Below are 57,671 nucleotides of genomic sequence, written 5' to 3'. Positions count from 1 at the left end.
TAAGCTATCAGATAAAAATGATATCAAACTGAGCCTGTACGATTTCAATGGTGCAGTAGTACTACCAAGCCAAGCCTATGTGGGCAAAGATGTTTACGAAGTCGACTTCAGTCAAAAAAACATTCGTCCTGGCGTTTACATTCTGGCGCTCGAAGCTGGAACTCAAGTTAAAACACTCAAAATCATTAAAATATAAACCGTTACAGCATTTACCCTAAGTTAATAGCGCATCATCCTTCAAAAAGATAATGCCACTTATCCTACCTCAATCACCTGCAAATGAAAAACTTTAGCATCAAGTTTACTACTCGCATTGTTAGCGGAAATAAAACCGCTATGGCATGTGGCAGTTATGCTGTTATATTTTGCCTTTCCATTTTTTTCGGATCCGATGTTTTCGCCCAAAACCTAAGCAATATTGGAAAAGCAAAACCACTTACAATAACCGGTGGTGTTGCTACTAACCACGTTGCCTATTTTTCCAATAGTGATGTTTCCCGCAGAGATCCATACAATTACTTCATTTCCGGTAATTTAAACCTTGATATTTACGGCTGGAGCGTTCCATTTGGATTCTCCTACGCTAACCAAACCAAAGGTTCATTTCAACAGCCCTTTAATCAATATAGTTTATCACCGGTTTACAAATGGGTTACAGGGCATTTGGGCTACACTAGCATGTCTTTTTCCAATTATACCTTAAACGGGCATACTTTTTTGGGCGTTGGCGCCGATTTAAGTCCTGAAGGCCCTTTTAAGTTCAACGTAATGTACGGTAGGCTGCAAAAGGAAGTAGTGGTTGATGAAACATTAAACCAAAACACAGAGGCTGCTTACAAGCGAATGGGCTATGGTATTAAAACAGCGTACATCAAAAACAAGGACAAAGTGGAGCTCATTATTTTCAAGGCGAAAGATGACATCAACTCTAATCCTACCATTATTGCCAATGGAAAAATTACGCCGCAGGATAATTTAGTAGTGGGCATTGCCGGCAGCAAGCAGCTTTTCAAAAAACTGCTACTTAATGCTGAGCTAGCTGCAAGTGCATTAACGCGTAATCAAAATGCAGCCTTTGACAGCTTAAATCATAAAGCTATACCCAGCTTGGGCGGTTTATTTATCAGTAACAGCTCCACCAGTTTATACACCGCTTATAAATTGGGCCTTGCCTACGCCGAAAAGAAATACACCATTGGCATAGGCTACGAACGTATTGCTCCTGAATATAAAACTTTAGGCGCCTATTATTTTGCTAACGACTTCGAAAACATTACTACCAATCTTACTACCAAATTACTAAAGGATAAACTAAGTCTGGTACTTAATACCGGGCTACAACGTGATGATTTGCGCCATGCCAAGCAAAGCAGTACCAAGCGCTTTGTAGGCTCATTAAATGCAAGTTTGGCCGCTAGCAAAAAAATGAATCTCAACGTAAGCTATTCCAATTTTCAAACGTATGTAAACATCCGATCCAACTTCAATCAAGTAAATGCGCTAACCCCTTATGATAACCTTGACACCCTAAATTATACCCAAATCACTCAAAACACCAATTTCAGCGGCACTTATATGCTAAGTCAAAGCAAAGAAAAAAACCAAACAATAAGTGCCAATATTTCCTACATGACATCTGCCGATAAGCAAGGCGGAAACACTCAAAATACAGGTGGGCGTTTTTACAATTTCAACGGTAGCTACAATCTCAATATCGTTCCAAAAAATCTTTCATTTAACGTGAGCTTAAATGCCAGTAAAAACGATGCTGGAGACATTAGCACCACCACCATTGGCCCAACAATGGGCGTAAATAAATCTTTTTTCGATAAAAAGTTACGTTCATCGTTCAGTACCTCTTTCAATAAAAGCTACACCAACGGACAAGCGGGCAGCAGTATCATCAACTTCAGGCTAACCAATGGCTATGTCGTAAAAAAGAAGCACAACCTCAACCTTTCTATGGTAGCATTAAGCCGCTCTGCTCAAGTCAATTCTGCACAAGCGGGAAAAGGATTTTTTGAATTTACCAGCACTTTGGGCTACAACTATAATTTCTAGCAAATGCGCAACACTAGTAACTCAACCATCAACCATAAATTGGCCAGCAAATTGGTCAACGGCATTAAAAGCAGTATCTCAATACTTCTTATTTCTCTTGGTACACTATTAATAGCAGCTAAGGCATCTCAAGCCCAACAGGTATTTCCAGTGCTGGCCAATATGCAGGTAAATCCACCATATAGCCCCTACCTATCAGATTATACCGCTGCAGGCACCAATAAGCTACAGCTCAATCTTTTCCTGAAGGATCTCACCAAAACCAATTACCAATGTCGCCTTAGGCTAAAAATCGAGGGACTGGGCATTACCATACAGAGCAAAAACGATTTTCCAGTGGTACCGCTTACCCTCAACGGCGGCGAACTGAGCACATTTTCCGGCAGTGAACTGGCCTCCTACCTCAATCCACAGAACCTTGTATTCCAGGGGATAGATGAAACAGAGATCAGGCGCAATGGCGGCAAACTGCCCGAAGGGCTGTACCGCTTTACCATCGAAGTGCAGGATTACTACCGCCGTACGGTAGTTTCCAATGCAGCCTTAGCGGTGATGCCAATTTTCCTTGCCTACCCTCCCATTATCAACCTGCCGCTCAACGGAAGCAGGGTAACAGCAACCGAACCACAGAACGTTATTTTCCAATGGACACCGAGGAATGCCGCCTCCACCAGCTCGGCCTACAATACGGCCTACAATGTTAAACTGGTGGAAATTATTCCGGCTGGCCGCGATGCCAATGATGCTATCCGCAGCAGCAGGCCAATCTATGAAACCTATACCGACAGGACCATGCTCGTGTACGGGCCTGCCGAGCCCACCCTTACGCCCGGGGCAAGCTATGCCCTGCAGGTGCAGGCCATTGAGGCCGAGGGCCGCGAACTGTTTGTGAACAACGGCTACAGCGAAGTGGTGCGCTTTACCTACGGCGAAAGGTGCCCTACGCCCCCAAGTGTAACGCTGGAGCTGGCCGGCACCAATGCGGTAAAGGTAAGTTGGGCAATAATGCCCGGACAGCAGGCCTTCAGCATACGCTACCGTCAAGCTGGAAATCCTACGGCACAGTGGTTCGAAAAAGAAACCTACACTTCCAGCGAAACCATAGACGGACTGCGGCCCTCTACCAGCTATGAATTTCAGGTAAAAGCGCAATGTACCTATGGTTATGGAGACTACAGCGAAACGCAGACTTTCAATATGCCCGATGAAGATTTTTCAAAAGGGGATTTTGTTTGCGGCAGGGCCGATGATGGCGCACTGTCCGATCAGGGTTCGCCGCTGCTCCTGCTCAGGCCATCGATGATATTTATTGCCGGAAAGTTTCCCGTAAAGGTAACCACGGCAAGCGGCGGAAATGGCGTGTTTAGCGGAACGGGCACTTTGGGCGTTCCATTTCTGAACTACCTTAGTTTCAAGGTTTCCTTTCAGGATATCCGTATCAACACCGAGCTGAAAATGACCAGCGGCAAGGTGGTTTTTGTTAGACAACAGCTGGAACAGAGCATTGAAGAGGGAATAAAATCAATTACCGTAGCGCCCGATGAAAACGGGAACGTAACGGCCATCAACTCCAACGGCCTACCAACTATTATCGATGCCGCCATTACTTCCTGGCCACAGGCCATGCCTGTTTACGATGCCGCTTCCAAAACGGTAAAGTTCAGTGCATCTGTTAATGGCGGGGCGCCAAAGGAAATTACCCTTAAGCTTGTGGACGGGCAACCGCCACTTACCTTTCAAGATAAAAACCAGGAAACCTTCAAGGTAGACGAGCAGGGGAAAGTGACCTACATGGGCAGGGAAAACCCCACCCAGTTCTTTGGATCGGGCGCCAGTACCAACTTCACAATTGACACCAGCCGCGGTAAGGTAGCCTTTGCCCCAAATAGTGGGCAGCAGTACGGGTTCGACGGTTATGATACCGGCCTGGCCGCAAAAAGTAAAACCTACGCTGCCGATTACCTACCGCTCAACGATGGCGATGATACCCACAGGGCAAGCTGGAAGAGCATGGAAAGCAGGCAGTTTGATAAGGTAAAGGCCATTCTCTCCATCACGGACCCCAAACTGGATCCTAAAAAATTGGCATTTGTTACCGGCAAGGGCGATACCCTGAGCAGCACCTTACAGAACGACAACACCTACATCATCAGCCTGGCTGGCGCACTGCCGGGCAACGGTAGCGAAATCTACGCCGTATATCCGCCCGATAAGGGAGCTGCAAAGGGGGCCAGCGGTACCTATATGGGCAGGCTCAACATTTACAGCTATGCAAAGCTGTCAAAAAAACTGGTGATAGTACCGGTAAATGGCGCCGGTACCGGCATTAATGCAACTGCCCTGGAAGGTGGCCTCAACAGGATATACCAACAGGCCGTTGCCGAATGGAAGGTGGAACTGGCCGGCAACTTCAAAACGGATGCCGGTTTTGACAACCTGGACAACGGCAACAGCAGCAGCATGAGTGCCTACACCGAGGCGCAGAAGCGCTTGGCCAAAGCCTACCGTGATGCGGGCAACCGGATGGATGATGGCACCTATTACATCTTCGTAATAAAGGCGCTGTCCAACGGCGATGCGGGGTATATGGCGCGTGGTGGGCAGGTGGGCTTTGTAAGTTCCACCGATGTCCGTACCATAGCCCACGAACTGGGGCACGGTGCCTACAAGCTGCAGCACACCTGGGACCAGTATGGCCTTGCAAAGGGAAGCACTAACAACCTGATGGATTATGCGAGCGGCACCGAGCTCTGGTACGGCCAATGGCGTTACATGCGCAACCCTGATGTGATATTCAGGCCTTTGGAAGGGGATGATGAGGGGGCGCAGAGAAGTCCTGAATGTGATAGCAAACTGAAAAATCTAGCGGCGCTAATTAAAAACCAGGTAATACCGATCAACTTTTTAAAGCTTTTAGCTGCTGAGGAACAGGAAAATAAAAAGTCATCAGATGGAAAATATATCATAAGAACCTACAATGAAACCGACATTAAGATTGTCTTTTACGAAAATGCCTGGCCAAACGAAATTGATCATCTCTTTAAGATAGAGCTATCGGGTCAAAATGCAAAAGATACAGGGCTAAATTCTTTTTGGCTATATTTTAATCCTAATAGCGTCACCACAGAAGCTATACTGGTAACACTGGCGATTAAGGATGCAATGCCGCCGCCCGGCGGCGAAAAAAATTATTGCTACCTGCCGATGGAAAACCTCCCAAGGGGTATCTCAGCCGCAGCGGCCTTTTCCGATATGGTTGCTCAACAAGTATTCTTAACAGCAGAAATTTTATCGACTGGCGGAGTATTGAGGGCGGGTAGGTTTGCTACAGGTGCAGCAATTGACCTTGGACTTCAACTGGCAATGCTCGACATCATCAAAACTTATCTGGGCGAGCGCTTTAACACCGCTGATCTGCTGGCTGAAGTATCATGGCCATCGGTACTTTACAGCGGGTTTAGCTATAACAAAAAAATCCCTGTGGTAGCGAGTATATTGGGAAGCTTTACGGTAGGTTTCGCCGATGCACTGGCTAAGGAGGCTTTCAAAGAAAAATCAGCTAAAAACCTTAACTTAGGACGTGCAAGCTATGAAGGCTTTAAGCAGGCACTAATAACGGCCGGCGTTGAAGCTGTATTGAGGTTGGTAAAAATACCTGCTAAATATAGCAGGAAACAGGTTGAGGATGCGTTTGAGGATGCAGCGAAGGGAGTTAAAGGGGCGGGGGATGACCTGCTATCCTTTGTTAATAAATCACTTACAGATAAACTAAAGCAAGTAGACGATATTTGGAAAACTAAATATCCTGTACAGGAAATGCTGGAGGGTAGGACTTTCTTTGAGGACATAATGGGGCAATACAGGTATGCAAAAAGTTCAGGGTGGTCTCACACAGGCGATATATCCGAATTTTTCAAAGGGGTAGATTTTTATAAAGGCACAACACAAGGAGCAAATATATTCGCTGAAACAGCAGTTTCAATGAAAACTACCATTACCACCAATGTCGACAATTGGTTAGCTTCTGCTCCAATACAAAAGAATATAGGATTTTTAACTGATGGTTTAAATCCAACTAAAGGATTACAGAGTAATAGTAAATTGATGTTTATTCAAAATGCGGAAATACATATTTATATGCCAAAAGCCAATATTACAGAGGCTCTAAAAACAACTTGGATGAACAAACTCAATACTGTAAATCCAAAAATTAAATTTGAAATTAAGGCATTGGAAGATTTTGTAAACTAAGACAGAATGAAAATCACAAGAAATGAAATAGTTGCAGTCGCAAAAAAGCCATATAAATTAGTTGGCGAAGAAACAGTTGATGACATTGATTATCAAAGTTGGATAGATTTTATTGAAAGTCATAAAAATTTATTCGTATGGTACGAAGAAACGACAGAAGGGAAAGACATTCTATATAATATCGATAAAGTACCAGAATGGGCAAAAGAAAGGGTTCTTTATACATTGAGTAAAAAGCGAGCTCTTGCAAGTGAAGAATTAATGAAAACTCCTACGGATTTAGTAATTTCTTATAGTGAGTCAGATAAAAGAATAAGCGTCTCATTAGAGAAGAATCTCAATAAAAAAACGGGTAAATTAATTTTAGAAATGGCAAAACATTTAGACGCTTTAATGTTGGTAGACGGCAAAAAAATAATAGATGAAAAGATGATAGATAGCCTCCCCCAACTGGTTTAAGTGTTCGCTTTTTCAGCGGTCACTTAAACCTTAAATGAAACCGAAAACTACCCTAGAAATAGGTACAGGTCATAGAGCCAAACTTAGAGGCTCTCATTTCGGTCTGGAGACCTTGGTTTTATAAATAATTTAAGTGACCCTTCGGAACACTTATACCAGAGTAAGACATTTTTCCATAAGAAAAAATTAGATCGACCCAATCAAATTTCAAAACAGCAAACAACCTAATCAGTTAATTTTTAGTATCTTGTATAATATTTGCCTTAAAACGTTATACCGAAGATTTAATCAACCTACTTTTCCCTGCGCTGTGTAATGGTTGCGGAAAACTGCTTTACCATGGCGAAAACGACATTTGCGCCCAATGTTTGTACGACTTACCTTTAACTGATTTTCATAAATTCGAAGATAATCCGGTAGCCAAGCAATTTTGGGGGCGACTCCCCTCGCTAGCGCACGCGTGTCGCGTGTGAAATACCAGTAGCTAATGGAAAGTAATTAAAACTAAATAATGAGCCGTAAATACAAATTTCATAACAAAGAAGGACTATACTTTGTAAGTTTTGCCACAGTGTATTGGATAGATGTATTTACCAGGCCGTTGTACAATGATATTTTGGTAGATAGTTTAATTTATTGCCAGAACAATTTGGGTATGGAAATCTATTGCTGGTGCATTATGCCAAGTCATGTGCACTTAATTTTTAGCGCTAAAGACAATAATCCCGATGTTTTGCTCGGCAGATTTAAAGAGCATACATCCAAGCAGGTTGCAAAAGCGATAAGATAAAACAGCCAAGAAAGCAGAAAGGAATGGATGCTTTGGATGTTTGAAAGAGCGGGTTCAAAAAGCAGCAACGTAAAAGGAAAGCAATTTTGGCAGCATAACAATAAGCCGATTGAATTATGGAGTGCTGAGGTTATTGAGCAAAAAGCAGATTACCTGCATAATAATCCAGTTGTTTCTGGTTTCGTAAATGAAGTTTGGCATTGGAAATATAGTAGCGCAATAGATTACTGCGGAGGAAAAGGAATAATTGAAATAGCTTATTTATGAAGGAACTAATTTGCACACGCGACACGCGTGCGCCAGCGATGGGAAGTTAAAGTTACAAGTGATTTGTGTCCTTGCTCATCATGTTCGGCAATATTTCAACAATTTAGCGAAATGTTTCCGAATGTAAATATTAAAGTTGTTACTAGTCCAAAACTACATTATTAACAGACATGAATTATTTAACGTTTATTGAAGATAATATATCGAAAATTGGTACTATTAAGGGATTAGAGATGGCAAAAATTCTTGAAATTGAAGATTATTTTCAATTGAAATTGCCAACTGCATACAAAGAATTTTTATGCAATTTTGGAGAAACCAGTGGAAATTTGTTAAGCAGTTATTACATGACTTATCCAGCTTTAATGGATAATAAAAATGATGCTATTGAAATGCTGAATTTTGATGATAGAAAGCTTAAAAATGAAAAACCAAAGTTGAAAGAAAATTACTTTTTCTTTGGTCAATGGCAAGGTTATAATTTTTTCTTTTTTGAATGTCGCGATAATGAAAACCCACCTATCAAACTTCTTAATGATTCACTTGAAATAATAGACTACAAAAAATCATTCACTGATTTCTTAATCGAAGATGGAATAAATAATTTATAAATGAAATTCCTTCCTAATTTGCACACGCGACACGCGTGCGCCAGCGATGGGATTTCCAACGGCAGGTTAAAAAGGATATTGAAATAATTGCACAATCTCGAAGTTCGGATGTTTCAAAAATTGAATGGCACGCTTTGGATGGCATAGACGACAATGCTTTGAAATTTATACAAGAAGAAATGACCAAGCAAGGTTTATCCGCCAAAAGCTTTAAAGTAGTAATTTATTGATATGAAAGGATTAAAAGAGATAAAAACAAATTATCAAGATTTTCAAAACAAGCTACCCGAATATTTGGATTGGGTTGCAGAAAATATTGTAAAATCTTCATTGACTTTTACATTGGATGAGATAGAAAAAGTGCATTTGTACTATGAGAACAATATTGTAAAAGCAATCGATCAAGAATATTTAAAACAGGTTTTTATTGCTTACATGGGCGAAGCGTTTATAAAATACTTTGGGGGCAATTGGGAATTATCTACTTTAAAAAAAGATGAAGCCTATGGAACGCCTATCATAAATAATTGGGGCAATGATGGGGAAGCTCATGTAACAATTAGTCCCTTTGTGTGGACAGAGATAATAAGAAAACGTGGTGGGATAGATGATGGTGGGATAAGAACAATTTTTGAAAGGAATATCAATCGGTTCAAAACGGTGTAAGACAAAAGCCAACCCAACTCGTTTAAGTGTTCGTTTTTTCAGCGGTCACTTAAACCTTAAATGAAACCGAAGACTACCGAAAAATCGGCACAGGCCGTTCTGGAAATAATACATGAAAAATAGCTTATCACCAAGAAAGGAAAGGTCTTATCACAGTAGAGCCAATTTAGCGGTGCTTATTTCGGTCTGGAGACCTTGGTTTTTATAAATAATTTAAGTGACCCTTTGGAACACTTAAACCAAAGTAAGACATTTTTCCATAAGAAAAAATTAGATCGAGCCAATCAAATTTCAAAACAGCAAACAACCTAATCAGTTAATTTTTAGTATCTTGTATAATGTTTGCCTTAAAACGTTATACCGAAGATTTAATCAACCTACTTTTCCCTGCGCTGTGTAATGGTTGTGGAAAACTGCTTTACCATGGCGAAAACGACATTTGCGCTCAATGCTTGTACGACTTGCCTTTAACCGATTTTCATAAATTCGAAGATAATCCGGTAGCCAAGCAATTTTGGGGGCGACTCCCCTTACATGCCGCTACGGCCATGCTATATTTCAAAAAAGGTACTAAAGTGCAAAATTTGATGCACAGCCTCAAGTATAAAAACCAAACCCAAGTGGGCGTAAAACTAGGGCAGCTAATGGGAAATCGCTTGAAATTGGCAGAAACTTATCAGGATATCGATTGGGTTATTCCAGTTCCACTACATCAAAAGAAACTAAAATTAAGAGGATACAATCAAAGTGAGTATATTGCAAAAGGTTTGGCTAACGAGCTTGGTGTGCAAATGGATATCAAGAGCTTATTTAGAAATAAGGCTACCGAAAGCCAGACCCAAAAAGCCAGATATCATAGGTATGAAAACATGCAGGATGTATTTGGTGTTAAAGAAATAAACGATTTGGCAGATAAACACGTGTTGCTTGTTGACGATGTAATTACCACAGGCGCAACATTAGAAGCATGTGGAAATACACTGCTGGCTCACGGGATTAAAAAATTAAGTATCGCGGCACTAGCCTTTGCTGAACAATGAAAAGTTTAAACTTACTGTCCATACTAACCCTACTTACTTTGTTTTTTGCAGCTTGCAATAAAGACGAAGAAATTACTTTTGATCCTGAAGCAAAACTTAGTTTTTCAACAGATAGCGTATTGTTTGATACCGTATTTACCGCTACCGGCTCAACCATACGTAGATTTAAAATTTTCAACTACAACGAAAAGGCCATCAACATTGATGAGATTAAGATTGGCGGTGGTGCAAATTCACCGTTTAGCATTAACGTTAATGGGCGTCAAATGGTGGAAGGCAAAAACATCAAAATCAACGGTAAGGATTCTATTAACGTTTTGGTAAAGGTAAATGTAAACCCTACTGCCCAAAACCAGCCTTTTATTGTTCAGGATTCGATTTTATTATTTTTTAATGGCAAGAAAGATAAAATGCCACTGCTTTGCTACGGCCAAAATGCCATATTCTTACGCAACACAGCCATCACTAGCAACACCACTTGGAATAGCAAGCTGCCTTACATCGTTTACAACTCGCTTACAGTGGCAGAAAATGCTACGCTAACCATTGCTCCCGGGAGTAGAATTTTATTTCACAGCGGCTCAACTTTAAATGTAAAAGGAACATTGGTAGCAAATGGCACTACCGCCGATACTATTTTGTTTGCCAGCGATAGAACAGAGCGCATTTACGAAGAGGAACCTGGCCAATGGAACGGAATACATTTTTATGGCAGTAGCAAAAATTCAATCATCAACCATGCAACGGTAAAAAATGGCATTGCTGGCATAACGGTCGATTCGCTTTCAAGCAACAATAACCCTAAATTGGTATTAGCAAACACAATTGTTAAAAATATGCAAGTGGTAGGCTTTTTGGGCTACCATACACACTTAGCAGCTTACAACAACCTGTTTTACAACTGTGGCCAGTACTTGGTTTATGGTGTTGGCGGTGGGCAATATGATTTTGCACAGAATACTTTTGCGGCATTTAACTTTAATTTCGCTAGGCGTACATCTGCGGTATATCTATCCGATTACATTAGCAATAGTCAATTTAACGCCCTAAAAGTAACACTCACCAACAACATCATTTGGGGAAGTTTAGAAGATGAACTCCTGATTGAAAAGAAATCTACGGCAGCAATCACAACGGACGTGAAAAACAACCTGATCAAAACTGTACAGGCTAGTTTTAGCGGAAACGGTAATATTGTAAACACCGATCCATTATTTCAAAACCCACGTCAAGGCAATTATCGTTTAAATGATGGCAGTCCGGTAATTAACAAAGGACTAAATTTAACCAGCCATCCTTATTACACCCGTTACCTAACAGAAGATATTAGGGCGGTAACGAGAATATTTCCCTCAGAATTAGGTTGTTACGAAAAAAGATAATTTTTTTTCCTTTTCTAAAAACTTTTTAGACACGCTTCTCGTTTATTATATCGAGAGCGTTAATTTAGATGGTAAGGGTCGATCATTCCACTCGGAATATCGGCCCTTTACTTTTACCTTAAAAAATTAGAAATTACTTTCTTAATCTCGCTTGGATTAAAAGGCTTGAGCACATGCCCGTTCATGCCACTTTCCTTAAATTTACTTTTTTCATTATCTAGTGTAGATGCTGTTAGCGCCACAATAGGAAGGTTTCTATAATATTCCTCTTCCATGCCCCTGATAATAGTGGTGGTTTCAAAACCATTAATACCAGGCATTTGGATGTCCATTAACACCAAATCGTATTTTTGGCTGGTAATTGCCTCAATCGCCTTGTAGCCGTCAGCAACAAAATCTATTTGCAGTCCCCAAGTAGTTAAAATGCGTTTAGCTATTAAAATATTGATTTCATTATCATCAACAACCAACACACGCTTACCTTCAAAAAGCACTTTTTTAGTGTTTTCAGTCGTTTGCCCCTGGGCTTTCTCTAAATTAATTGTAAAAGAAAATGTAGTGCCTTTTCCCTCGGTGCTATCTACAACAATTTCCGACTGGTGCAAATTCAGCAAACGTTTGGTAATGGCCAAACCCAATCCAGTGCCGCCGTACTTTCTTGAAATATCAGTTTTCGCCTGTGTAAAAGTTTCAAAAATATAGTCCTTTTTATCCAGAGGGATGCCTATACCGTTATCTTTTACTTCAAATTTAACCGCTACTTTATTATCTATTTCATCACCAGCACGCACAATTAACTCCACCAAACCGTGATCGGTAAACTTAATGGCATTCCCAAGCAAATTCATTAAAATTTGGTACAACCTGGTTTTATCGGCCATTACCAATTCAGGTATTTTTTTATCGAAATTTAACAGAAGCTGATTGAACTGTTTAGCGGCATTTACCTGTAACGAGCTAACAATATCTTGACATAACAACTGCAAGTTAACCGGTAAAAATTCCAAATGTAAATTCCCGGTTTCAATTTTGGTGAAATCCAGCACATCGTTAATGATGTTCAATAAATTCTCTCCCGAAAACTTCAGGATGTTTAAATCATCCACCTGCGATGGTTTAGGATTGTTCTCCAATAACAAATGAGTCATCCCGATAATGGCATTCAGTGGTGTTCTAATTTCGTGGCTCATTACAGACAGGAACATTTCTTTGGCCTCGCTAAGCTGAAGGGCCTGCTCCTTGGCCAGCAAAATATCTTGCTCTACTTGTTTCCTCTCGGTAATATCCGTAATTAACTCAATGTAGCGTTCCACCATGCCCTTATCGTTAAGGATTGGCGTATTGGCCACCGATAACCAAATGGTATGGCCATTTTTCTTTTGAGCAAGCACTTCAATAGAGAAGGATTTTTTATGTGCCGATGCATTTCTGGCATCTGCTATCACTTTCCTGTCTGTTTCATCTGTAGAGAGTACATCTCCCAGTTTTTTACCGTACAACTCTACTGCCGAATAGCCTATCAATTGTTCCAGGGCATCATTTACCCAAGCTATACTCCCATTTTGGTTACAAATAGCTACGCCGGTATTGGTTTTACTGGCTACGGTGGATAACACCTCCAGTTCTTGCTCGGCTTTTTTCTTCTCCGTGATATCGATGATAATCTCAATCTCCGTTTCCACACCACCTTCGGCACTTAACACAATAGTGCTGTGGATGGATAGCCAAATTTTACTTTTGTCTTTGCGGTAGGCAAGCAAATCCACTGTAAATGATTTTTTGTCCTTTATCAGCTTCCTGGCATTTTCAATAACGGACCAATCTGTTTCAGGCCCTCTAATCAAATCACCTAGAGGCTTCCCCTGTATATCCTCCAAAGTAAATCCGGTAATTTCGGTGAAGGCATCGTTAGCCCAGCTAACCCTATTATCTTCATCACTAATTACTACACCATTATTAACCTTGCTGGCTACCAGTGATAAATGAAGCAGCTCAGTATCTAGCCGTTTTTTCTCCGTAATATCCCTACCATGACTAAACCATCTATCGCCTTTGGCGGCCATACTCCAGCTTAGCCATTTGATATTTTTTTCCTTATCAATGACCCTAAAATCTAAGGAAAAGAATTTCCGACCATTCTTAAGCCCTTCTTCCAAATAGCTAATGATCCGAGGGACATCCTCCTTAAAGCAAAAGCTCCACATGCTTTTCCCTAGCACCTCATCCAACTGGTAGCCCAGCATGTTGTAGGCTGCTTGGTTAGTGAAAAGTATGTCGCCATTTCTGTTTAAAATACAATGGATTTCAGGAGATGCTTCAAATACATTAATGAATTCTTCCGAACGCTTAGTTTGCGCTACTAATTGTAGGTTTTTGCGTCTTAAAGAAAGATGGGTAATGATTTGCTGAGACAGCGTTTGAAGCGCCTCCATTTGCGATGGACTTAATTGCTTCTCCTCATCGTCAACCACACATAAACAGCCCAATGGATAGCCATCAGTATCAACTAAGGCTACGCTTGCGTAAAAAACGAGGTTATCTGGTGCTTGCAGTAAGGGGCTTCCATAAAAATCTTCACTCGTTCGGATATTTTGAACTACATAGGCCTCTTTGCGATACATTGCAAATTGGCAAATGCTGCCCCATCTTTGAAAAACACGTTCTTTAGTGATTAGGCCATAAGAAGCCTTGAAAACGATATGCTCCTGATCTACAAAAGAGATGTACGATTTTTTGGTAGACGCGATTTGAGCGGCGAGCTTAACCAGATTGTCCAGCTCGTTATTTAAACCTTCTCCAAGTACATCGTAAGAGTAGAGCGCTTGGATGCGCAACTCTTCAGCTTCCGCACTTAGAGAAGGTGTGTTTAACATATTAAAGCCAATTAGATAGGTAAAATATTTATCTAATATAACCATTTAGGCCTAAAAAACCTATTTAACCTGAGTTCGGGATAAGAGAATTATGCTATCTGCTAGCGATAGCGCTTCAAATCTTCGTTCAGCTAATTTTCGGTCTCTTATTTTTCGGATAGTAATAATAAGCCAAAGCACTTTCTTTGAAAGAAAAATAAGCAACCGAGAGTTTTTGTTACTTTTTGCGGTCAAACCTGAGCATAGCGAAAGCTTGAATGCCAAAAACAATAAACAATCATGAAAAAAGTAAGAGCCCAGCGGCGGCGAGCTAAAAAAAACATTTAATGCAAATCTTTCAAGAATTGTAAAAGTACTTAACTCGAACTCTGTTTATTTATACAGTGGAAAACGGCTTACCAATGCTTGAACTTTTTCTTTAACGCCGTTCAATACAGCATCATTTTCTGGGTTCATTACCACTTCGTCAATCAAATCAACAATTTCAGCCATTTCGCTTTCTTTAAAGCCTCTCGAAGTAATGGCAGCTGTTCCAACCCTAAATCCAGAAGTTACAAAAGGCGACTTATCATCAAAAGGAACCATGTTTTTATTCACAGTAATATCTGCTTTTCCTAGTGCTTCTTCTGCCAATTTACCGGTAATGTTTTTATTTCTTAGGTCGATAAGCATCAAGTGGTTATCAGTACCTCCAGAAATTATGCCATAGCCTTTAGCCACAAAAGCCTTAGCCATTGCCTGTGCATTTGCACCTACCTGCTTGATATAATCACCATATTCATCAGTTAAAGCTTCGCCAAAAGCAATTGCCTTTGCCGCAATAATGTGCTCCAATGGCCCACCTTGGGTACCAGGAAAAACTGCCATATCCAAAAGGTTCGACATCATTCTGGTCTCGCCTTTAGGTGTTTTCAAACCAAATGGATTTTCAAAATCCTGTCCCATCATAATCATTCCACCACGTGGGCCTCTTAACGTTTTATGCGTAGTTGTGGTAACAATATGGCAATGCGGAAGCGGATTGTTTAATAACCCCTTTGCAATGAAACCCGCTGGGTGCGAAATATCAGCTAAAACAAGTGCACCAATTTGATCAGCTACTTTACGTATGAATGCATAATCCCATTCTCTAGAATACGCCGATGCACCGCAAATAATCAATTTTGGCTTTTCTGCTAAGGCTACTTCTTCAAGTTTAGCGTAATCAATTAAACCATCTTCTTTTTTTACACCGTAAAACAGAGGTTGATATAATTTTCCAGAGAAATTTACAGGAGAACCGTGGGTTAAGTGCCCACCATGCGACAAATCGAAACCTAAAATTTTATCGCCAGGTTGGATAACTGCTAACATCACCGCAGCGTTAGCCTGTGCACCCGAGTGAGGCTGAACGTTTACCCAAGCAGCACCAAAAAGCTTTTTAGCTCTTTCGATGGCAATGTTCTCAATTTCGTCTACCACTTGGCAGCCGCCATAATAGCGTTTTCCAGGCAAGCCCTCAGCGTATTTGTTGGTTAACACTGATCCTGCCGCTTCCATTACCTGTTTGCTCACAAAATTTTCTGAAGCAATAAGCTCCAATCCGTGCTCTTGTCTGTCTAGTTCTTTGTCAATTAAATCGAAAACTAAAGTATCTCTGTTCATTATTGGAATTATGTATTTTCGGTAAAAATACTCAAATAATTAGGTATTACAATGACTAGTTGTGCATAACTAAGTCATTGTCATCAACATTGAAAAAACCCAGCAGTTAATTTGAAATAATTATTACTAATTTTATTAAACAAAATACCGTAATTTGTGCTTTTATAACATTACATGGAAGTAAAAACAGGCCCATTATTATCTACGATAAATTACCCAGCTGATTTAAAGAAATACAGTGAGCAGGAGCTGGAACAAATTTGTCAGGAGTTACGTCAGTATATTATTGATGTTGTGAGTGTTAACGGCGGCCATTTTGGAGCCAGTCTTGGTGTGGTTGAGCTTACCGTAGCTTTACATTATGCACTTAATACACCTTATGATAAGTTGATTTGGGACGTGGGCCACCAAGCTTATGGACATAAAATTTTAACTGGCCGAAGAGGTCAATTCCATACCAATAGAATCATCAATGGCATTAGCGGTTTCCCAAAAATCAGCGAAAGCGAATATGACACTTTTGGCGTTGGACACTCCTCTACCTCTATTTCGGCAGCCTTGGGCATGGCCGTAGCCTCTCATTACAAAGGCGAAAAAGATAGACAACATGTAGCCGTTATAGGCGATGGTGCAATGACTGCAGGCTTGGCTTTTGAAGGCTTAAACCATGCAGGCATCGAAAAATCAAACGTATTGGTGATTTTGAACGATAATTGCATGTCTATTGATCCAAATGTTGGTGCACTAAAAGAATATTTAACCAGCATTACTACTTCAAAATCATATAACCGTTTTAGGGATGATGTATTCAATGTGCTTACCAAGCTATCTGAACTAGGCCCTAATGCCCAAAAATATGCCAAAAAAATACAGAAGAGCATCAAAGGCACACTTTTGAAGCAAAGTAATTTATTTGAGGCATTAAACTTTAGATATTTTGGTCCAGTGGATGGGCATGACGTTAAACGCTTGGCGGCTATCATCAAAGATTTGAAAGATATTCCAGGCCCTAAGCTTTTGCATTGTGTTACCGTAAAGGGAAAAGGATTTGCTTTGGCAGAGAAAGATCAAACTAAATGGCATGCACCGGGTCTTTTCGATAAAATTACTGGAGAAATTAAAAAACCAGTAATTGATAAACCACAACCTCCAAAATACCAGGATGTGTTTGGACATACCATGGTGGAGTTAGCTGAAGCCAATAAAAAAATTGTAGGGATTACTCCTGCAATGCCTTCAGGTTGCTCTTTAAATATCATGATGAAAGCAATGCCAGAACGAGCTTTTGACGTAGGTATTGCCGAGCAGCATGCTGTTACATTTTCGGCTGGTTTAGCTACCCAAGGACTAGTTCCTTTTTGCAATATTTACTCTAGCTTCATGCAAAGAGCATACGACCAGGTGATACACGATGTAGCTATACAGAACCTGAATGTAGTTTTCTGCTTGGATAGAGCAGGTTTGGCAGGGGCAGATGGTGCTACACACCACGGTGCTTACGACCTTGCTTTTATGCGCTGTATCCCTAACATGGTTGTTGCATCCCCAATGAACGAAGAAGAACTTCGCAACATGATGTATACGGCACAGCAAGAAAACATGGGCCCATTTACCATACGCTACCCTCGTGGAAATGGCGTATTACCTGATTGGAAACGAGCATTAAATGCCCTTGAAGTTGGTAAGGGACGCAAAATATGTGATGGAGAAGATGTGGCCATTTTAACCATTGGCCATGTTGGCAATTTCGCAGTGGAAGCTTGTAAAGAACTAACTACCGAGGGAATTACGCCAGCTCATTACGACTTAAGATTTGTAAAACCTTTAGACGAAGAACTGCTTCATGATGTGTTTACACGTTTCAAAAACGTTGTAACTGTGGAGGATGGTTGCTTACAAGGTGGTGTGGGCAGTGCCGTTTTAGAATTTATGGCCGACAATAATTACAAAGCGAACGTAATTAGACTGGGTATTCCAGACGAAGTGGTGGAGCATGGCGAACAACCTGAACTTTGGGCGTTATGTGGTTATGATACCGCTGCAATTATCGCTGCAGTAAAAAAAATGGCAGTAAGTAGACCTACAAAAATCATGGCTTCCTAAGCCATACCGTCTAAACTTAAAGGCGGGAATAAAAAGTATATACATTGGAAAAGAATTCGAAAATTTTCGTAGCAGGCCACCGTGGAATGGTTGGTTCTGCTATTTATCGTAAACTTCAAAAAGAAGGTTACCAAAATATCATTACCAAAACTTCTAGCGAGCTAGATTTAAGGGATCAAAAAGCTGTAGCTGATTTTTTTAATGCAGAGAAACCTGATTATGTTTTTTTAGCTGCAGCAAAAGTGGGTGGCATTGTGGCTAACAATACTTACCGAGCTGATTTTCTTTACGAAAACTTGGCTATCCAAAATAATGTAATACATCAATCTTACCTTAATGGTGTTAAAAAATTGATGTTTTTAGGATCAAGCTGCATTTACCCAAAAATGGCCCCACAGCCTTTAAAAGAGGATTATTTACTAACTGGATTACTTGAACCTACAAACGAGCCGTACGCTATTGCTAAAATAGCAGGCATAAAAATGTGCGATGCGTATAGAGACCAGTACGGATGTAATTTTGTTTCGGTGATGCCAACTAATTTGTATGGACTCAATGACAATTACCATCCAGAAAATTCGCACGTACTGCCAGCTTTAATTAGAAAATTTGATGAAGCAAAAAACAACGGAAGTAAGGAGGTAGTAATTTGGGGAACTGGCTCGCCAATGCGTGAGTTCTTATTTGCTGATGACTTAGCAGATGCTTGTTATTACCTAATGGAGAATTATAATGAGCCAAACTTAATTAATATTGGCACGGGTGAAGATTTAACTATAAAGAATTTAGCTTTAGCTGTAAAAAAGACGGTTGGATTTGAGGGCGAATTAGTGTTTGACACTTCTAAACCGGATGGAACACCGAGAAAGCTAATGGATGTGTCGAAATTGCACAAGCTTGGCTGGAAGCATCAGATAGAACTAGAGGAAGGCTTAAAATTAGCTTATCAAGACTATCTGACTAAAAAATAAGCTGTAAATTGATTATAAAAAAAGCGAAGAACCTATTTTGATTCTTCGCATTTTTTTGTGGTGATCGAGCCTTAAAAGTCGTAATATAAATTTCTAAAGCTGGTTCTTAAACCGAAAGTAAGCATTGACGTGTTATTTTTCGCTATATCATTTTTCTCTTGTCTAATCAATCCACCCAATTCTAACCGCAAGTTATATTTAGGATTGAGTAAATAAGCTATTTTGCCTTGCATTAGAAACAAATCGGTGCCGATTCCCTGACCAATGTGGCTACCATTTTCCACACTTCTTGAATTGTAGCTCTTAAAGATATCCTTACCATAGTTAAATCCTAATTCGTCTAAACCATATCTAGCGTATAGCAGTTGTCCCTGAAAATCAAATCGTTTAACGTTATAGTTAAGCAATCCCAAAAACTCTCTGAAATTAGCCCCAAGTGGATGTGCCAACGGCTGATTATAATTGGAATAACTAGTAATCCTATCAAAATGACTATAGGTATATGGGCGGGCAGTATTGAATTCTGCTAAGTAGTTTAACCTGTCTACTTTAAATAAATCTGAGCCTCTTAATCCTAATTGTAAAGCCCATTTATTTGCCCAACTACCATTCTTGGAAAAGAATTCTTTAGCAATAAATTCGTCGAACATAAACTGCCCATATAGTGTAGTTTTTTCCAATAGCTCGTATTTTACATTAAAGCCCAGTCTCATTTTATCAGGAGACAATGTATTGGCGCTCTCAATCGGCCTCAAAAATACAAATGGGTGTAGGTAGTTTATATCAAAGCCACGCTTACCTTCCACTTCAGCATCAGCCCAAGTTACCGCTTGAAAAAAACCAATGGATAGTCTATTGGTTGCATTCCAGTCTAAATAGTGAGCGGCCGTCCATTTACGCCTATCACCTAATCTCCGATCTGTCGTCAATCTTGGCGCTCCAGGGTCAAGCATATATGCGTAGATAGTTTGATATTGAAAGCTTCCTAAACTTGCCCTTACTCTAAAAAAAGAATAGTTTGACGAGACATCTGAAAGTAGGATAGAACGGTAACCATCGCCTATAAAGTTCTTATCATAACCCAAAGCAAAATTAAGGTACTTATTTGGACTATACGATAGTAACGCAGTTACGTAAGACCAATCTTTTGTATCCCGCTCTAACTTACCGAAGCTTTGTCCGGGTACAACTTGATTTGCCGCAATAAAACTATCAACGTAACCTGGAAATCTACCTTGATTTTCGAATCCATTTAGGTAGAAAGAAAACTTATCCCCAACATTTCCACCTACTTGAAATCCCCTAGTGTTCAACCATGTATTTCTATCACCCTGAAAATCCTTCCCTATTTGAAAATCCGCTAGAAAATCAGCATAAATGTTATAATCGTCGCTTTTAAATTGAAGTAAGTGTTCTTGAAACAATTTACGGTGTACCCAGCTACGTTTGTTAAGGGTATCAACGCCGCTGTTCATGATAGAATCGTAGGCTGTTTTTAACTTTGCATCATCGCTAAAAAAGCCTCTTATTGACGAGTGAAACTTGGTTTTGCTATCATAAACGGATTGATTAAGCTTCTGATAAAGCTGATAATCGTGTAAAATATTTTGATTGGGAGTTGTGCTTGTTTCCTGCGCTTTTGCACCAACAAAAAAGGCCAAAAAAATGGCCATTAAAGTATATTTTTTCATCAAATTTCTAGTCGTTTATGATACCGTCTAATTCTTCAAATATCGAATTTTTACTCTTAAACTCTGTTACCAATTTTTTCATCGCCAAAACTACTTTTCTATCATCATTTAAATTGGCATGGCTAATGAGCGCATAAATTTGAGTTTCGATTTCAGAGAATACATATTCACGCACTCTTCCAATCATAATTTTCTCATGATGCGTAGGTAAAGTGTTTTCGTTATCGTTCAATAATTCCTCAAAAAGCTTTTCTCCGGGCCTCAAACCTGAATATTGGATTTTGATATCTTGATTAGGCACTAAACCTGCTAAGCGGATCATTTTTTTTGCCAACTCCACAATTTTAACCGATTTACCCATATCAAATACGTAAATCTCGCCTCCTTTGCCCATGCAGCCAGCTTCTAAAACCAGCCTACAGGCTTCAGGTATTGTCATAAAATACCTCGTAATTTCTGGGTGGGTTACGGTTACAGGCCCGCCTTTTTCAATTTGCTGTTTAAACCTTGGAATAACAGAACCGTTAGAGCCTAATACATTACCAAAACGCGTTGTAATGAATTTTGTAATAGGCTTCACTTCCATATCGTTAATATAACTTAAACCATTGCTGAAAATAAAATCGCTTTTAGCCAAAGAGTTATTGAGCGACTGCACATAAATTTCAGCTATGCGCTTAGATGCACCCATTACATTTGTGGGGTTTACGGCCTTATCGGTTGATACCATCACAAATTTTTGCACACCAAACTTCACCGAAAGGTCTGCAATCATCTTAGTACCTAAAACGTTGTTCTTTATCGCTTCTGATGGGTTGTCTTCCATCAAAGGCACATGCTTATAGGCTGCAGCATGATAAACGTAATGAGGTTTGTACATTTCGAAAAGGTGAATCATGCGTTTCTCATCCGTAACATCGCCTATAAATGCATGAAAATTATTATTCTTGTGGGTTTCCTCCAGCTCCAGATAAATATCGTGCAAGGCCGTTTCTGCTTGATCACATAGAATAATTAAACCAATATCAAAGTTGAGCAACTGTCTTACAATTTCGCTACCAATTGAACCTGCCGCTCCGGTAATTAACACCCGTTTATCCTTCAATTGCTTTTGAAGTTCCTTTACATCAATTTCAATTGGCTTTCTGTTCAACAAATCTTCAATGTTGATGTTCTGGATTTGAGATTTGTTAAGCTTCCCTCCCTCCCATGCATCAGCAGGCGGAATATTTAGTACCGCAACATCGTTTTCTAAGCAAACATCTACTATCCTATTCTTTTTATCCGTGGGAATGGTATAAGATGCAAAAATCACTTCGTCTACCTCATGTTCTTTTATCAGCTCTTCCAAACGCTGTGCGCTAAGAATTTTAATACCATCAATTGCCTTTCCAACTTTTCTATCGTCATCATCAACAAAAGCTATGATTGTTTTATTCACCTTACCATCATGATCAAAAGTACGTTTGGTAGCCAATCCAGCCTCTCCCGCACCATATACAATCACCTTACGTTTATCTAAATTCAAATTTTTGATATACATGAAAAAGTACTTAATGAGCACCCGATATGTAATCAATAAAAGAAAAGAAGTAAGTAGGTTTACAATTAATACTGACGTAGAGATATAAGGCTTATAGCCCAACGCAGTGATGATAAAATTAACGAAAGAGAAAATACCATTGCTGATAATTACCGCAAACAAAATCCTAAATGTATCCTGTGCACTGGTATATCGGATGATGCCTGCATAGGTTTTGATATTGAAGAACACCACTACATTGATAATGGTTGTAATCAAAATATTTCTGCTAAACTCAACAAAATCTACATTTGCCAGCACTAAATTAAGCTTAACAGCATAGGCAATTGTTAAAGATAACAGGCAAATTCCCAGATCTATCAAAAAGATAATCCAGCGGGGTACGATATTGATTTTACCAAACAAAGCGGATAATTTTTTCTAAGGTACAACAATAATTAATTACCATCAACATTATCTAACTTGCATTTGGAGTTAAAAGTTTTTGTGATCCTTCCATTTTGAAACGTAGCATCAAGTAAACTCCTACAAATAAGGCCAGTAAGCTAACACCATGTAGCATATCAGTAAGTGCAAATTTGATCAATAACAGGTTAATCAGCAATTGCACAAAAATATAGATACAAGATACTAAAATGTGTGATAGTTTTAATTGATTAGATAGGTATTGGTAAAAATGGCTACGATGAGCTTCAAAAATATTCTCGCCACGTATTTTTCTGAAAAGTACGGTAAATGCGGTATCAGTACCATAAACCAAAAGCAATAAAATATAGGATAAGTTTTGGGTAGTTAGGATTAATTGTCCGATAAAAAAAACGATAATAAATGCGATACTCACGCTACCTACATCACCAGCAAAGCATTTAGCTTTTGTTCTGAAATTAAATAGGTTAAAAACCAATAAGGCTAAAGCTACAATAATAAGAAGCTCGTTATCGGTAAAATTTACTATAGTTTGGTTGATGTAATATAACGTTGCTATAGCGAGCAAACTATAGCCACCAGTAATGCCATTTATGCCATCCATAAAATTGTAAGCGTTAATGGTAGCAATTACAAATATCAGCGCAATTAATATCCAATACCAACTTAAGTTAAACAAGTTCCATTGAAAAAATAGCAGCACCACTGAAGTTAAGTGAATGCTTAATCGAACTTTATTGTTCAGCGTCAATACATCATCCAAAAAACTAATGGTTGCAATGGCCAAAAGGCCAATAACGAAATAGACTTGGTGAAAACCATTTATTAGGCTGTAAGCTAAAACTGCCAAAGGAAAGATGATGCCGCCGCCTCGAATAGTGACGCTTGTATGCGAACTGCGATGGTTAGGCTTATCAATAATGTTGAACCTATCTGCTATCTTGAAATAGACGAGTTCGACAATAATAAAGAAAATGAAGTAGTAAGTGGAATTGAAATTTAGCATTAAGTTAATTGATGAGGTAGGTAGATAATTATAATCAATATCTTTCTAATTAGGTGTGGAAATAAGCTTCGCTATTTTGAATTAAAAGACTCAGCCGTAATTGCTAGGCCTTCGATGGTATCGAGTGGAAGTTCTACATTTAATGCATTTTTAATCTTTGAATTACTAACCACATAACTTTCCGTTAGTTTTTGCAGGCGTTCAGAATTGAGCGGTAATTTCAATATATCTCCCACTTTAGCCAATGCTTTAATTAACCTGGATGAAATTTTCCAAAGCTTAGCTTTTTGTTTTGAAGATTGAGCTAAAATACCAACTACGCTGTTTGTCGAAAGAGCCTTGTCGTCTGCTACATTATAAACCCCCGAATTAACGTTTTTTTCCACCAACTGTTTAATTATGAAACAAAGGTTTTCTACGCTTAAGAATGAGCGCTTATTTTCGAAAGCTGCTAAAGGATAAGGGATGCCTTTTTGAACGAATTGATAGAGCAGGTTAAGATTGCCTTTATTTCCCGGTCCGTGGATCATGCAGGGCCTTAATATATAGTACATTTTACCTTCTGGGAGCGCTTGGCCCTGGATATGCTGTTCGGCCATCAACTTAGATTTTCCGTAGTCTGTTATAGGATTTGGTTCGTATTCCTCAGTTAGCACCCCATCCACGGTATCTGCAGCGGCTTTTACAGAACTGATAAAAATGAATTTCGTCGCGTCCGAGGCCAAAAAGGCATCATATAACTTTTTGGTAAGTTCATAGTTTACTTGATAATACTCTTCCGGATTAGACGTTTTCTTTAAATCGTGAGCTTTACCAGCTAAATGTACAATTGTATGAGTACCATTTAATTGCTCAGCTGTGATACTTTGCAGCTGCTTTCGGTCGATAGTAGCAATATCTGCGGTTTTCAAATACGCCAATAAATTTTGGCCTACAAAACCAGAGGAGCCGGTGATAATAAATCTCATCTTGAGGTTCGCAAAAAGGCATTATAAATAAACAAAACTACTTTCGGAGGCAATATTCTTATCGGAAATTTCAGCACTACATATTTTATCACGTCAAAACTCCCAAAAGCCCCAATATTTTTGGCATACTTAACAAAGTTCCATTCTTTTTTAAGGTAATGCAATCCGCTTCTTCTTTTAATGGTCGTTATGCCAGAGCCTACTCTGAAATCCAGAAGCACCTCTTGGATATTATAAAAAATAGCACCAGATTTCCATAATCTCAAAAAAAGAGAATAATCTTCAAATAAGGGTAGGTCACCATTATATCCGCCCGCTCGCATGACGATACTTTTTTTAAACATAATAGATGGATGGTTGAAAGGGCTCTTCAATTTGATGATCTTGATATTATCTTCATGATTTTCCCTATTAATTTTAAAACGGCCTAGATCGCCTGGAAAAGAATTGAATTCTTCGATATTGGAACCAACAACATCGTAATTCCCAATATTGATAAACTCCAGTTGCCTTTCAAATCTATTTTTACGGCATACATCATCAGTATCCATCCTAGCCACTATTGGACACGTACAATTCTCCAATCCAATGGCTAATGCAGCACCTAAACCTAAATTATCTTTTAACGAAATTACCTTAATTAGACCTGAAAATCGCTCCTGATATTCACCAATTTTAACATCAAGGTCTAAATAAAGTGGTCCGTCTTTAACCAAAACTATCTCATGCGGTTTAACTGTCTGTTGTAGTAAACTATCCATAGCCGCAACAAAATTAGCGACAGACTCTCTAACATAAACTGACATTAAAACTGAAAACTTAACCATATACCCCCACGTTTGAAAGTACAAAGGAAGGAAAAATTACATATATAGACATTTTTAATTATACTTGCGAACAGTATTTTAATAAATAGACATGTTAAAAAGGCGAATATTATGGATAGATAGCTTGAAAGGGATACTAATCCTACTTGTTATCTTGGGGCACTGTATACAAGATGCCGACAAGAATTATTTGCAAAACACTTCATGGAACCTAATATATTCGTTTCATATGCCAATGTTTATGGCATTAAGTGGTTATGTGACTTATCCATTAAAGGGAGAACCTAGTGTTAACCTAAAAAAAAGAGCTAAAGAGCTGCTCGTACCTTTTTTTTCTTGGACATTTATTATAGGATTATTTAGCGGAAATCCATTTTCTCGGATTTATAACGCAATACTTTATCCTGATTTAAGTTACTGGTTCATATGGGCGTTATTTTTTATAATTTTTTTGTTCTCTATCGCTTACAAGATTTCAGAGCTTATAAAAATAAAACCAGAATATATGATAGTAGTAACAGCCACTATTCTTTGTATCGTTATGATTTTATTGGAATTTAGGCTTTTTGGATTTCAATTTATCACCTACTATTTTATCTTCTTTTCGTTAGGCTATTTTATAAAAAAACATATATCATTAAATTTTCGAAATATCTTATTCATATTATTGATATTTACTTTATGGCTTATGGGCGGTATTTTTTGGAATATGCATGCGCTCCCGCCATTTCTAGACAACATTCCTTATGTGCCAAAAAGCTTATTAATATATGTTTACCGATTATCCGTAGGCATTCTTGGTGTATTTCTTTTATTCATTATTAGCCCACATCTTTTTAATAAAGATTCCAAATTGAATAGAGCTTTAGCTATTTTGGGTTCTTGGACTCTAGGAATTTATATAGTTCACTTAGCTATTCCGTTCAATAAGTTAATGATAGCTGACGCTCCTTTAATAGTTAATGTTATTTATCTTTTCTTAGCCCGCTTAGTTATATCTGTGGCAGTAGTTAAAATTATTTCATTAGAAAAAAACTTGTCAGTTATATTATTGGGGAAGCGTAAATGAAAAGAATTGATTTCATAACCTCTCTCTTTAAACTTGGAGTGCTTTTGCCGCTATCTAAAATACCAAAGGATTTTGATTGTATTAATATATTAGATTTTGGAGCAGACAGCACCGGCAAACGAGATTCAACTGATATTATTCAAAATGCAATAAATAGAGCAAGTAAAATTAGAAAGAGTGTATTTATACCAGCTGGAACATTCTTAATTACCAGAGAAATTAGGTTGCGTACCCAAACTCATTTATTTGGCGAAGGCCATAAATCTGTCGTAAAACAGGCCTTTAAAACAAACGGGGAACTAAAATCGATTTTTAGAGCCTCCAATATTACCGATTTTAGAATTGAGAAGCTAAATATTCAAGGCAGTGGAATTAGTAATGAAAACTCTACCGTCGGGATAATTTGCGAAAGTAGCTTACGTGGCGTAATTAATCGTTGTTATCTATCAAATAATTACATAGGTATTCTAATTTTTGGATTACTCCCTAAAAAACCTTGCAATAATATTCATGTTATAGAAAATATACTTACTGAGATTGGATTAAATGGAATAGCCGCTAACAATAACGGCAACAACATTAATATCTCTGACAATAAGATTATAAATTTTGGAAAATTAGCAACTTCCAAAAATATTGGCGGCGGTATAGAATTTAGAGGCGGCTATAATTCAAAGATTAACAGAAATATAATTCACAGTACAGACGCTGGTGATCTTGGTAGCAATGATGCAATTAGAATTGAAAACTCTAGTGAAAACGACCTTGCTGTAAAGGATATTGAAATTTATAAAAATAGCCTAAGCAACATCAGTGGTTTTGGAATTAGACTTCAATTTGTTAGCGAAGCGTTGGTAAGTAACAACTCCATCTCGAATAGTAAAGCGGGTGGGATTTTACTTTTAGGAAATGATAAATTAAAACACTCGTCAAACAACAATCATATCATAGAAAATTCGATTAAGAATATTGCCGACCAATTTGCAATTAAAATTGAGGGAGACAGTAAAATGATTTGCAATAACAATTTAGTTAAAAATAACTCAATTAGTTATTGCAGGGATGGGGTGACAATCTATAATGGGAACAATAATGATATATTTTATAACAGCTTTTATCAACTGTCTGGAAGTGCAATATATCATTATAGTGGTTTTGGAAATAAGATTAGAGAAAATAAATTCTACAAGTCACATGGTTCTATCATCTTAATAGGCGGAGACAGCCTAAAAATTGAATCCAACACCTTCTCCTTGACTAAAAATCAAGATATATATGTAGACGCGAAAGCTAAATTTATTACTATAAACCAAGAAAATTTAAAAGCTATTACATTAATAAATAATAGCCCCACTACGAAGATATTGTAGCTAACAAATTGGCTTTAAAAGCTTCAAAGGAATGATGAATATCATAAAAATGCTTACCTTCTGCAGCCAATTCATTGATTTTCACTTCGGATGAAATCAATTCTTCAAATTTTAATTCGTAATCTTGTTGGGACTCGCAGAATACACCCCCTTTAATTTCATTGTCAGCCGTGTAAAAGGATATAAATGGAAGTTGAAACTTTATTGCTTCAATAAGAACTAGTGGTGCAAAATCATTTTGGCTTGCAAAAGCAAATAAGTTACTATTTTTAAACATAGATACGATAAAGCTATCTGATTTATCATATAACACATCTACCCTATCAGCCAAATTATGATTTTTTACCATTTTCTCTAACCCATCGGCATACTTGGTTTTTTTACTACCCACCAATGTTAAATGAAAATTAAATTTTAGACATAGCCTTATTAGAAACTCTTGATTTTTTATTGGCTCATAATTAGAAAGGCAAAAAACTTTTGGCTCCTGTAAAAGGGCATACTTTGCAATGAAAGTATCATCGTCACGATTTACTTGAGTCTGATTTCTTTCATTAACAGGATTCTTGATTACAACTCTTTTCTCCTTATTAAAAATTCGTGCATCGAAACATCTAAAGTGTGTAACATTATTTGTAAGTGTAATTAAAGTATTGGTATTTGACAAATAGTTAACTATCTTTTTCTTCTCCCCTAAATATTTGATGTCCCTAAGTACCTTTTTTATTCCTTTTATATTTGTACTGAATGATGTACCATGGCTATATAAAACTACGCTACCCTTTATTGACTTGATATTTTTATAAAACAAAGTTGTGGTCCAAGTATGCCACGCGTGAATTATATTTACTGCCCCGGCAGAATCATGAGCTACCAAATCTCGATAAAATCTTGAAACATCCGGCCCATTTACCGGGGATATCCAAGTACCGGCACCTTTTATCTGGTAAGTAAGTACGTTTTCTGAATATTTCGGCTTACCACCACTTTCCGTAAATACATTTACTTCAAAACCTAAATCTAATAAAGCTCTTACATTCAACTGCACTACTACCGATAAACCATTAACTGCCGGATAATATGTAGACGAAAAAACATTTACTACATGGCGCTTGATTATCATATCCCAATAGTTTGTTGTCCATCAAACATGATGGAAAGTAAATCTTTATCTCTCTCTTTGAACTGCTCCGTAAAAACGTAATTTATTGTACTACCTACAGATAACTTACGTGCACATATTGAAAATGTACTATTCCCCAAGAAAAACTCATGAAATAATGAAATCAGATAAAATTCTTCTATATCAGTCAAATTAAATTCATTAACAAACAATACCTGTAAGCTGAATTGCTTTAGCATCATTTTTGCGTATTCGACATCATCAGTGAAACAAACCATCTTCTTCTCCTTGTTGACGAAATTTTCGATTGACTCCAAGAATTTTTTGTTATTCAATTCGTCTTTCCTATCTGTTCCTCTAATATGCATTCCAACATAGTCTTTAGAGATTTGACCGCTTTCTCTTTCCGCTGTAGTTGTTAAAAAACTAACCTTTTCTAAGAAGTTAGATTTGACGTCTTCAACAGAAAAGTAATCTACCATACTTCTGCCTAGCTTTTCGCAAACTTGTCTAGAAAAAAACTCTTTTTTTTGAAAATATCCATCTAGAATCAAAATTCTAGATGGGTTATTGTTGTCATTTTTAACAAAAAGATTAATTTTTGCTAATACATGCAGCAAATATTTATTGATATACCATTTGTTATCTACGATAAAAATCTCATCATGGTAAGAATAGATAAATGGTTTTAGGCAAAACTCTCTCGGAACGGCGAATTTTTTTAAATTTCCAGTATACAGGTATGTCTTTTTGCTTTTATTTAAAGTTAATGCAGCGGCTAATTGAAAAAGCTGGTTTCCTAACCCCCCTTTTAAATTCAGTATCATTTGTTATGTAAAGTAAATTTTCCGAAAAATAATATAAATGGAAGTATAATAATACCCCATATAGTTAATATAATGGGTTGATATAAACCAAATACCATAACAAATAATAGTAAATGCTTTTGGAATTTGAAAATTCGATTTTCAGATTTTAATCCGAACATTAAACCAACGTAAATACCAAAGATCAGTATTCCAAAAATACCTAAATCTAAATAAATGGGATAAAAGTTAGTTGAAAAGGCATTAATAAATTGACCGTCCAAAATAGAAGAATAATACCCCTCACTCAATGCTAAGTTCTTTTCTTCCCATCCGTAGCTTATTGTTCCTGAGAACTTAGTAAGTACCGTTTTTACGAGAAAAAAAATGAATGCCAAAGAATTAAAGCTTATTAATTCACCATAAGGAGATATGTTCTTAGTAAGGTCCTCGAACATCACATATCCAATTATCTGATAGTTAAATATAACTTCCTCTAAAACACGAAAAGAAAAAAGATCACTAAGGTCTGAGGCCGCATCATTATTGAATGCTCGGTAAAATAATATCGCCTGTGCTGCTATAAATACCGTTATAATCACAAATACAATTTGTTTCCTTTTTATTTTGAAATAGTTTCTATATAAAACAAGAAAATACAGTACATATAAAATTGGAAAGCGTCCTAGCTTAATTACAGCGTCTAATATTAAAATAAGGAAACCAAGCCAAATATATCTTTTACTTATTCTATCATTAATATTATTACACACCAAGAACGTTATAGCGCAGATGACTAAAGGATAAGTAAAGATATTATAAAGGGTATATAAATAAGAAGACCCAAATAGGAACTCTGCACTTTCAAAAAGGTCATTCCTATATGTTAGGAAATTCTCTACTGAGAACATTTTCTGTAAAGCAAAAACTTGTGCTCCAAAAACTATTATGTAAACCCATTTAATTGCATGAACATAATTAAAGTTTATTTCAGAACTAAACTTGTAGCTTCTAAAAAAATAATATGAGAGATAAGTGGCTAAAAAGAAAACGACAAGTACAACAGTGGTTGTAGGTAAATACGCCGCTCGTATAAAGATCAGATACAAAAAAGGCACAGCGTACCAAAAAAACATACTGTTGACAGCCTTCTTATCAGTCATGCCTAAAAGTTTTAAGATACAAATACTTGCCCAACCTGGCCATTATCACGCCTAACAAACCGAAATATTTTGTAAGATATAGATGATGTTTAAAATATAACCGGAGTTGTGGTGCCCAGGTATATTGACCATTTAAATTTGTTAACCTAATTGAGTCAACTGATTCTTGTTCATAAAAAACAGAAGGATTATTAAAAAAATAGTGTTTTCTTTTACGAACCATATTCTCCAACAAAAAAACATAATCTTCAATAGCTACAAACTCCTCACTTTCTTTAAATGGAAGTAGTTCATTATTGTCAATGCAAACACTACTAAAAATGAACTTACTACCTTTAAATTCGGAATATAGGCTTACTATTTGGGTTTTTAACTTCGGAAAAAATAAGGCGTTGCCATTTACTAGTGCATTTGATGATAGAATTGCATTGTCAAGTTTTTTCTCCGTAATAAATTGATAATAGTTGGATAAATGATTTTCGTAAAAATAATCATCACTGTCGCAAAAACATATCCATTTTCCGATAGCTTTTTTCAGACCTAAATTACGTGGCTTTGCGGGGCCTCCAGAGTTGTTGGATGTTTGTAGGAAATGAATATCGTAGGAAGCCTCCAGCATATGTTTCTCTACCCAATCTTTCGTACCATCATTAGAACAATCGTCAACAATAATAACTTCGAAACTTTGGAAGGTTTGAAGTTCAATACGTTTTAACGCTTCTTTTAATGAGTTAATTCTATTGTAGGTGGTAATGATAATTGAGAAAAAAGGCGACACTATTTCAGTTTATGGTATGCTTCCAAATAAAATTTTCTATCCCAAATATTTATAATTGCTTTAAATTGCTCTCTAAAACAGAATTTATTATACAAGGCATTAAGCAAAAATGTATTTAGCAATTGAGTGATAACACTTGCAAAGCAGATGCCGTAAATACCAAATATCTTGATAAGTGGATAGTAGCATGACAAACCTATTGCAAATGACAGAAAAGATTTTCTTAAGATAACTCTTGACCTGTTAGTTATGATGTTTATTGCGTTATCAACAACACCCATAAAAATGAATGGCAAAGACATTCCGTAGATTAACAGATAGTATATAAACTTATCATAATCTCCATTCAGAATACTAAAGTACCGAAGGCAAAAAGCTAAGCTAACAACGCCGATATAGCAAGAAAATCCGGAAATAAAAAATAACTTATAAAATCCTCTTATATTTTTGGTCAACCCGAATTTGAGCTTCTCTCCAATCCAGTTAAAGATTAAATAATTTAATAGTTGACTTATAAATAAAGGGGCTGAGAAAAGACTTAGCATTAATGAGTATTCTCCAAGGTCTCGCTTATTAAAAAATAATGCAGTAACATAATGATCTACTTTCATAAATAAAATGATAACTACAGCATTAAACCCCAAATGTAAAATATCTCTAAAAATGGCACGCAAATACTCTAATTTGACGTTGAGAGCAAAAGAGATGGATAATTTCTCTCTGTTAAAGTAAAGATAAAAAGCATAATAAATAGATAATATTGCGTATTCAAGAATATAAATTGAAATAAAAAAATACGCCCCTTTATGTTGCCATATTCCATATACTTTAAAAGCTATCGTTATAATCTGTTGGCTATATTTGAAGTAAGTCAATTTTTTAAGTTCGTTCAACTTATAAAATGAAGTCTCAAAAATCTCAAATATTGAAAATATGCCAAATACAAAAAAGATTATGTATGGAACAGCGATATGAAAAGCTACAACCAATATATATGTGATTAAAAGAGCTACTATTGATATTGAAATCTTTACAACCAACAAATTAATGAAATCAGGTCTTTTTTTCTCAAGCAGATATTTTGGGAAATATTGGTCAAATCCGAAACCACTAAAGACCTGCAATACATTTAGAGATGACAAAATTAACATATACTGCCCATACTCCTCTACTCCCAGCGAATTCGCTATGAGCAAGCCGATATAAAAAGACAATAGTATTTTAACAATTTTCTCTACGAAAACGAGATAACCTTTCAAACTTTTATATACTTAAATACTTTCTTAGTATTGGTTTGATAAAATATAACCAGTAATTCCCAAATCTCTCTTTGGTTATAGTGGAATTAATAACACCGCTTATTTTGAATTGATCGTTGAAGGTTAATGGAAACAATAATTCCGTTGCTTCTATTTTGGAATATTTATCATCTGCTGAATAGTGTGTACCGTCTTCTCTAAATCCTACATTGCTAACCAAATTATTCTTAGGGATTATGTGCAAAGCATTATTTTTCCAACCTGTATATAGCCACTGATAATCCCATGTATCAATTTTTCCTGCTCTCACCTGTTGCAAATGCTTAAGCCAACTTCTTCGAGATATAAAATCGCTTTTAAAGTATTTACGTAAAACCGTTTTGATTTGATCATCAGTCTCTACGTTATAAGAATACTCCTTCCAAGCTCTGCGCCAAGTTGCCCACCCCCACATTAAATTGTAGGAGATGTAACCATAACTCTCTTTAATTTTATCAATTCCATTTGGGTTGAAACCATTTATCGAATATATAGTTGGATTATCTTTGTATCTAGTTAATAGCGTCTCGACAAAAGTAAAAAAAGAAAGATTTGGTCGGCAATCATCTTCAAGAATAACACCCATTTCTTCATTATTAAAAAACCAGTCTATCGCTGTACTCACTGCCAAACCACATCCTTTATTTTTTTCACTATATAAATATTTTACTTCACAATCCCACGGCAATTCACTGAAAACTTCTCTTGTTTCCCTACACAACATTAAATCTCTATCATTACCATCGCGAGGGCCATCTGCAGCGACATATAGTAACCTTGGTTTAATTTTAGCTAATAAATCTTTCAATCCAATCGCTAAATCTGGTCTATTAAAAACAATGACTAGTATGGGTATATTATACATTTATTAGCTAATTATATTTTGATACAATCGTTTAAAAATTAAAAATATGATACAAATTATTCCAAACATTACTGCACTCATAAAAGCATAAATAACTTTTGATTTAGCTTCCCTATATAAAGGAAATATAGGCTCATCTATTTTCTGTATCAATGGTGTTTCTTTCATCAATGATATTTTTGCTAACTCTAAGTTTTTAAGCAATTCACTTAAAATTGCTTTGTTGGCTTCAGCTGAAAATTGAGCTTTTTGTATTGGAGCAGCACGTTGCAACAACCTTGTTGGATTTAAATTTGGCGTTTCATCTGCCACCCTAGCTGCAGAATATATTTCACCGGTCATAACCAACCTAATAGAATCCGCTTTATGCTGTAAAATATCTACATTCTGTATCGACTTTTTAGTTTTAGTCTGTATGTAAAAATCGTTTACATTTTTCACTAACTCTTCATCGAATCGTTTTGCAAAAACCTCATCGCTGGATTTTACATCTACACGTATGATGCTTAATTTTTTATCAGGTTTGGTAACTGTGAGGTAAGATTTACCTATAGTTTCTACAATTTTGCCAATTATACTGTCTTTTAAACGTTCGCTTCTAGAATCAACGTCTTTTTTATTGATATCCGCGACAGTAAATTTCAAATTCTTTAGTTCTTGTTTCTCCTCCCACGCTTTTCTCATTTTATTTATTTCGAGAAATCTTTCTATAAGTGGTTCATTTTTAACACTATCAACCGGACTAAACAAGGTTTTTTGGATCATATTTCTCGATTTATAGAGCTCTAAAATATTATCTCCTTGAAAAACACCTCCGCCTCCACCACCTAAATCTATTCCAACCATAGACGCAAGCCCCGCATATTGACTAAGTCCACCACTCTTTTCTCCGCTTTCCAATACAAAAGTAGTAGTTGCCGTATAAATCGGCTTCTTTAAAAATGCGTAAGTTAAGCCTAAGCATCCACCTAAAAAACCAAATATGATTATAATCCACTTTTTGCCCCACAAATAGTTCCACCATTTTTTTATTCTAAAAATATTTTCCTTTAGCGAGATGTCGCTACTAGATACTATACTTTGTTCGAATTCACTATTCATAATTAACTAAATAATATTTGTTTAAGCAAGAAATATTTTGCTTTGATTTCTATTAACCATCGTGTTTTTATATATATTTTCTATAACCTTTACAACTTGAATCCCTTCATTCAAATATACATCTTGATTCTCCGAACCTACAATGGATCTAATTACATTATCAATAACTTGCTGGTGGTTCGAGGCGGAGCCTGTATAGCCACCATAATCATTGAAGTTCTCTTGATTTTTTAATTTGGGGTGCTCAATTCCTTCTACCTGACAGTATTCGATATTATTCATATATTGCCCGCCAATTTTTACCGTGCCTTTTTCTGCTAAAACAGTAATGCTACTTTCAAAATTATTTTGATACACTGATGTAGAATAATTAATGGAGCCATTACCTCCGCTCAACAATTCAAAAGTAACTATTCCAGAATCTTCAAACTCAGTTGTATCGCGATGATTAAAATTGAAAAATTTGGCATCAATGTTTTTGACATCTCCAAATATCCACAGTAACACATCTATAAAATGTGAAAATTGAGTATAGAGTGGTCCACCATCAAGTGCTAATGTTCCTCTCCAACTGCCTTTTTTATAATATCGATCATCTCTATTCCAGAAACAGTTCAATTGCAACAGGTGAATCTGTCCTAATTGCTGATTTACAACTAAATTCTTCAGCCACTTTATTACAGTAGAATATCTATTTTGTACAACGGGGAAAACCCGCTTTCCAGCTTTTTCAGCGGCTACTAAAATCTGCTCAGCATCTGCTAAATTTATAGCTACTGGCTTCTCTATTACTACATGTACCCCGTTGTTTAAGCAATCAATGGCTTGTTTGGCATGCAATCCGTTTGGCGTACAAATGTTTACTACATCTACTACTATGCCAGAGGACAAAAATTCAGCTAAACTGCTAAAATGCGGAACGTCAAATTTGCTTAACTGCAAACTTTCGCTACTTAGCGGATCAATTGTGGCAACTAACTTTGCGTCCGGATGTTCTTCAACCAATTCTGCATGTCTTTTGCCTATATGGCCACATCCTATGATTGCAAATTTTATCACTTCCGACATTACTTCAAGTTAATTAACTGATGGTTGATCACTTGATATTTTTCCCCGCTTTCGGTGCAAATAGCAATTTCATTTGTTTTGAAATCAAGCACACATCCAGTCTTACTAACCCAACCTTTCTGCTTAGCTGGATTCCCTATCATCAACGCATGTGGCTTTACATTTTTTGTTACTACTGCTCCGGCACCAATCATGGCATAACGGCCAATAGAAACACCACAAACAATAGTTGAGTTAGCGCCAATACTAGCACCCTTCTCAATATAAGTATCTGAAAATTCTGTTTTTCGCTCGATAAAGCTTCTAGGCACTTTTACATTGGTGAACACCACTGATGGCCCAACAAAAACATCTTCTTCTATTTTAACGCCCTTATAGATCGATACGTTGTTTTGTATCTTTACTCCGTTTCCGATAATAACACCATCGGCAACCATCACGTTTTGCCCTAAAATACAATTTTCACCTATCAGTGCATTGCTCATAATATGGCAAAAATGCCAAATCTTTGTCCCTTCTCCAATTTGTGCGCCTGGGTCAATAACCGCAGTTTCATGAGTAAAATACTTAGGCATCTCCGAAGAAGCTTTTAATATGCTCAATGATATAATCCTGATGAGTGAAGCTAAGTGCGGGGAAAATAGGTAATGCTAAAACTATTTGACAAAGTTGTTCAGCTACTGGAAAATCACCTTTCTTATATCCAGAAGATGCGAAAGCCTCTTGCAAATGATTTGGACTAGAATAATAAACCATAGTAGAAATACCCTTTTGCTCCAGATATTCTTTTAAGCTATTTCTTTGTTCGGACGTAGATAGTTTAATGCAATATTGATTAAAGCTGTGTTTTATATCAATGGTTTCGTTAGGAAGTGAGACTGGCAAATTACGCATCGCATCAGCATAGCGCATTGCTAATGCCCTTCTTTTTTCAATTTGCTGATTTAACACTTTCAATTGACAAATAAGAACTGCCGCCTGTAACGTATCCAATCTGGAGTTGATTCCGATGTACTTGTGTACATACTTTTTCTCCTGACCGTGATTAGCAAGCATTTTTATTTTAGATGCCAGCAATTCATCAGCGCTAAAAACCGCACCGCCATCGCCAAAACATGCCAAATTTTTAGTTGGAAAAAAAGAAGTACAACCAATGCTACCCAAGGTACCGAGTTGCTTGCCATTATATTCCCCACCCAAGGATTGGGCTACATCTTCAATAACTGGTACTTGATATTTATTTGCTATGTTTAAAATGGCATCCATTGAAGCGGCAGCTCCAAACAAATGCACTACAATGATAGCTCTTGTTTTAGAAGTAATTTTTTCTTCGATGCTGTTCGCACAGATATTAAAGCTATCTGGGTCAATGTCAGCAAAAACTGGAACAAGACCTAAATGGGCCACAGCCTCCGCCGCTGCAATAAAGTTAAAAGCGGGAACTATTACCTCGTCTCCTCGTTGCAATTCTAAAGCCATTAGCGCTAAGCATAGCGCATCTGTTCCGTTTGCACAAGGTATAACATGATTAACATTAAGATACGTTGCCAAATGTTGAGCGAAGAGCCCCACTTCTGCACCATTGATATAAGCTCCGCCCTCAAGTACTTTCTGCAATGCTTCATCAATTACAATTTTGTTTAAATTATAATTAGCAGACGCGTCAAAGAATGGCACTTTTAACTTATGACCGAGCATCTAGCTGTTTTAAATGAAAATATTTTAACATCAGATGAATGTTATTTTTTGAGAAGTTGGCAAAGCAATAGCTAGAGGCAAGTCTAAGAACCCCAATTTCAATAATTTTTAAATTGTTGTTGATGAGAGGATTAATGACTACCTCATCAAGCTCACAATAATAGCCGCTAATGATGCGATTCCGGTGCCAATACCTATCCACGCTTGTGCAGTAATTCTCTCTCTTTCAGCCTTCACCGGTACTAGTATTTCTGCTCCAGGTTTAACTTTTGGATAATTATTGAAAAACAAAAACTTTTTAGCACCTTCTGCTGAACCGTTTGCGTACTTGATGTAAGCTCTATTTTTCCATGCCATACTTGTAAAACCTCCCGCACCGTTGATATATTGTTTGAAGCTCTTACCAGGGATATATACAATGCTATTTGGGTTTAGCACTTCTCCGGTAACTTTAACTGTTTGTAATTGTTTGGGAACTCTTACAATATCTCCTTCTTCAAGGATTAGGTCTTGCCTAGACATTGGCTTATCCAAAATACGGTCTAGGTTGATACCGACTAGATCTGACTGCACTAATTTTTCATCTATTTTTTTAGTGTTATCATCGTCCTTACCATTTTTTTCCTGTACACGTTCCAAGTTTAAGAACTTTTTCTGTTCTTCTTCCTGATTATTGATCGCATTTTTGTCACCGGGATTAACTTTTTCTGCTCCAGGCCTTTTTAATGATGCACCCTCAGCATAAGCAAATGGTGTGAGGCCACCGGCTCGCTTAATTAAATCAGATATCCGATAACTTTTACTAGTGATTGTATACATACCAGGATACAATACCTCTCCCTCTATCTTGACTTGCTTTTGAATCGAATACCCTTCCGAATTTCTAACCGTAATGATATCGAAAGGTTTAATTTCAAATTTATCACCTACTATTCTTAAATCCTGGTCGACGTTTAAAACAAATAAGTCTGCGGTTTTTGAAGAAGTCGAATTAGGATCGATGTTTTTTATGCGCCTAGACACTTCTATACGATTAGGTGTTGCGCCTTCTTTTAAACCTCCAGCCATTTGGATGATATCTTCCAGCTTAAGGTTATTCGCATATTCAAAAGTTCCAGGAGCTCTCACTTCACCTTGTATGGTTACGGTATATTCTTCACGCAAATCAAATATTGAACTTATTGTTACCTTGTCTTCTCTCAACAATGGAATATCTTTTTCTTCACCAGATAAAATTTTTGCAACATCGAATGAAATAAAATACTGCGTTTTATCAGGGTTTAAACGATTGATGTAACCTCGGTTTAAAAATGCATCCTCCGTAATACCATCAGCTTTTTTGATTAAACCCGCTAATGTAAGTCCTCTGTCCAATGCGTACATTCCGGGCCTGAACACTGCACCAATAATTTCAACTCTGTTCTCAAAACGTTCTAAAATAGCTTCCACAACGAATTTATCACCGTTTTTAGGCTGATAAGTGGCATATTGAGAAGATGGAATATCTCTCATTCTTCTTTCTTTATTGGTATTTTGAAAGGTTTTGATTTTTGCTATATAAGCCTCAGCGGTAAAGCCTTTAGCAAAATTAATTACGTCCTGTAGTGTTTCACTTGGTTTTACTTCAAAAATTGCCGCATCCTTAACTTCGCCAGAAATTTCAACCCTAGCATTATAAGCTGGAATATTAATAACATCCTGATCCTGTAAACGTACATTCCCGGTTTGTATACCCTTCAATAGGAAATCGTAAACATCAATAGTTGCAATAACTTTGTTATTTCTAATTACTTGTATATTTCTAAATGTACCGTTTTGGGATGGCCCACCTGATACATATAGTGCCCTGTATACATTGGCCAAAGATGGGAGCGTATAACTTCCTGCCTTCACTACCTGACCGGTTACAGTAACTTGTATGCTTCTGATATTTCCTAAATTGATGGCTACCGAAGTACGACCCGTACGTAAGGCAGGATAAGTTTTAGACATTGCTGTCCTTATTTTAGAACTAGCCTGTTCAATAGTTAAGCCGCCAACTGAAATTCTGCCAACATATTCTAGGTTTATTACTCCTTCTGGACTAACTTGAAGGTTATAAGTACGCTCATTATCGCCGGTTAGGTCGATAATCAATTTGTCATCAGGGCCAATAATGTAACTCTTAGGCGTGGCAATTCTTAAATTTGGCTCAAAGGTAATGCTACCGCCACTGAACAAATCGGAGCCAAATATTTTACTCTTTACTAATGTTTCGTCTTCCTTTTTATCATTGGTAATTGAGCCACCGTCAGTTGTTTCACTAAATTCTCTTCCAGTGCCTGAGGTAGGTTTTTCCGAAGTTTGTACGCTAGCGCCTTGTTTTTTCAGCTTTTCAACTCTAGCTCTAAATTTCACAATCTCATCTTGCCTCACTCCTCTAGAAATGGCTACTTGCTCGATTTGCGCTTCGGAGGTGTAGCCCATAGATTCTGCCTGTTTAACGAGCTGCAAAATCTGCGCATCGGAAAGTTCATCTACTTTGATATTAGAACCTACTTGTGCAAATGTCAAAATAGCTACTAATGCAAATAAAAAAGTTAAAATTGTTTTTTTCATGCTCCTTGGCGGGATTTTTTGAAAACGGATTATTCGAAATAATTCAACGTTTCGTAATTACCTTGTTTTAGATACTCATCTTTCTTCATCAACTTCAAATCGGCACGCATCATATCTTCTACTAGCGCAGGCAAATCATATTTTGGTTGCCACCCTAGCTTGGTTTTTGCTTTGGTTGGATCGCCTAATAAAAGGTCTACTTCGGTCGGCCTGTAATATTTTGGATCTACCCTCACAACAGTTTCACCCAATTTCAATGTATCTAAGTTTAACCCTAGCTGAGTAGCCTTATTGTTATCAATATCAATGATTACTCCTTTTTCCTGTTCATCCTTTCCAGAAAACTCCACAGTAATACCAAGTTCTGCAAAAGCCATACGTACAAAATCTCTCACGGTAGTAGTAATGCCTGTAGCAATTACATAATCTTCTGGCTGCTCTTGTTGAAGGATTAGCCACATGGCTTCGATATAATCTTTGGCATGCCCCCAATCGCGTTGTGCAGAAAGGTTACCTAAATATAAACAGCTCTGTAGGCCAAGACCAATTTTTGATGCAGCTCTGGTAATTTTACGGGTTACAAATGTTTCACCCCTTAACGGACTCTCGTGGTTAAACAAAATACCATTACAGGCAAACATATTGTAAGCTTCGCGATAGTTTTTAGTAATCCAGAAACCATAGATTTTTGCTACCCCATATGGCGAACGAGGGTAGAACGGAGAGTTTTCGTCATAAAACCCTGCTGCATTTTTATTTTCGGGCAAACCGCCATAAAGCTCTGATGTGGAGGCCTGATAAACTCTTGTTTTCTTTTCTAATCCCAAAATCCGAACCGCTTCAAGAATTCTCAAAGTACCTATACCATCAACATTAGCCACATACTCAGGCGAATCAAACGAAACTTTTACGTGTGACATTGCACCTAAGTTATAAATCTCATCTGGCTGTGTTTCTTGTATGATACGAATAAGATTAGTCGAATCTGTTAAATCCCCATAATGTAATTTGAATCTTACATCACTCTCATGCTGATCTTGATAAAGGTGGTCGATCCTATCTGTATTGAACAGAGATGTTCTTCTTTTTATACCATGTACGAAGTAACCTTTTTTTAACAAAAACTCTGTTAAATAGGCACCATCCTGGCCTGTCACTCCCGTAATTAGCGCAACTTTCATCTATTATTTCTTTAAGATTTTATGCGTGCAAACATACACAATTAATTCATTTGTCATAAAAAAGTTGTACAAACTAGTACAGTTTCAAAAGTAGCGTTTTTTCTTTAAAAACTCTAAATCAGCACTTTACAACACAGATTTCAATTATTGGCATTGCAACAACGTTTAACCACCGCCTACAAGCAATAATCAAGCCCCTTTTATGATTTTGGCTTTATTTTTTTTTAGCAAGGCAATCACAATAATTTTTTCAAAACCTGTTGCCAGTTATCAACCCGCTCGTAGTCAGTAATTAGTAAATTGTGTGGCGAAGTGAAAAGTAGCGGTCGACCTTTGAAATCTTTGAAGTTTTTAATCCTGTCGTCAATCATGATATCTACGTCAACGATTTTTTCGCCGCAAAAAACAATTTGTTTCCAACTAATAAATGGAAAATGTTGTGAAAGCCAGTCCATTTTGTCTTCCAACGAATTTTTAAATTCCATCGCTGCTGACACGATGTACACTTCATAGTGTTGTTGGAGTTTTTGAACTGCATCTACAGCGCCTTCAATCACTGGCAAGTCTCTAAAAAACCCTTTCTCGTTGATGTATTCTTTCCACTTATCAGACACTTCAGCTGGCACATTTTGAAAAATCTCTGTTCCTGGATGGATCAACAAATCAAGCGGGACTTGGTGGTCACGATTATACAGTTGTATAAATTTATGAATCGGATCGGCTAAAACCTCATCCATATCTATGGCTATTCTCATTGAGGTAATTATACTGATTTTATATCAAAAACTGATACAAATTCATTAAACCTTACTGGTGTTTAATTTAAGCTAAACATGATTTGAATTAGGTTCTCTGCATTAAACTTAGTTAATAAACCTGATTGAAGTGGAAATACTTTTTGTTGGTTTAGCAGTTAGCCAACCCTACAAATGTTTGTTATTAGCTACGCTAGAACAAGCTAGCACAACAGTTTTGTGAGAGCGTTGTGAGAGTGTTGTGAGAGCGTTGTGAGAGCGTTGCGAGACCAAAACCAGCAAAAAGATTGCAACGAAAAGCAGGACTGCAAGCGCCATAAAAACGATACCTTTGATTTTCAAACATTTATAACGGTTAGTTTTTTCAATCTTTTTGTTAATTACCAACATATTGCTTACTTTTGCAGCCCCGCAACACGAAGTTCCGGGAACTATGTTGAATACATAAACAAAAAAAGAATGGCAACTAAAATCAGATTGCAAAGATTCGGTAAAAAAGGAAGACCTTTTTACCATGTGGTAGTAGCGGATTCGCGTGCTCCAAGAGATGGAAAATTCATTGAGCGTTTAGGTTCTTACAACCCTAACACCAATCCAGCAACTATTGAATTAAATTTCGATAGCGCTGTTAAATGGGTATTAAGTGGTGCTGAGCCAACTGACACTGCTCGTGCTATCCTATCTTACAAAGGTGTGCTTTACAAAAAACACTTAGAAGGCGGTATCAGAAAAGGTGCTTTAACTCAAGAACAAGCAGATGCTAAATTTGCAACTTGGTTAGATGCTAAAGCTGGTAAAATTGCTGGTAAAACTGAAGGTTTAGCTAGCAACAAAGCTGAAGCTCGTAAAGCAGCCTTAGCAGCAGAAGCTAAGAAAAATGAAGACAGAGCAGCGGCAATTGCAGCTAAAAACGCTCCTGTAGCGGAAGAAGTTGCAGAAGAGGCTACTGAAGAAGCTCCAGCGGTAGAAGCTGAAGCAGCTACTGAAGCTCCGGCTGAAGAAACTCAAGCTGAAGATAAAGCTGAATAATTTTACTTCACTTCAAAAAAATAGCGTCCTGATCTAATCTGGACGCTATTTTTATACCCAGCCATCTGTCATTACGAGGCACAAGTAATCTATTTCTCATTTAAATTAAAGATGGCTGGCGAACTTGCAAAATGACAAAACGAAAAACACATGATCAAAGAAGAAGCATTTTATATAGGTTATATTACTAAAACTAAAGGGTTAAAGGGCGAAGTACAGTTGTTTTTTGAGTTTGACGACTACGAAGAATTAGACCTTGATGTGATTTTTTTGGAAATGAATGGCAAGATGGTACCTTTTTTTGTTGCCAGCCATAAGTTATACGAGAATAAAACTGGCCTATTTTACTTTGATGATGTTAATCATGTGGATAAGGCGCAACCATTGGTAAAGAAAAAAGCCTACTTACCTTTGAGCAAAAAACCTGAACGCGACGAAGACGAGTTTTACTATACCGATTTGAAAGGTTTTATAGCGATTGATGAAACGTTAGGCGAACTAGGCGAGATTATAGAAGTTAACGAATATCCACAGCAGTTTGTAGCTACCGTTAACTATCAAAACAAGGAAATACTTTTTCCTTTAAACGAAGATTTTATTGTAGAGATTGACGATGAAGAAAATATCTTAACCTTGGATTTACCTGAGGGATTATTAGACATTTATCTTAATCCGTAATTGATAGCAAACAAAACAAGCAAACCATAGTTTAATATTTATGAAATGCACTGTTTTGCTCTGGATTGGATTTTTAATGTTTGCTATTGGCTGCACCAATTCAGACAAAAATGACCAAACCACCGAAGCGGTAGACACAGCTGTTGCCATTAATGCCATTGACACCGCGGCAGAAAAAGATGTTTTAGCTACCGTAGGCACAGAAATTTTAACAGCATTAAACGCAAAAGATTATAAATCATTTGCGGCCTATTTCCATCCCAAGAAAGGGGTATTGTTTTCGCCTTACGGGATGATTGACCGTAAAAATGCTACACAGCTAACTAAAGCCAATTTTTTAAAGATTATTGAGGAGCATGGCTCAATCAATTGGGGCAGTTACGATGGGTCTGGAGATCCAATTAAACTTACTGCGCAAAAATACCTGGATAAATTTGTTTACAACGCCAATTACCTTCATGCCGAAAAAACTTCTTTCAACGAAATAATTGGTAAAGGAAATTCCGCAAGCAACTTAAACGAAATTTTCCCAGACCATCCATTCTTAGAATACTACTTCAGCGGTTTCGATAAAAAATATGACGGGATGGATTGGAGCAGCCTTCGTTTGGTATTTGAACAGTATCAAAGTACTTATTTTCTGGTTGCCGTTGTACACGATCAGTGGACTATTTAAACATCGCTTATACAATCAACGCGTTACATTTCATTGAAAAATGTAAAAACTAAAACAATTGCTAAATTTGCGCCATGCGTTTTGACATCATCACCGTCCTCCCTGATTTATTGACCAGTCCGTTTGCACACTCTATTTTACAGCGGGCGCAAAAAAAGGGAATTGCCGAAATTGTAGTGCACAATTTAAGGGATTATGCTACAAATAAGCAAAAAAGCGTGGACGATTACCCTTACGGCGGAGGAAGTGGAATGGTAATGAGTATTGGACCCTTTGCAGCCTGTATTGAAGCGCTGCAAGCGCAACGTACATATGACGAAATTATCTTTATGAGCCCAGATGGGAACACACTTAACCAAACTATTGCCAATGAACTATCAACCAAAGGTAATATCATGATTTTGTGCGGGCACTACAAAGGCATTGACCAACGTATTAGGGATATTTATGTAACCCGAGAAATTTCCATTGGCGACTATGTGCTGTCAGGAGGAGAACTCCCTGCGGCTGTATTAGTTGATGCCGTTACACGTTTAATTCCTGGTGTATTAAATGATGAAACCTCCGCTTTATCGGACAGTTTTCAGGGAGAGCTGTTAGATGCCCCTATTTACACCAGACCAGCCGATTGGCGTGGACATAAGGTGCCCGATATTTTACTTAGCGGACACGAAGCCAAGATTGCCGACTGGAGACATGAAGAGGCTTTAAAGCGCACCGAAAAACGACGACCAGATTTGCTGAAATAACTCATTAACTAGATGATTTGATAATGAGATCATTTACCAAAAAATAAATCATCAAAAATTTTTAAAATTCGTTTTTATTTTAAAAATAATTTCCCTAATATTGCAGTCCGATTTTAAACAATACAAAAATCGGCTTAATAGCTTAAAATCATGGATTTAGTAAAATTTGTAGAAGAACAGGTAAGCACTAAAAAAGAATTTCCTTCTTTCAAATCAGGAGATACAGTAAGTGTTCATTATAAAATTCGCGAGGGTAACAAAGAACGTGTTCAAATTTACCAAGGTGTTGTTATTCAACGTAACAGCGCTGGCGCTAACGAAACTTTTACTGTTCGTAAAATTAGTAACGGTGTTGGTGTAGAGCGTATCTTCCCTTTCAGTTCTCCAAATATTGAGAAAGTAGAAGTTAACAGCTATGGTAAAGTACGTAGAGCTAAGTTGTTCTATTTACGTAGCTTAACTGGTAAAGCAGCTCGTATCAAATCATTAAGAAAGTAATTTCTTTTTAATGCAAAAAATATAACCTCGACTAGCGTCGGGGTTTTTTTGTTTTTTATCTTTGCGCAACCAAATATAAATTTTGATAATACAAACAAATAAGTGCTAAACACTGCATAGCTTTTTTGTATTAAAACACACACAATTGAACATGAAAGATCTTTTAAAAAAGTACGAAGAAAAACAGCCAGAAATTGTTTTTGAATGGAAGGACAAAGAGTCTGAAGCAGAAGGATGGGTAGTTATCAACTCGTTACGTGGTGGTGCTGCAGGAGGTGGGACCAGAATGCGCAAGGGCTTGGATAAACACGAGGTAGAATCGCTAGCGAAAACCATGGAAGTGAAATTTACCGTATCTGGCCCTCCTATTGGCGGTGCTAAATCGGGCATTAACTTTGACCCAGCTGATCCACGAAAAAAAGAAGTTTTAGAGCGTTGGTACAAAGCGGTAATGCCCTTACTAAAAAGCTATTATGGTACCGGTGGCGATTTAAATATCGACGAGATCCATGAAGTTATTCCGATTACGGAAGGTTACGGCTTGTGGCACCCACAAGAAGGTGTAATTAATGGTCATTACCAAGCACGAGAAAACGAACGCATTCACCAAATTGGACAATTGCGTTATGGCGTTTCAAAAGTATTGGAAGATTTAACCTACACTCCTGATATCAAAAGAAAATATAAAGTTGCTGATATGATTACAGGTTACGGCGTATCGGAATCTATTAGGCACTTTTACGAAATTTGGGGTGGCGATATTAAAGGCAAGAGAGCCATCATTCAAGGCTGGGGCAATGTGGCTGCCGCGGCGGGATATTATTTAGCACAGCAAGGCGTTAAAGTAGTAGGCATTATTGACCGTGTAGGCGGCTTAATTAATCCGGAAGGTTTTACAGAAAGCGAAGTAGCCGCATTATTTAACAACCGAGTTAACAATACTTTAGTGGCGGATGGTTTGCTGTCATTTGAAGAAGCAAATGAGCGTATTTGGAGCATGGGTGCCGAAATTTTTGTACCTGCAGCTGCTTCTAGATTGGTAAAGCAACATGAAGTAGACCAAATGATTGCTGCTGGAATGGAAGTAATTGCTTGCGGAGCTAACGTACCTTTTGCTGATAAAGAAATTTTCTTCGGAAGCATTATGGAACATGCAGACAACCACTTGGCAGTAATCCCTGATTTTATTGCTAATTGCGGTATGGCTAGGGTATTTGCCTACCTGATGCAACGCAATGTTGAAATGAGCGACGATGCTATCTTTACAGACGCATCAAACATTATTAAAGAGGCACTTAAACAGGTCCATGAAACCTCTAACAAGAAAACAAATTTATCAAGTACCGCTTTTGAAATTGCGTTAAAACAATTGGTATAAGCTTATGGAAGTTAACTTTTTCGATCAAATTTTTTGGGGCAACACCTTAAAGCAATATGCTTTTTTTATTGGCATTATTCTCATCGGGTTAATTTTTAAAAGAATTGTATCCAGAATTTTTAGCCAATTGATTTTTAGGTTATTCCGAAAATTTGCCGATCAAGTTAACTCTGATACTTTTATTGCGCTGCTACTTAAGCCTATTGAGTTTTTTCTTTCTTTAGCTACGCTTTACATTGCCATTAACCAGTTAAAGCATCCATTAAACGTCACTTTTTTCCACTACAAAAAAACGGTTGATAAGCTGAAGATAGATGAAGTGTTTACAATAGGTGAGTTTATTGATAAAGTTTTCCTATTCCTCATTCTCCTTTCCGTTTTTTGGATTGCCTTAAGGATTGTTGATTTCATTACTCACGTACTATTAGTGCGGGCTGCAAAAACCAAAAACAAAGCCGATGATCAGCTGGTTCCATTTATTAAGGAATTATTGAAATTTTTGATTGCCTTTATCGGCTTTTTCGTACTGCTAGGCTATGTTTTTGAAGTAAATGCAGTTAGCTTAATTACCGGTTTAGGTATTGGCGGTATTGCCATTGCAATGGCCGCTAAAGAAAGCTTGGAAAACCTGTTGGGCTCATTTCTGATTTTCTTGGATAAACCTTTTACCGTTGGCGACGTAGTGAAGGTTGATGGAATTGAAGGAACAATTGAACGTGTAGGATTTAGAAGCACGGTGCTACGCAGTGCGGATAAAACTACTTACATTATTCCAAACCGCTCGATGATTGATGGTGTACTGGAAAACCTAACGCTTAGGAATGCCCGCAGAGTAAAATTCGATATTGGTTTAACTTATGAAACCAGCAACGAAAGCATTAGGCAAATCATTGCTGATATTACATCTTACTTGACTGATAGCCAGGCAACAACTGATGCTGTGGTAGCTTTTGATTCCTTCGGCGACTCGGCGTTGAACATACAGGTGGTATATTTAGTTGCAATGCAAAAGGAATTTGACTTAGCTAAAGTAAAACAGGAAGTTAATTTCAACATCATTGATATTGTAAAACGAAATGGGTCAGAATTTGCTTACCCAACGCAGCGAAGCATAGGCGATAGCACTCCGGCAAAAAATGATAATTAATTGTATCAGAAAAACAATAACAGCGGCCCGATTAAAACGTTAATCGGGCTTTTTTTGGCTTCGTCACGACGCACAAACCAATCTTTCTACGCTTTAAGATTGCTTCGTGCCTCGCAATGACGTTCTAGAAAACGTAACTAATCTTTTTGTCGGCGCCCTGTCATCCCGAGTTTCGAGGGATCTACTTAGGAAACCGACAGATCATAGCAACACTTTGAATGGAAAGCAACAAGGTATTACTACTTCTACCTCTCGTATTAATGCAGATAATGCTGACCACAGGCCCAGCTTCCTCTCATAATGTAAAAAAAGCTCTGCAAGAATTACCTGCAAAGCTTTAGCAAAGTTTAAAGTTCAATTAATTTTTTTACCTGTCAGTCTGACCTTTTCGAAGACTACTTGTGAAAGAATGTTTCGACAAGCTCAACATGACGCCTGTATCTTAATCAACAGAAATTTAAGCAGTTTCTTATACTTTTTACGTTGAAATTTTTATTTATTAAGCTAGCTCACCTAAAACGGTAATACCACCTTTAACTACTTGGTTAAGCTCTAAGTTCACTTTACTACCAATTGGAAGAAAGATATCCACCCTTGAGCCAAATTTGATAAATCCAAATTGCTCGTTCTGCGTTACTACATCACCTTCTTTTACGTACCAAACAATACGACGAGCTAAGGCTCCAGCAATTTGACGGAACAATACTGGTGTACCATTTTTATGTTCCACTACAACGGTGGTACGTTCATTTTCGGTACTTGATTTTGGATTCCAAGCGGCAAGATATTTACCCGGATGATATTTGAAGAACTTAACTACACCAGAAATTGGATTCCTGTTGATGTGCACATTTACTGGCGACATAAAGATAGAAACCTGTAAACGTCTATCCTTGAAGTATTCTCCCTCTTCGGTTTCCTCAATAACCACCACCTTACCATCAGCCGGGCAAATAATTAAATTATCGCCGTTTGTAAAAGTACGTTTCGGATTTCTGAAAAATTGTAAAACGGTTACAAACAGGGCAAACGACAAGATATATACGAACCACCTTAACACAAATAAATCAGCAAAGCGGTACTCTACTACGGCATTAATGATGAATATGAAAAGAACTGTTAAGGCGATGGAGGTATATCCTTCTTTATGTATGGTCATTAGTTTTAAGTATTACTATTCTAGATTTATATTTCTGCAAAACTCGTAAAAAATTATCACTTTTTGGTAAGTCTTTTTAGCTACAAGCACCGCATTTTGTTATTTAAACCTGATTGCACGGAAAGCCCGCAATGCTGGGGCCAAGCTTTGGAGCGGACTTGGAGTAAAAGCAGGGCTGCATTGGCAAAAGAACTGCTGCAACTGCTTTTCGAAAAAATAAAGCTGTAACAAATTAAACTGCCCTGTAAATATGATTTAAGTTTCTGCCAAGTCCATCATAATCCAAGCCGTAACCTACCACAAACTCATTGGGAATTTCGAAGCCTACGTAATTTAGCTCAGGAATTTCCACTTTCAACGCATCAGGCTTAAACAGCAAGGTACAAACGCTTACTGAGGCTGGTTCTTGTTTAGCGATTTCGGAAAGGATGTATTGCATGGTTAAGCCCGTATCAATGATATCTTCAACGATCACAATGTCGCGACCTTTGATGTTTGAGGGCATGCCCAGCGCATCTTTTACCGAGCCAGTGCTATTAGTGCCATGATAAGAGGCCACTTTAATGAATTCGGTTTCACAGGGCAGGTTAATTTCCTTCATCAAATCGGCCATGAAAAGAAAACTACCATTAAGTACGGCAATAAAAAGCGGATTTCTGTTTTCGTAATCTACATTGAGCTGTATGGCCATTAGGCGAATACGTTTAGCAATGGTATCTTCCTCCAACAACAGCTCAAACTCCTTGTTGTGCACTTGTACATTAGTTTCCATTTTTCTCCTCTTCTTTTTTCCTTCTGCGTTCTTCTCTGCGCTCCTGCCTTACTTGTTTACGTGTTTTAGTAGTATCTGTGGCTGGCTGTACTTTGGCAACGGTATCCTTTTTGGAGCTGCCACCAAACAGGCGGTCGAATAAGCTTTTAGACTTGTCCTGCATTCCCTCTGGTGTCATCATATCATCTTCGCCAATTTCAACGGTATTGGTGTCAATGGTGGTAGAATCAGGTAATAAATATTGCCTTAAACCCTCACGTAGGCGCACATCATAAAAGCCGTAACCAGTGCTATCAGGCGTAGCTAATCCCCTGCGGGCCATGATATTTCCAATGTATCTGAAATACGGTAAAAGGTAAGATTTTAAACTACCGTTGCTCATGAACTTGTAAAGTGCTGCCTTTGGCTTAGGCACAATATTAGCCAAGAAAATGCCTTCGCCCAGTGTTAAATCTGCCGGAGTTTTCCCAAAATAATGTCTTGAGGCCTCGCCGATACCGTACACATTATTTCCCATTTCAATGATGTTAAAGTAAACCTCAAGCATGCGTGATTTGCTTACCAATCGGTTATTCTCAATGAGCCAAACAATTAATATTTCTTCGGCTTTGCGCACCAAAGTCTTTTTACGGCTTAAAAACACGTTTTTAACCAATTGCATAGAAATGGTGCTACCTCCGCGTTTAAATTTCTTCTCCTTAAAGTTTACCGCAATTGATTTACGGATAGACTCCTCCACAAAGCCTTTGTGTCGGAAAAAAGAAGGATCCTCTGCAGTGAGCAGTGCATTTTTAAAGTTAGGGGAAATATTTTCGAGCCTAGTAAAGTTGGGGTTAGATGGACCTATCACGATGTCCCTCATGGGCTTACCATACTCGTATGGCGTATATACAAAATCTGTATTGATTTTAGTTAAATCTGTTTTGCCAAACTGCAGCACCTTAAAGTTTGTAGGTGTTAACGTGGAGCTAAACTTTACACTATCAGGCAAAGCGGTGTCCAGATAAAAATCAAGATTATACTTTAGTTTGCCTTGTACTTTTATGCCATCTAATGATTCGAAAAGTCCAACCGGAAATGAATTGAATATGGCCTGTGCATCTTGCTCAGGGGCATTCAATTTCATCTCGTAAATTTTATTAGGCGACAGTGTATATTTTAAGTAAGGATGGATGGAAGCATCACGCAGAAAAACAGTAGAAGTGCTATCCAAACAAACAAAGTTTTCACCTATCAGCATATCTGCGTCAATACGGGCATCAGGCACTACAATATCTTCAGCAGAAATACGCGGCTGGTTAATTAAGAGATTTTTGATAGCCCATGAACCGGATATCTTGTAATCGCCGCCACTAAATTTGGCATCCTTCATTTGTGTTTTAACCGTATCAAAGTTGATTTTGGTGTGCAGTTTATTTTCGAGGTAAGGTAACTCCACTTTCTTTCCATCAGCAAAAAGCATTACATCAAGTTGCTTATCACTGGGATCTAACTCGCCATTCACATGCCAAACCGCTGCCGTATCATTTACTTTAATGGTTGATCGCAGCTCGCCGCCATCAATAGTTGCAGTAGCGGTTAAAAATTTCACCGAAGCGGTATCATTATCATTCAACTGCATCATGAAGTTTTTAATTTCCATATCATCAGGTATTTTGTAAAACACCTGGTTAAGTAAATTGCTGGCTAACTCGCTCAAATCAACTTTACTTTTAGTAGTTGTGCTATCTTTTTTCTTTCTCTTAAGGATAAAATCGATGTTGGTTAAAGTATCACGCATTACCACATTCAACTTACCGTCATTCAGCGTTACTTCTGATAATTTTACATCGCCAAATAACAAAGGAAAAATTTTAACACCAACCGTAATATCCTTTATGGTCGTAAGCGTATCTCTATCTTTAGGCACTACAGAAATATTGTTCATGTGTACGCTGCTCAACCCGTTGAAACCGTAATTGGCAATTTTCACATCTAAACCGTAGTCTTTTTGTGCCTTGGCGATGGCTTTGGCAACCATTTTATTTAACAGTGCTTCCCTTTTTGTGTATGCCACTGCTCCTCCAGCAACTAACAAAATTGCTATTACGCCCAAAATCCAGGCGCCAATTTTTAAGTATTTCTTCGGTATTTTAATCTTCGGTAGCTGCATAAACCATTTCCAAATTACTGATACAACGCTCCTAAACGTTAGGTAACAAACGCAAAAAGCATTTGTTTATTCCGTGTTAAAATTACAACAAAAAGCCGTATACAAAATTATTTATACCTAATGTTTAGTAATTTTGGCGCTATGATGATTACTGAAGATAAAGTTTTAGCAGCGCTTAGTCATGTTGAAGACCCCGATTTAAAAAAGGATTTGGTGACTTTAAAAATGATTAAGGATGTTAAAATTGAAGATAAGAAAGTTGTTTTTACGCTAGAATTGACCACACCGGCATGCCCATTAAAAGATATGCTAAAAAATGCCTGCACAAATGCCGTTAAGCATTTCGTGGCTGCTGACGCGGAAGTGGAAATTAACGTTACATCGAGGGTTACCAAACCTATGGACACTAGCCAACTTAAAGCAATTAAAAACATCATTTTGGTATCTTCGGGTAAAGGTGGCGTAGGAAAGTCAACAGTGGCCAGCAATTTGGCCGTAACCTTAGCTGCTGATGGTGCAAAAGTTGGCCTAATTGATGCCGACATTTATGGCCCATCGGTTCCTATTATGTTTGATTTGGTTGGCGCCAAACCAAGCGCAAAGGAAACTGCTGAAGGCAAGACACTTATATTACCCATTGAAAAATATGGCATTAAGTTGCTATCCTTAGGCTTTTTTTCTGAGCCAGACCAACCAGTGCCGTGGCGTGGCCCTATGGCTTCTAACGCCATTAAACAGCTATTTAACGATGCAGACTGGGGCGAGCTCGATTACCTTTTAGTAGATTTACCTCCAGGCACCGGTGATATCCACATTACCATTAGCCAGAGTTTTCCCATTGCAGGTGCTGTAATTGTTACCACACCGCAGCAGGTAGCGTTAGCCGATACAAGGAAAGGATTGGCCATGTTCAATATGCAGGGAATTAATATTCCGGTATTAGGAGTAGTTGAAAATATGGCCTATTTTACTCCTGAAGAGTTGCCGGCCAACAAATACTACATTTTTGGAAAAGATGGCGGGAAAGAACTAGCTCAACGCTTTGAAGTTCCATTTTTGGGAGAGATTCCGTTAGTGCAGGGCATTACCGAAGCTGGCGACAAAGGCGCCCCTATTTCCTTACAAAGGAATCATCCACAAGCAATTGCGTTTAAGGAAATTGCAGGAAAAATTGCGCAACAAATCTCTATACACAACGGCAAGCGCTAGCAAATTGCCAAATTTTTACTAATTTTATACTTTAAAAAATAAGATATGGATTTAACAGCACGAGTTGATGCAGCTTTGGAAACTATCAGACCTTACTTGATAGCCGATGGAGGAAACGTAGCTATTGAAGAAATTACGCCTGAAAACATTGTTAAAGTAAAGTTATTGGGCAATTGTGGCTCATGTAAAATGAGTTTCATGACTATGAAAGCAGGCATAGAACAAGCCATTATTAAAGCTGTGCCTGAAATTAAAGGCGTTGAAGCGGTAGATTTGGCTACCCAAGCGTAACACTTTTAACACAATTTAACCAAATAGAAACTCCACGCCTCCAACATTTGTTTTATTATTGTATTACAGATGAGATATAGTTTAATAATCATATTGCTGTTTGTTGTAAACACCGTTTTTGCCCAAGATAAAACTGTGGCAAATAAACTTGTGCAGTTTTCGGGGATTGTAAAAGATGCCGATAGCAATATGGTGGTGCCTTATGTTACCATCACCAACATTAGCAACAGGGGGCAAAAATATGCTGCAAATTATCAAGGGTTTTTCTCTTTTGTAGTTAACCCTGGTGATACAGTGATTTTCTCGGCGGTTGGCTTTACTAGCAAAACATTAGTACTTCCTAAAAACATCGCCGATAACAAATACACCGCAATGGTGCAGATCAAATCGGAAATTATGTACTTGAAAACGGTACGCGTTAACCCTTGGGCAACCGTTGAAGAATTTAATAAAGATTTTCTTTCACTTAAGATAGCTGATGATGACATGGCTATTGCAAAAAAGAACTTATCTCGACAAAGTATTAATGGAATGAAGTTAACATTGCCTAGAGATGGGCAGGAAGTTGCCAATTCCAATTATCGATACAATTTTGACAGGATGATGAACGTAAATATGCGTCAAACCAATCCGTTACTTAATCCGTTTGCTTGGGGAAGGTTGATGCAAGAAATCTTTAATGGCGATAAAGCTAGAAACGCCGAACAGTAAGTAAAAACCCCAACTTCAACCGGTAAAATCACCATAATATCGAAGGAAAAACTATTTTCTTCCATCACTTAAAAATTTACGCTCACATCAATCGGATAAAAATTTTATTTTTTTTTATTTCCTGGTGCAACAAAATTTCTGCTTTGCCGACTATCTATTAGTTAGCAACTAAAACTAGCATTTACATATTTGAGATAGTTTTAAGAAATTAGTAGAATTAGATTTAAAACCCTTGCACCTGAGCATTTCCATAAACGAACAAGAATTGGTACAGCAATGTATAGCCGGCGAAGAAAAAGGTTATGCTATGCTCTACAATAAGTACGCTAAACGTATTTATCATGCAGTGTTACGAGTAATGGGTAACAGTGCCGAGACCGAAGACATTGTTCAGGAGGCCTTTTGTACGGCTTTTGAACAAATAGATAGGCTTAAAAACCAAAATAACTTTGAAGGTTGGGTAAAGCGAATTGCGCTAAACCAGGCAATATCAACTTTAAGAAAGAAAAAAATGGTTTTTACCGAGGACAGCCATTTAGAAGCTGTTGCTGATGAAGAACTAGATTTAAATGAGGAATTTATTTTCCAATGCCAGGTAGACGACGTTAAAAAGGCAATAGCCGATTTGCCCGATGGCTACCGAACCATTGTATCATTACATTTATTTGAAGATATGGGGCAAGAGGAAATTGGTAAAATGCTCGGAATTAACCATGCTACTGTACGCAGTCAGTACCACCGGGCAAAGAAAAAAATTTTTACAGCATTAAAAGATAAGGCATACTATGGAACGTGATTTTTTTAAGCAGTACATCCAAGAGCATAAAGATGCTTTTGAGAATGAAGCTTTGCCGCCAAACATGCTAGGTAACATTTTAGACAAGCTAAAGGAGCGGGAAAACCAAGCTGCACTGGAAGTAACTCCAATTAAAAAGCTTAAACTCAATTATACTTGGCTAGCAGTTGCCTGCACCTTATTAATTGTTGGAGGAGCTTATCTGTTTGTATCGCAGGAAGCTGTTGATATAAAAGACCCTCACAATTTAAGTGCAGCTAACCCTTCGGTTAAGGTGCAAGGCCCTAAAAACACGCCAGCTATTGAAAGTAGCGTGCAACAGCCGACCGTGTTAACCGCTACAACGTATCAAAAACAATCGGCAATAAAACCTGCAAAAATTGATATTAACCAAGCAATATACAAAGGTTTAACGGATAGCACTTCGGTAGCTGCAAGACTTGACGCCATTATTGAGGCTGGAGCTTTAACGGCCCTAAATCAATCGCTAAAAGCCAAACTTTGCACCACATTTAACGAAGACAGCAACGATAATGTGAGATTAGCGGCATTGGAAGTATTATCTAAGTTTTCAAACGATAAATATGTGCAGGAACAATTAATGGCCGGACTAAGCAAACAAAAAGATCCGGTAGTTCAATTGGAATTGATAAAGATAATGGGTAACAACAGCAGCCCCGAAACTACTGATAAATTGATTGCAATGGCCAACAATCCTTTTACCGTAGATGCTGTAAAAGAGCAGGTTTATTATGCACTGCTAAACAATCAATAATTAAAAAGAGAACAAACAAATTGAGGATGAACATACTGACTTCAGTCGGTAGTTTCACTAGCACTAAAAACACACACAAATGAAAAAATTAACCATGATAGCTTCTGCATTACTAATTTTAGTAGGCCAAGCTTTTGCCCAAAAGGAATTTAAAGTTGCTAAAAGCACTGGAAAACTGGTTATCAACAACGTTTCTAACCTCATTGTTGAAGGTTATGAGGGCAAAGAGATTATTTTTAACGCTGCAGGTAATCCTGAAAAAACCCAAGATCCGAGAGCAGCAGGATTAAGCGCTTTAAGTAATTCGGGCTTTGATAATACCGGTATCGGTATCAGCATTACAGAGCGTGAAAATTCGGTAGTAGTTAATCCAATAAAAAGCGGCGTTGCACTTAAGGTAAAGTTACCGCAAAGCATGACCCTTTCGATAAAAACTTCGGGCTTAGCCAACCAGGATTCGGTAATTATGTTGAGCAACATTAAAAGTGAAATTGATGCTGCTACACAGTATGAAAGCTTTAAGCTAGCAAATGTAACAGGACCAATAAGCTTAAAAACTTTGTATGGAAATATTGAAGGCAAATTGCCTAGTACTTTCAAAGGCCCTATTTCATTAGTTTCGGTATATGGATTTGTGGATGTGAGTATCCCAGAGAGTGCAAAAGCCGATTTATCCATTACTACACAGTACGAAACACTATATGCCGCTAAAGATTTGAAACTAGTTTTAGAAGAAGCTCCAGTTAAAGACCCATACACCGTAAGCGAGATAACAACCTTGTCTTCGAAACCAGGTCAAAATGTAGAAATTTTTACTGTAAATGGCGTAAAAGTTAATACGACGCCTATTAAGGTGAAAGGAAGCGGAACAGTGATTACAAACGTGGAGTCGTCAAGCAACAGTACTAGCGCCTCGGCTCCATCGGCTCCCGAAAAACCTACGCCCGCAGTAAGACCAACAACGGCTAGAGGCTTAACTTATACCACAAATGGATCAGCAGCATTTGCTTACGGTTACGGTTTAGGAAATACAATAAACGGAAAATTAAATGGCGGAGGAGAGAAAGTGATTCTCAAATCTACCTACGGCAAAATATACCTACGCAAATAAACCAAACAAACTATTTTTTCAAAGCCGGGTTAAACACCAGTCATGGTCGGAAGATTTTTCTTCCGACTTTTTTGTTTTAAAGAGATTG

General features: G+C 37.6%; 51 protein-coding genes (1 of these 51 running past the window's edge). 28 read left to right on the top strand and 23 right to left on the bottom strand.

What is annotated here, in order from left to right:
* The 11 genes from DUT68_RS18440 to DUT68_RS07360 all read left to right on the top strand — a co-directional run.
* Positions 1 to 196: part of a T9SS type A sorting domain-containing protein coding region (locus tag DUT68_RS18440; RefSeq protein ID WP_113637150.1), annotated on the top strand (this coding region is incomplete at its 5' end). 1,991 nt of the annotated region lie to the left of the window's left edge; the window shows 196 of its 2,187 annotated nt.
* A gap of 83 nt (positions 197 to 279) precedes the next feature.
* On the top strand, positions 280 to 2,061 hold the full coding sequence (locus DUT68_RS07405; protein WP_113637149.1) for a porin family protein: 1,782 nt from the start codon (positions 280 to 282) through the stop codon (positions 2,059 to 2,061).
* Positions 2,062 to 2,064: 3 nt separating this feature from the next.
* Complete coding sequence (locus DUT68_RS07400) at positions 2,065 to 6,312, top strand: fibronectin type III domain-containing protein (protein ID WP_113637147.1); 4,248 nt, start codon at positions 2,065 to 2,067, stop codon at positions 6,310 to 6,312.
* A 6-nt stretch (positions 6,313 to 6,318) separates the two neighbouring features.
* The gene (locus DUT68_RS07395; protein WP_113637145.1) at positions 6,319 to 6,771 is read left to right on the top strand and encodes a hypothetical protein; all 453 of its coding nucleotides are present in this window, start codon (positions 6,319 to 6,321) and stop codon (positions 6,769 to 6,771) included.
* Between the two features lie 511 nt (positions 6,772 to 7,282).
* Positions 7,283 to 7,561 (top strand): transposase, encoded by a 279-nt coding sequence (locus DUT68_RS18555; RefSeq protein WP_237088282.1) that lies wholly within the window; start codon positions 7,283 to 7,285, stop codon positions 7,559 to 7,561.
* A 27-nt stretch (positions 7,562 to 7,588) separates the two neighbouring features.
* Positions 7,589 to 7,828, top strand: coding sequence for a hypothetical protein (locus DUT68_RS18550; protein ID WP_237088281.1), 240 nt, complete (start codon positions 7,589 to 7,591; stop codon positions 7,826 to 7,828).
* A 27-nt stretch (positions 7,829 to 7,855) separates the two neighbouring features.
* A complete protein-coding gene (locus DUT68_RS18665; RefSeq protein WP_113637144.1) occupies positions 7,856 to 7,993 on the top strand; it encodes a deaminase domain-containing protein in 138 nt (45 codons plus the stop codon).
* A gap of 5 nt (positions 7,994 to 7,998) precedes the next feature.
* Positions 7,999 to 8,439, top strand: a complete 441-nt coding sequence (locus DUT68_RS07380; protein WP_113637142.1) for an SMI1/KNR4 family protein — start codon at positions 7,999 to 8,001, stop codon at positions 8,437 to 8,439.
* Between the two features lie 231 nt (positions 8,440 to 8,670).
* Positions 8,671 to 9,105, top strand: a complete 435-nt coding sequence (locus DUT68_RS07370) for a hypothetical protein (protein ID WP_113637138.1) — start codon at positions 8,671 to 8,673, stop codon at positions 9,103 to 9,105.
* A 338-nt stretch (positions 9,106 to 9,443) separates the two neighbouring features.
* Positions 9,444 to 10,145: a ComF family protein gene (locus DUT68_RS07365; RefSeq protein WP_113637137.1), complete on the top strand. Its 702-nt coding sequence runs from the start codon at positions 9,444 to 9,446 to the stop codon at positions 10,143 to 10,145.
* Complete coding sequence (locus DUT68_RS07360; RefSeq protein ID WP_113637135.1) at positions 10,142 to 11,527, top strand: hypothetical protein; 1,386 nt, start codon at positions 10,142 to 10,144, stop codon at positions 11,525 to 11,527. The genes DUT68_RS07365 and DUT68_RS07360 overlap by 4 nt, the downstream gene beginning before the upstream one ends.
* A 113-nt stretch (positions 11,528 to 11,640) precedes the next feature.
* On the opposite strand, the gene DUT68_RS07355 is transcribed toward DUT68_RS07360, so the two are convergent.
* Together DUT68_RS07355 and glyA are read right to left on the bottom strand one after the other, a co-directional pair.
* Positions 11,641 to 14,445 carry a PAS domain S-box protein gene (locus tag DUT68_RS07355; RefSeq protein ID WP_113637133.1) on the bottom strand — a complete coding sequence of 935 codons (2,805 nt, stop codon included), beginning with the start codon at positions 14,443 to 14,445 and terminating at the stop codon, positions 11,641 to 11,643.
* A gap of 327 nt (positions 14,446 to 14,772) precedes the next feature.
* Complete coding sequence (gene glyA, locus DUT68_RS07350; protein WP_113637132.1) at positions 14,773 to 16,044, bottom strand: serine hydroxymethyltransferase; 1,272 nt, start codon at positions 16,042 to 16,044, stop codon at positions 14,773 to 14,775.
* Positions 16,045 to 16,218: 174 nt separating this feature from the next.
* Between glyA and dxs the strand changes: the two genes are divergently transcribed.
* On the top strand, positions 16,219 to 18,147 hold the full coding sequence (dxs, locus tag DUT68_RS07345; protein ID WP_113637130.1) for a 1-deoxy-D-xylulose-5-phosphate synthase: 1,929 nt from the start codon (positions 16,219 to 16,221) through the stop codon (positions 18,145 to 18,147).
* Between the two features lie 44 nt (positions 18,148 to 18,191).
* Positions 18,192 to 19,118: a GDP-L-fucose synthase gene (gene fcl / locus DUT68_RS07340; protein ID WP_113637128.1), complete on the top strand. Its 927-nt coding sequence runs from the start codon at positions 18,192 to 18,194 to the stop codon at positions 19,116 to 19,118.
* Between the two features lie 71 nt (positions 19,119 to 19,189).
* Here fcl and DUT68_RS07335 read toward each other — a convergent pair whose 3' ends face one another.
* The 5 genes from DUT68_RS07335 to DUT68_RS07315 all read right to left on the bottom strand — a co-directional run bounded on the left by DUT68_RS07335 (position 19,190) and on the right by DUT68_RS07315 (position 25,579).
* On the bottom strand, positions 19,190 to 20,809 hold the full coding sequence (locus tag DUT68_RS07335) for a gliding motility protein RemB (protein WP_113637126.1): 1,620 nt from the start codon (positions 20,807 to 20,809) through the stop codon (positions 19,190 to 19,192).
* 7 nt (positions 20,810 to 20,816) lie between these two features.
* A complete protein-coding gene (locus DUT68_RS07330) occupies positions 20,817 to 22,757 on the bottom strand; it encodes a polysaccharide biosynthesis protein (RefSeq protein WP_113637124.1) in 1,941 nt (646 codons plus the stop codon).
* 52 nt (positions 22,758 to 22,809) lie between these two features.
* Positions 22,810 to 23,784, bottom strand: coding sequence for an MraY family glycosyltransferase (locus DUT68_RS07325; protein ID WP_113637123.1), 975 nt, complete (start codon positions 23,782 to 23,784; stop codon positions 22,810 to 22,812).
* Positions 23,785 to 23,855: 71 nt separating this feature from the next.
* Positions 23,856 to 24,752: an NAD-dependent epimerase/dehydratase family protein gene (locus DUT68_RS07320; RefSeq protein ID WP_113637121.1), complete on the bottom strand. Its 897-nt coding sequence runs from the start codon at positions 24,750 to 24,752 to the stop codon at positions 23,856 to 23,858.
* Complete coding sequence (locus DUT68_RS07315) at positions 24,749 to 25,579, bottom strand: glycosyltransferase (protein WP_113637119.1); 831 nt, start codon at positions 25,577 to 25,579, stop codon at positions 24,749 to 24,751. Before DUT68_RS07315 ends, DUT68_RS07320 begins: the two co-directional genes overlap by 4 nt.
* Before the next feature lie 91 nt (positions 25,580 to 25,670).
* Between DUT68_RS07315 and DUT68_RS07310 the strand changes: the two genes are divergently transcribed.
* Together DUT68_RS07310 and DUT68_RS07305 are read left to right on the top strand one after the other, a co-directional pair.
* Positions 25,671 to 26,648 (top strand): acyltransferase family protein, encoded by a 978-nt coding sequence (locus DUT68_RS07310; protein WP_113637117.1) that lies wholly within the window; start codon positions 25,671 to 25,673, stop codon positions 26,646 to 26,648.
* Positions 26,645 to 28,018, top strand: coding sequence for a right-handed parallel beta-helix repeat-containing protein (locus tag DUT68_RS07305; RefSeq protein WP_113637115.1), 1,374 nt, complete (start codon positions 26,645 to 26,647; stop codon positions 28,016 to 28,018). Before DUT68_RS07310 ends, DUT68_RS07305 begins: the two co-directional genes overlap by 4 nt.
* Here the strand turns inward: DUT68_RS07305 and DUT68_RS07300 are convergent.
* The 13 genes from DUT68_RS07300 to DUT68_RS07240 all read right to left on the bottom strand — a co-directional run bounded on the left by DUT68_RS07300 (position 28,002) and on the right by DUT68_RS07240 (position 42,452).
* Positions 28,002 to 29,141 carry a glycosyltransferase gene (locus tag DUT68_RS07300; protein ID WP_113637114.1) on the bottom strand — a complete coding sequence of 380 codons (1,140 nt, stop codon included), beginning with the start codon at positions 29,139 to 29,141 and terminating at the stop codon, positions 28,002 to 28,004. The two genes, DUT68_RS07305 and DUT68_RS07300, sit on opposite strands and share 17 nt — an antisense overlap.
* The gene (locus tag DUT68_RS07295; protein ID WP_113637112.1) at positions 29,138 to 29,968 is read right to left on the bottom strand and encodes an alpha-1,2-fucosyltransferase; all 831 of its coding nucleotides are present in this window, start codon (positions 29,966 to 29,968) and stop codon (positions 29,138 to 29,140) included. The genes DUT68_RS07300 and DUT68_RS07295 overlap by 4 nt, the downstream gene beginning before the upstream one ends.
* Entirely contained in the window at positions 29,965 to 31,110 is a 1,146-nt protein-coding gene (locus tag DUT68_RS07290; protein ID WP_113637110.1) for an O-antigen polymerase, read from the bottom strand. The genes DUT68_RS07295 and DUT68_RS07290 overlap by 4 nt, the downstream gene beginning before the upstream one ends.
* Positions 31,103 to 31,888 carry a glycosyltransferase family 2 protein gene (locus tag DUT68_RS07285; RefSeq protein ID WP_157960794.1) on the bottom strand — a complete coding sequence of 262 codons (786 nt, stop codon included), beginning with the start codon at positions 31,886 to 31,888 and terminating at the stop codon, positions 31,103 to 31,105. The genes DUT68_RS07290 and DUT68_RS07285 overlap by 8 nt, the downstream gene beginning before the upstream one ends.
* Positions 31,888 to 33,147 carry an oligosaccharide flippase family protein gene (locus DUT68_RS07280; RefSeq protein WP_113637106.1) on the bottom strand — a complete coding sequence of 420 codons (1,260 nt, stop codon included), beginning with the start codon at positions 33,145 to 33,147 and terminating at the stop codon, positions 31,888 to 31,890. Before DUT68_RS07280 ends, DUT68_RS07285 begins: the two co-directional genes overlap by 1 nt.
* Before the next feature lie 4 nt (positions 33,148 to 33,151).
* Positions 33,152 to 34,051, bottom strand: coding sequence for a nucleotide-diphospho-sugar transferase (locus DUT68_RS07275; RefSeq protein ID WP_113637104.1), 900 nt, complete (start codon positions 34,049 to 34,051; stop codon positions 33,152 to 33,154).
* 3 nt (positions 34,052 to 34,054) lie between these two features.
* A complete protein-coding gene (locus DUT68_RS07270) occupies positions 34,055 to 35,152 on the bottom strand; it encodes a Wzz/FepE/Etk N-terminal domain-containing protein (protein WP_113637102.1) in 1,098 nt (365 codons plus the stop codon).
* 21 nt (positions 35,153 to 35,173) lie between these two features.
* On the bottom strand, positions 35,174 to 36,220 hold the full coding sequence (locus DUT68_RS07265) for a Gfo/Idh/MocA family protein (RefSeq protein ID WP_113637100.1): 1,047 nt from the start codon (positions 36,218 to 36,220) through the stop codon (positions 35,174 to 35,176).
* Positions 36,220 to 36,795 carry an acyltransferase gene (locus DUT68_RS07260; protein ID WP_113637098.1) on the bottom strand — a complete coding sequence of 192 codons (576 nt, stop codon included), beginning with the start codon at positions 36,793 to 36,795 and terminating at the stop codon, positions 36,220 to 36,222. Before DUT68_RS07260 ends, DUT68_RS07265 begins: the two co-directional genes overlap by 1 nt.
* Positions 36,788 to 37,918: a DegT/DnrJ/EryC1/StrS family aminotransferase gene (locus DUT68_RS07255; protein ID WP_113637096.1), complete on the bottom strand. Its 1,131-nt coding sequence runs from the start codon at positions 37,916 to 37,918 to the stop codon at positions 36,788 to 36,790. The genes DUT68_RS07260 and DUT68_RS07255 overlap by 8 nt, the downstream gene beginning before the upstream one ends.
* A 138-nt stretch (positions 37,919 to 38,056) precedes the next feature.
* Positions 38,057 to 40,516, bottom strand: coding sequence for an SLBB domain-containing protein (locus tag DUT68_RS07250; protein WP_113637095.1), 2,460 nt, complete (start codon positions 40,514 to 40,516; stop codon positions 38,057 to 38,059).
* A 29-nt stretch (positions 40,517 to 40,545) separates the two neighbouring features.
* Complete coding sequence (gene gmd, locus DUT68_RS07245) at positions 40,546 to 41,697, bottom strand: GDP-mannose 4,6-dehydratase (protein ID WP_113637093.1); 1,152 nt, start codon at positions 41,695 to 41,697, stop codon at positions 40,546 to 40,548.
* Positions 41,698 to 41,933: 236 nt separating this feature from the next.
* Positions 41,934 to 42,452 (bottom strand): 5' nucleotidase, NT5C type, encoded by a 519-nt coding sequence (locus tag DUT68_RS07240; RefSeq protein ID WP_237088280.1) that lies wholly within the window; start codon positions 42,450 to 42,452, stop codon positions 41,934 to 41,936.
* Positions 42,453 to 42,911: 459 nt separating this feature from the next.
* Between DUT68_RS07240 and DUT68_RS07235 the strand changes: the two genes are divergently transcribed.
* The 7 genes from DUT68_RS07235 to DUT68_RS07205 all read left to right on the top strand — a co-directional run bounded on the left by DUT68_RS07235 (position 42,912) and on the right by DUT68_RS07205 (position 48,607).
* A complete protein-coding gene (locus DUT68_RS07235) occupies positions 42,912 to 43,481 on the top strand; it encodes a 30S ribosomal protein S16 (RefSeq protein ID WP_113637569.1) in 570 nt (189 codons plus the stop codon).
* Positions 43,482 to 43,631: 150 nt separating this feature from the next.
* Positions 43,632 to 44,159, top strand: a complete 528-nt coding sequence (gene rimM, locus DUT68_RS07230) for a ribosome maturation factor RimM (RefSeq protein WP_113637091.1) — start codon at positions 43,632 to 43,634, stop codon at positions 44,157 to 44,159.
* 40 nt (positions 44,160 to 44,199) lie between these two features.
* Entirely contained in the window at positions 44,200 to 44,835 is a 636-nt protein-coding gene (locus DUT68_RS07225) for a hypothetical protein (protein WP_157960793.1), read from the top strand.
* 74 nt (positions 44,836 to 44,909) lie between these two features.
* The gene (gene trmD, locus DUT68_RS07220) at positions 44,910 to 45,584 is read left to right on the top strand and encodes a tRNA (guanosine(37)-N1)-methyltransferase TrmD (protein WP_113637088.1); all 675 of its coding nucleotides are present in this window, start codon (positions 44,910 to 44,912) and stop codon (positions 45,582 to 45,584) included.
* Positions 45,585 to 45,734: 150 nt separating this feature from the next.
* A complete protein-coding gene (gene rplS, locus DUT68_RS07215; RefSeq protein WP_113637086.1) occupies positions 45,735 to 46,082 on the top strand; it encodes a 50S ribosomal protein L19 in 348 nt (115 codons plus the stop codon).
* Positions 46,083 to 46,233: 151 nt separating this feature from the next.
* Positions 46,234 to 47,460, top strand: a complete 1,227-nt coding sequence (locus DUT68_RS07210) for a Glu/Leu/Phe/Val dehydrogenase dimerization domain-containing protein (protein WP_113637085.1) — start codon at positions 46,234 to 46,236, stop codon at positions 47,458 to 47,460.
* A 4-nt stretch (positions 47,461 to 47,464) separates the two neighbouring features.
* The gene (locus DUT68_RS07205) at positions 47,465 to 48,607 is read left to right on the top strand and encodes a mechanosensitive ion channel family protein (protein WP_113637084.1); all 1,143 of its coding nucleotides are present in this window, start codon (positions 47,465 to 47,467) and stop codon (positions 48,605 to 48,607) included.
* A gap of 499 nt (positions 48,608 to 49,106) precedes the next feature.
* Here DUT68_RS07205 and DUT68_RS07200 read toward each other — a convergent pair whose 3' ends face one another.
* The 3 genes from DUT68_RS07200 to DUT68_RS07190 all read right to left on the bottom strand — a co-directional run bounded on the left by DUT68_RS07200 (position 49,107) and on the right by DUT68_RS07190 (position 52,690).
* Positions 49,107 to 49,766 (bottom strand): phosphatidylserine decarboxylase family protein, encoded by a 660-nt coding sequence (locus DUT68_RS07200; protein ID WP_113637083.1) that lies wholly within the window; start codon positions 49,764 to 49,766, stop codon positions 49,107 to 49,109.
* A 232-nt stretch (positions 49,767 to 49,998) separates the two neighbouring features.
* The gene (gene hpt / locus DUT68_RS07195) at positions 49,999 to 50,538 is read right to left on the bottom strand and encodes a hypoxanthine phosphoribosyltransferase (RefSeq protein ID WP_113637082.1); all 540 of its coding nucleotides are present in this window, start codon (positions 50,536 to 50,538) and stop codon (positions 49,999 to 50,001) included.
* Positions 50,528 to 52,690, bottom strand: coding sequence for a transglycosylase domain-containing protein (locus DUT68_RS07190; protein ID WP_113637081.1), 2,163 nt, complete (start codon positions 52,688 to 52,690; stop codon positions 50,528 to 50,530). Before DUT68_RS07190 ends, hpt begins: the two co-directional genes overlap by 11 nt.
* A gap of 144 nt (positions 52,691 to 52,834) precedes the next feature.
* On the opposite strand from DUT68_RS07190, the gene DUT68_RS07185 reads away from it, so the two are divergent.
* The 6 genes from DUT68_RS07185 to DUT68_RS07160 all read left to right on the top strand — a co-directional run bounded on the left by DUT68_RS07185 (position 52,835) and on the right by DUT68_RS07160 (position 57,583).
* Positions 52,835 to 53,899, top strand: coding sequence for an Mrp/NBP35 family ATP-binding protein (locus tag DUT68_RS07185; RefSeq protein ID WP_113637567.1), 1,065 nt, complete (start codon positions 52,835 to 52,837; stop codon positions 53,897 to 53,899).
* 45 nt (positions 53,900 to 53,944) lie between these two features.
* The gene (locus DUT68_RS07180; protein WP_113637080.1) at positions 53,945 to 54,190 is read left to right on the top strand and encodes a NifU family protein; all 246 of its coding nucleotides are present in this window, start codon (positions 53,945 to 53,947) and stop codon (positions 54,188 to 54,190) included.
* A 135-nt stretch (positions 54,191 to 54,325) separates the two neighbouring features.
* Entirely contained in the window at positions 54,326 to 54,901 is a 576-nt protein-coding gene (locus DUT68_RS07175; protein WP_237088279.1) for a carboxypeptidase-like regulatory domain-containing protein, read from the top strand.
* Positions 54,902 to 55,166: 265 nt separating this feature from the next.
* Positions 55,167 to 55,697 carry an RNA polymerase sigma factor gene (locus DUT68_RS07170; RefSeq protein WP_214608401.1) on the top strand — a complete coding sequence of 177 codons (531 nt, stop codon included), beginning with the start codon at positions 55,167 to 55,169 and terminating at the stop codon, positions 55,695 to 55,697.
* Positions 55,687 to 56,472: a HEAT repeat domain-containing protein gene (locus tag DUT68_RS07165; protein ID WP_113637076.1), complete on the top strand. Its 786-nt coding sequence runs from the start codon at positions 55,687 to 55,689 to the stop codon at positions 56,470 to 56,472. Before DUT68_RS07170 ends, DUT68_RS07165 begins: the two co-directional genes overlap by 11 nt.
* A 79-nt stretch (positions 56,473 to 56,551) precedes the next feature.
* Positions 56,552 to 57,583, top strand: coding sequence for a hypothetical protein (locus DUT68_RS07160; protein WP_113637074.1), 1,032 nt, complete (start codon positions 56,552 to 56,554; stop codon positions 57,581 to 57,583).
* Positions 57,584 to 57,671 lie beyond the last annotated feature (88 nt).

The sequence above is a fragment of the Pedobacter zeaxanthinifaciens genome, from assembly GCF_003313335.1.
GTDB lineage: Bacteria > Bacteroidota > Bacteroidia > Sphingobacteriales > Sphingobacteriaceae > Pedobacter > Pedobacter zeaxanthinifaciens.
This window is presented reverse-complemented; position numbering and strand designations above follow the sequence as displayed.

Excerpts from the sequence above, each read along its gene's own strand:
- DUT68_RS07255 (WP_113637096.1), bottom strand. The coding sequence starts at position 37,918 with ATGCTCGGTCATAAGTTAAAAGTGCCATTCTTTGACGCGTCTGCTAAT.
- DUT68_RS07250 (WP_113637095.1), bottom strand. The coding sequence starts at position 40,516 with ATGAAAAAAACAATTTTAACTTTTTTATTTGCATTAGTAGCTATTTTG.
- DUT68_RS07295 (WP_113637112.1), bottom strand. The coding sequence starts at position 29,968 with ATGATACTGAATTTAAAAGGGGGGTTAGGAAACCAGCTTTTTCAATTA.
- DUT68_RS07365 (WP_113637137.1), top strand. The coding sequence starts at position 9,444 with ATGTTTGCCTTAAAACGTTATACCGAAGATTTAATCAACCTACTTTTC.
- rimM (WP_113637091.1), top strand. The coding sequence starts at position 43,632 with ATGATCAAAGAAGAAGCATTTTATATAGGTTATATTACTAAAACTAAA.
- DUT68_RS07305 (WP_113637115.1), top strand. The coding sequence starts at position 26,645 with ATGAAAAGAATTGATTTCATAACCTCTCTCTTTAAACTTGGAGTGCTT.
- DUT68_RS07335 (WP_113637126.1), bottom strand. The coding sequence starts at position 20,809 with ATGAAAAAATATACTTTAATGGCCATTTTTTTGGCCTTTTTTGTTGGT.
- gmd (WP_113637093.1), bottom strand. The coding sequence starts at position 41,697 with ATGAAAGTTGCGCTAATTACGGGAGTGACAGGCCAGGATGGTGCCTAT.
- DUT68_RS07270 (WP_113637102.1), bottom strand. The coding sequence starts at position 35,152 with ATGAATAGTGAATTCGAACAAAGTATAGTATCTAGTAGCGACATCTCG.
- hpt (WP_113637082.1), bottom strand. The coding sequence starts at position 50,538 with ATGGAAACTAATGTACAAGTGCACAACAAGGAGTTTGAGCTGTTGTTG.
- DUT68_RS07190 (WP_113637081.1), bottom strand. The coding sequence starts at position 52,690 with ATGCAGCTACCGAAGATTAAAATACCGAAGAAATACTTAAAAATTGGC.
- DUT68_RS07380 (WP_113637142.1), top strand. The coding sequence starts at position 7,999 with ATGAATTATTTAACGTTTATTGAAGATAATATATCGAAAATTGGTACT.
- DUT68_RS07355 (WP_113637133.1), bottom strand. The coding sequence starts at position 14,445 with ATGGTTATATTAGATAAATATTTTACCTATCTAATTGGCTTTAATATG.
- DUT68_RS07370 (WP_113637138.1), top strand. The coding sequence starts at position 8,671 with ATGAAAGGATTAAAAGAGATAAAAACAAATTATCAAGATTTTCAAAAC.
- DUT68_RS07160 (WP_113637074.1), top strand. The coding sequence starts at position 56,552 with ATGAAAAAATTAACCATGATAGCTTCTGCATTACTAATTTTAGTAGGC.
- DUT68_RS07395 (WP_113637145.1), top strand. The coding sequence starts at position 6,319 with ATGAAAATCACAAGAAATGAAATAGTTGCAGTCGCAAAAAAGCCATAT.
- DUT68_RS07310 (WP_113637117.1), top strand. The coding sequence starts at position 25,671 with ATGTTAAAAAGGCGAATATTATGGATAGATAGCTTGAAAGGGATACTA.
- DUT68_RS07265 (WP_113637100.1), bottom strand. The coding sequence starts at position 36,220 with ATGTCGGAAGTGATAAAATTTGCAATCATAGGATGTGGCCATATAGGC.
- DUT68_RS18555 (WP_237088282.1), top strand. The coding sequence starts at position 7,283 with ATGAGCCGTAAATACAAATTTCATAACAAAGAAGGACTATACTTTGTA.
- DUT68_RS07225 (WP_157960793.1), top strand. The coding sequence starts at position 44,200 with ATGAAATGCACTGTTTTGCTCTGGATTGGATTTTTAATGTTTGCTATT.
- DUT68_RS07165 (WP_113637076.1), top strand. The coding sequence starts at position 55,687 with ATGGAACGTGATTTTTTTAAGCAGTACATCCAAGAGCATAAAGATGCT.
- DUT68_RS07240 (WP_237088280.1), bottom strand. The coding sequence starts at position 42,452 with ATGAGAATAGCCATAGATATGGATGAGGTTTTAGCCGATCCGATTCAT.
- DUT68_RS07400 (WP_113637147.1), top strand. The coding sequence starts at position 2,065 with ATGCGCAACACTAGTAACTCAACCATCAACCATAAATTGGCCAGCAAA.
- dxs (WP_113637130.1), top strand. The coding sequence starts at position 16,219 with ATGGAAGTAAAAACAGGCCCATTATTATCTACGATAAATTACCCAGCT.
- DUT68_RS07205 (WP_113637084.1), top strand. The coding sequence starts at position 47,465 with ATGGAAGTTAACTTTTTCGATCAAATTTTTTGGGGCAACACCTTAAAG.
- DUT68_RS07260 (WP_113637098.1), bottom strand. The coding sequence starts at position 36,795 with ATGCCTAAGTATTTTACTCATGAAACTGCGGTTATTGACCCAGGCGCA.
- DUT68_RS07185 (WP_113637567.1), top strand. The coding sequence starts at position 52,835 with ATGATTACTGAAGATAAAGTTTTAGCAGCGCTTAGTCATGTTGAAGAC.
- rplS (WP_113637086.1), top strand. The coding sequence starts at position 45,735 with ATGGATTTAGTAAAATTTGTAGAAGAACAGGTAAGCACTAAAAAAGAA.
- DUT68_RS07315 (WP_113637119.1), bottom strand. The coding sequence starts at position 25,579 with ATGGTTAAGTTTTCAGTTTTAATGTCAGTTTATGTTAGAGAGTCTGTC.
- DUT68_RS07300 (WP_113637114.1), bottom strand. The coding sequence starts at position 29,141 with ATGATAATCAAGCGCCATGTAGTAAATGTTTTTTCGTCTACATATTAT.
- DUT68_RS07235 (WP_113637569.1), top strand. The coding sequence starts at position 42,912 with ATGGCAACTAAAATCAGATTGCAAAGATTCGGTAAAAAAGGAAGACCT.
- DUT68_RS07275 (WP_113637104.1), bottom strand. The coding sequence starts at position 34,051 with ATGTATAATATACCCATACTAGTCATTGTTTTTAATAGACCAGATTTA.
- DUT68_RS18550 (WP_237088281.1), top strand. The coding sequence starts at position 7,589 with ATGCTTTGGATGTTTGAAAGAGCGGGTTCAAAAAGCAGCAACGTAAAA.
- DUT68_RS07405 (WP_113637149.1), top strand. The coding sequence starts at position 280 with ATGAAAAACTTTAGCATCAAGTTTACTACTCGCATTGTTAGCGGAAAT.
- DUT68_RS07325 (WP_113637123.1), bottom strand. The coding sequence starts at position 23,784 with ATGCTAAATTTCAATTCCACTTACTACTTCATTTTCTTTATTATTGTC.
- trmD (WP_113637088.1), top strand. The coding sequence starts at position 44,910 with ATGCGTTTTGACATCATCACCGTCCTCCCTGATTTATTGACCAGTCCG.
- DUT68_RS07290 (WP_113637110.1), bottom strand. The coding sequence starts at position 31,110 with ATGACTGATAAGAAGGCTGTCAACAGTATGTTTTTTTGGTACGCTGTG.
- glyA (WP_113637132.1), bottom strand. The coding sequence starts at position 16,044 with ATGAACAGAGATACTTTAGTTTTCGATTTAATTGACAAAGAACTAGAC.
- DUT68_RS07200 (WP_113637083.1), bottom strand. The coding sequence starts at position 49,766 with ATGACCATACATAAAGAAGGATATACCTCCATCGCCTTAACAGTTCTT.
- DUT68_RS07320 (WP_113637121.1), bottom strand. The coding sequence starts at position 24,752 with ATGAGATTTATTATCACCGGCTCCTCTGGTTTTGTAGGCCAAAATTTA.
- DUT68_RS07180 (WP_113637080.1), top strand. The coding sequence starts at position 53,945 with ATGGATTTAACAGCACGAGTTGATGCAGCTTTGGAAACTATCAGACCT.
- DUT68_RS07210 (WP_113637085.1), top strand. The coding sequence starts at position 46,234 with ATGAAAGATCTTTTAAAAAAGTACGAAGAAAAACAGCCAGAAATTGTT.
- DUT68_RS07360 (WP_113637135.1), top strand. The coding sequence starts at position 10,142 with ATGAAAAGTTTAAACTTACTGTCCATACTAACCCTACTTACTTTGTTT.